The organism is Rubripirellula tenax, assembly GCF_007860125.1.
Classification (GTDB): Bacteria; Planctomycetota; Planctomycetia; order Pirellulales; family Pirellulaceae; genus Rubripirellula; species Rubripirellula tenax.
Genome location: NZ_SJPW01000005.1, coordinates 241,736 through 295,987 on the forward strand (window position 1 = coordinate 241,736; position 54,252 = coordinate 295,987).

Below are 54,252 nucleotides of genomic sequence, written 5' to 3' on the forward strand. Positions count from 1 at the left end.
GACAAGTCTCGCCAGCGTTGCCGCGGGCCTCGGCGACCACGCAAGACACGGTGAATTGCGGGCCAGATGAGAACGGCTGCCAGCCGAGCGCACGGGCGTCGTCGGTAATCCGGCGTACGAATCCCGGAGTGACCGCGTGAATGTTGTACGACGCAGCCGGTGGAGATTGAATGTTGAGCCAATAGTCACGGCATGGGACGGTCACAGCGAGGCGGCAGCCGTTATCGGGCGGCTGCACCACGACGGTCACCATTTCGGTGACGGCTTGCGAACGAGCGGAGACGGCCCAGCGGAACTCGACGTCGTCAATCGTAATCGGTTTGGAATTACGTTTTGACAGCGCCATATCGACTAGGGGCATACAACGGAAGGTTTTTACGACACCGCCCTAAACGAAGCGGTGGAGTTTGAATCACGAAAGATTGTACCAATGCCAACGCACGTTGCCAACAAACGAAGGTGTGCCGAAGGCCTAGCGTAAAAACCATGTTGTCGGTCGCTGAACCGCCAAAACGGTTTGATTCAAGATTCCGCGTCAAGCGAGTCCCATGCGCGATGGACGGTAGTGCTTGGTGGACCAACGTAGTGGACGATTTCGTGATTCGGGTCGAAACACCAGTCGAGGATGACGCGAACAGTGCGACCGCCGATTTCGGTCGGCAGTTCGGGTGGAACAATCCACGTGGGACGCCGAACCGTTTTGGGGACGCCGATGAATTCGGGGCCAGCTACCGCAAGCAGACGATTGTGCCCAATCAGATCGTATCCAACGGAGAATTGTTTGTCAGTGGAAGCAATGCGCAGCACGCAGTCATCAACAACGTGCCAAACGAACGGACGACCGTTGTAGTCAAATGATGCTCTGCCTTTTGTGCGGATTGCCACCGATTAAGCCTGCGACCGACAACGGAAGGTTTTTACGACACCGCCGTTACCGAAGCGGTGGAGTTTGAATCACGAGAGATTGTACCAATGCCAGCGCCCGTTGCCTACCAACGAAGGTGTGCCGAAGGCCTAGCGTAAAAACCATGTTAGCGGACACGGGAATCACAAAAGAGCCAGCCATTCGAGTCACCGTTCAGGTCATCCCAACATCCGCATGGATCACCGTGTTGCTCGATCAGCAGCTGTGCGGCCGAGTCGATGTCACCGTTATTGTAGTAAACGTGATCGAGCACATGGTCCGAGCCGCCCATGCCACCAGCAACGGCAATAAACGTCAGATTACCGGAGAGATTCCGGGCAACGGCATGAACAATGTTTTGTAACGGTTTAGCTACCTGGGATTCCGGGGCATGCAGGTGCCGAAAACGAAATGCGGACCCTAGCGTCGCAACATGTGTGTAGATGTTGACGTCGAAACCATGCGGACCCTCCGCGAATATGTATTCAGGCTCGGAGCCATCTCGCGGAAAGTGCGATAAGTCCCAAGTTGCAGTGTCCCGAGAGTGGAATGCGGTGGCAGCTAGAACGTTGAGGTCGGGTTGCAGCTGTTTGAAAGTGTTGTTCAGGCGCGTGTTCAGGGCGTCAATGGACAGCGAAGTGTCGCGGGCAAACAAGACGTCAATGTGTGTGCCCATGAAAAAAGCTAGTGTCCGCTAACGGAAGGTTTTTACGACACCGCCCTAAACGAAGCGAACGATGCCTGAACTACGATTGATTGTACCAATGCCAGCGCCCGTTGCCAAACAAGCGAAGGTGTGCCGAAGGCCCAGCGTAAAAACCATGTTGGCCGACCTACGCACTGTAGAAAACGTCGGAACGAAGGACATATTTGCGACCCGATACGAGCGCGGAACCTTCGTGCCAGCGTTGGTGGCGAAAGAGCAATGCGGAGCCAGCAATCGGTGTGATCACATGTTCGATTTTGCGTCGCGAGTCACCCTTGCCATCGTAGTCGCGAAACGTAGTTGAGCCGCCGTCAAAGTCGCCATTGAGGTAGATCAGATACGACAGTTTGCTGACATGGCCAGCGTCGTTAGTCACGGAACCATCCTTGTGCCGTTTGAATTCCTGACCGGGTTCGTATCGGTAGAAACGAAGCTGGGAGTCAACGCCAACGGCGTGTTGATCGTCGATCGAGGGCAGGACGTGCGAAATACGAGACCACATCAGGGCAGCAAGGTCGGGGTCGTCGAGATTGACACGATCGTTGTTGCGAATGTTGGTCATCATCTTGGGGCCAGAATGCGTGCGCACCGATGCGGCATCAAACCCGATGGACTCAGCGCGGTCGATTAGCGCGGAACATTCTGCGGCGGAGAAAACGCCTGCCACAGTGAAGATGTCTGGATCAACGAATTCGGCAACCAATGTCATGGTCTAGGTCGGCCAACGGAAGGTTTTTACGACACCGCCCTGAACGAAGCGAACGATGCCTGAACTACGGAGATTGTACCAAAGCCAGCGATCGTTGCCAAAGGACGAAGGTGTGCCGCAGGCCTAGCGTAAAAACCATGTTGTCCGTCCCGGCGGCGCTATTCATCGGTCGATTCGGGGACATAGCAGTCGTATTCGTTTTCACCGTGTTTACGTTGTCGGTAGAGCCGCCCGCACTCGGGGCAAACAACGATCGCCAACGAGAAATCGTCTTCGCGGGTGATAATGTCGTCAATAATTGAGCCGTCAGAGATGTCAAACGGTGGCCGTCTGTAGAATTCGGTGATCCACAGATCGCGTTTGCCATCGCGAACAGCGGCAAGAAAGGCGTCAATTGCAGCGGTCCGGCGATTGCACAGTTCGTCGAACTCTGGATCAAAGATTAGGTTTGCTTCGTGAGGCGACGGAACGGAAACGAGAGAGATTGTGTGTCCGCAGCGGCAACCAAATTTGGGCATTGGAGAAACCTAGGGACGGACAACGGAAGGTTTTTACGACACCGCCCTAAACGAAGCGAGCGAGTCTGAACTAAGTGAAATTGTACCAATGCCTGCGAGCGTTGCCAAACAACGAAGGTGTGCCGAAGGCCTTAGCGTAAAAACCATGTTGTGCGACCGGCGTGCTACGGAAAAATCACCCATTTCGATTGATTCTCAACGAGCTTGCCAGTGCGAAACGGGATGTAGGTAGTTTTATCGTCGAAGAATCCTGATCGCATTACGAGCCAAAAATCTCCGGTAACCGGTTCGTCAACACGTTCCACAATGACCCGCGACGAAGTAGTGGAGTCTGGAATTTCAAAGTGTGTAACAGTGAGTGTTCCGTCGGCATTGAGAATGTGATGGGCGATGTAGCCACGACCTAGCGACGTCAACCGGCGGATCGCCGGGGCGGTCGGTGGTGTGGGGTAGTCGAATGTATCAGTGAGTTCGGCGACGTCGAACGGATGAGCAGCGATTGGCGTTTGACGCAACAGCCCAAACAGTCGAAGGCCGCGCAAGTCAATGCGAGGGTGATCGTTCCGGAGTTTGTCAGGTGCCTGTGCTGTCATTAACTGAGGTCGCACAACGGAAGGTTTTTACGACACCGCCCCAAACGAAGCGGTGGAGTTTGAATCAGGGGAATTGTACCAATGCCAGCCCGCGTTGCCAAACAAGGAAGGTGTGCCCGAAGGGCCTCAGCGTAAAAACCATGTTGGGCGGCGTGAAGCTGTTAGGAGGTCTCAAGTTCGAGAGAATGTCCCCGAAGAATCACGAGAAGAGGTTCAGCGTCGGAGATGTCGTCAGAATCATGGGTAACGGCCAGCAAACCAAGTTTGTCAATTCGAGTGTTGAACGTGATACCAGCAGCGACCACTACCGACAGATGGCGACACACTCCATGCTCCGCGGCGTTGCGTTCAAGGCAGCGAATCGGAGCACAATCGAGGGGCATTCCGTTTTCGCGGGCGATACGAGTGTAGCCGGCGAGGCGTGTTGCGTAGTAGTCGTCGGAGATCACGGTGGAGTCTGGAAACGCTCGGCGCAAATCGGTCGCGATTGCGTCAAAGTCGAGTTCGGTTCTGGCGGTTGCGGAAACAAACATCTCGTCCGCCCAACGGAAGGTTTTTACGACACCGCCGTTACCGAAGCGAACGATGTCTGAACTACGAGAGATTCTACCAATGCCAGCCCGCGTTGCCAAACATGGAAGGTGTGCCGAAGGCCTCAGCGTAAAAACCATGTTGTGCGGCAACACGAGCATGGGCTACACGCTGTTTGCTGAGTTACGGATCGCCGAAAGCACCATTGGAACGGCCATTTCAGTGTCGAATGCAAGCCCATGAACCCACGCATTGTCCCAAGGTGAGTCGCTGTTGGGCATAGGATAGGCGATGTCGAAGCCGAATGTCTTTGGCCCGTCGATCACAGATTGGATTGTGGCAACCGTTGGGGCACGATAGTCGTCAATGTTCAGCAAGCGCAAGCGGAAGTGTGACGTAACCCCAAAGAGCGTTGGGCCATCTGTGGCAGCAAGCGCGTCGAGCAGGCGAACCATGCTTGCGAGCATGTCAGCGTTGGTGTCGGAACCACGATTGCGGTAACCATCGCTCTCGCGAGCGTAAAACTCGGTGAGAGTTCCGTTTTGCTGATCGGTGATGCGGATGATTTCCATACGGGAGTTGCCGCACAACGGAAGGTTTTTACGACACCGCCCTAAACGAAGCGGTGGAGTTTGAATCACGATTGATTGTACCAATGCCAGCGCCCGTTGCCAAACAAGCGAAGGTGTGCCGAAGGCCTAGCGTAAAAACCATGTTGGCGGTCAATCTTGCGCTGCGATTGCGGCAAGCTTCAGGCTTAGCGATTCGGCGAGAGAGAACGTGTCAGCGGGGAAGGCGTAGAGTTCAGCGTCCGTTTCTCTGTTGGCGTGCGTTGCCATGTGAGCAACCCATCGACCATCCGGTTGCTTGAAGGATCGAACAGTAAAGTACGTGCCACCAAAGTCAAAAGCGTGTATCAATTCTTCGTAGCCATTTGGGTCGGAACGGTGGTTGACGGTGGTTCGACCGCCGTCGAAGTATTGCGTTGAGAAAGTAGCGTCATCCTCGGTGCCAGCCCGACGCTCGATTGACCAAAGCAGTCGATCGCGGGGTACGTCGAGATATTGCCAAGTGAAGTTGAAGCGAGGTATGCCGTCCTGTTCGTACGTTTCGTGTGTATCGACAGGGTCAAAGTACGATTCAGGCGTGAGCGAAAGGTGGCCATCCGAGTCGGCGTCGCGGAGGCGGTACCAAATGTCGATTTTGATTGCCACTGATTGACCGCCAACGGAAGGTTTTTACGACACCGCCCTGAACGAAGCGAACGATGTTTGAATCACGAGAAATTGTACCAATACGAGCGCACGTTGCCTACCAACGAAGGTGTGCCGAAGGCCTAGCGTAAAAACCATGTTAGCCGCCACTGGAGCGGGGAAAGTGTTGGTTCATGAGTGACACGCCCTGATCGCCACCGTAGAGAGTAAATGTGAAACCATCGCTTGATGATCCAGCGAGCATGTCGGGCAAGGAATCGGGCAGGATATCGCGAAACAAAGTACCAACGTTGCGGATGTGGGCAGCGACAGTGTCCGTGAATGCATCATCAGTCAGTCCTGCGTCATCGGCGTCGTACCACGCATCCTGAAGTGATTGCAAGCGAAGAGAGCAACCGTCAGCACGCCCAAGTGCGTGAGCATCAGCGGTCGTAAGTGCGAGTATCATGCGACCAGTATGGAGGCCGACCTCAAGCAGGAGAAGGTCGAACGATTCCGCATTGCCAGAACCAATGAATCGCGTCCGAACGAAGTCAAGCATTTGCCGAAGCGCATCGGCGACGGACGGTTCGTCAGTGAAGGTGCCGTCGAAGAGAAGCGAGTCTCGATCAGAGATGTCGTTCCATTCGACCAAGGGAAAACTCGTGGCGGCTAACGGAAGGTTTTTACGACACCGCCCTAAACGAAGCGATGGAGTTTGAATCACGAAAAATTGTACCAATGCGAGCGCCCGTTGCCTACCAACGAAGGTGTGCCGAAGGCCTAGCGTAAAAACCATGTTGTGCGGCGTTACTTCGGCTTATGGTCATGCTGAGCACCAATGATCTGGTTTCCGGAAACAGCCAGTGTCAGACGATCGCCGTTATGGAGATCGTAGTGGAGGAACGCGCGACCGCTGCCGGTCAATGCGTCTGGGCGTCCGAGTCGTTGTTCTATCGCCGAAAACAGCGGGTCTTCCGGAAGAGCAACACCTTCAGGCAGACGAGAACGATCGACGTACCATCCGATCGCGAGTGCGACGATGACGATCAGCATAAGCAAGTGCGAAATGTTGAATTTCATTCGAGTGAGCCGCACAACGGAAGGTTTTTACGACACCGCCCTAAACGAAGCGGTCGACGTCTGAATTACGAGAAATTGTACCAATGCCAGCGCCCGTTGCCTACCAACGAAGGTGTGCCGAAGGCCTAGCGTAAAAACCATGTTGTGTGACGCTACGCGCGGGGTTACGTGAATTGAGGCGAATTGCGGATAAAGACAGGGCGCCCAAGGTTGGATGGCAATTGTATATGATCGCTGTGAACGTGGACCTCTGAATTGCAGGTCACATTTAATGGGTCAAGCTGGCCAGCCTCAAGCTCGAAGATAATGTCAGCAATCTCCTCACGATCCTCGGGCGTATCGGCGGAAAGGGCGAAGTGAACAGTAACGGTGTCTGGTGACGAGCAAGTTACGAATACGGCACGCAGATTGGGCCTAACGGCGCCGGCAAGGGCGGAGACCAGAGTTAACACCTGATAGTTCTCAAACGCAAGCTCCTGTGTTTGAGCGATAACGGAGTAATCAATCATCTGCGTCACACAACGGAAGGTTTTTACGACACCGCCCTAAACGAAGCGAACGATGCTTGAACTACGGAAGATTGTACCAAGGCCATGGCCCGTTGCCAAAGAGCCAAGGTGTGCCCGAAGGGCCTTAGCGTAAAAACCATGTTATCCGCCGCTACGCGCGGGCAGGAAGCGGCGTATGAAACCACCTACGTAAACCATGACGAAGGCGGCAATCAATGGCGAGATTTGATTTGGGATCAGCGCATCAACACCGGCGATGACAAGTGGGAACGGAGAGAATGCCACAACGTCCCATTTGTCGAAATTGCAAACGCCACGGTAGCGAGCGTAGAAAACGACGGGCAGCATCCCGATCGCAAACCAAACGATGTAGAGCCAGTCAATGTTCGGGAAGATGAACTGCTGGACGGCTCCCGCGAAAGCGCACGCAACGACGAAGAGGACGAGACAGATAAGCACGTCCAGTGCGAGTTGCCGAAGTTCTCGTGCTACGGGAGAGTTCATCTGCGAGCGGATAACGGAAGGTTTTTACGACACCGCCCTGAACGAAGCGGTGGAGTTTGAATCACGAAAGATTGTACCAATGCCAGCGCCCGTTGCCTACCAACGAAGGTGTGCCGAAGGCCTAGCGTAAAAACCATGTTATCCGCCACGGAGCTACCCACGGCCGTCAACGAAGATGTCTTCTTCGCCGGTCTGAACAAGCGTGTTGAGGGGTTCGGTCAATTGAATCCGGCAATGAACCTGTTCGTCGGTATCGAGTAGACGGTCAAGCAGGAAATAAACAATTCGCTCCGCAGCGTCTGGAGTCGAGGCAACCACGACATCTAGCGAGCCGGTGACCATTGGCCAGTCATGAACGTCGCGGAACCAGAGATAACCAAGGTCAGCGGCCGGTGCGTGATTGTCGAGGCCGGACGTTGGGCCAGCGACATCTGGCGAAATGCGGATGATCGCATCGCGAGACTCGCCGTACAACGTTGCCAGCAGCGTAACGCCCAAGTCGGATTTGATCGTTACGTTTTTAGGCATCTGCGGAGTGGCGGATAACGGAAGGTTTTTACGACACCGCCCTGAACGAAGCGAACGATGCCTGAATTACGATAGATTCTACCAATGCGAGCCCGCGTTGCCAAACATGGAAGGTGTGCCGAAGGCCTCAGCGTAAAAACCATGTTAGGCGACCGGCCCACGCAGAATCAGGCCGGAATAATGCGCAATGAGCGATTGGTAGTCGTTGGACTTCTGTTCGTCGAGAATCGTACCAACGGATTCCGCATCCGGAACATCAGAGGCAACTGCGAGCATCCAGCCATTCGGGGCAGCCATTGCAGCAACAACGTCGACCGAGGAGTAGTCGCCATCCGGTGTTGTGCAACCGTGCCCGCATGCGGCGCACACGAAAAAGAGCGAGTCAGCATCAGCTGGGCGAGCGTAAAACAAGTCCTCAGCGCCGCAAAGGTTACACCAGCCGTGTAGAACAATGTTCACTCTAGGTCGCCTAACGGAAGGTTTTTACGACACCGCCCTAAACGAAGCGAACGATGTCTTAACTACGGAAATTGTACCAAGGCCAGCCCGCGTTGCCAAACATGGAAGGTGTGCCCGAAGGGCCTCTGCGTAAAAACCATGTTGGGCGACCGGTAAGCTACAGGGGGCGTCGGACAATGCGATCGCCGTGCAGACGCCCCAAGTTGGCGAGACGAGAATCGTCCAGCATCGACGAACTGTCGAATTTGTCGCGGATCATCGCGATCAGTGAATCGGAACCCTGTGCCAGCAACGAAACCATTTCGGTTTCTGGGACGCCGCATCCATCCGCCAGATACGCCAGAAAGTTCTTGGCGATGACAGAACAGTCGTCCGAGTCCAAAGGAGAAACGTAAACAACCGGTGAATCATCTGTCACGCGACCTTCTTCGGTGAGGATAGCAGTGTGCACCCCGTCGACGCCCATGGTCGAGAACGTCAATGCATTCAGAGGCGTCGAGTGGTAGCCGTAGTCTGGGTTTGGCGGATTGATAAGGTAGTCGCCACCAAATAGGTCGTCATTGGGAGGAAGGTCGCGAACCGCCAAAAGAAACTGGTCGAAGTGGGTCACGGTAGGTCGCCCAACGGAAGGTTTTTACGACACCGCCCTAAACGAAGCGAACGATGTCTGAACTACGAACGATTGTACCAAGACCATGGCCCGTTGCCAAAGAGCCAAGGTGTGCCCGAAGGGCCTCAGCGTAAAAACCATGTTACGCGACTCTGCGCTACCATTGACGTCGCGAAATGCCCCGAGGCGTAAAGTGACCGGAGTCCAAGACGTGAATAAACCGAACGCTCCAGAGGACGTATTCATCATCAGCGGTCATGGTTAGTTCGCATTCCAAGGCGTCGCCGGTTTGACCAACACCGGAGGACAGCCAGCGGAGTTCCCAGTCAGTTGGCGGCGGAAGCGTGATACCCAGAGATTTTGAGATGTAATCGGCAGAAGACGATTTGAGTTGTTCAAGGTTGTCAAGCGCCGAACCCGCGAGTTCAACGTGTTCTGTGAACGGGCCGTCAGAATTGCCTGCGATGTTCACTTCGAGGTCAGACGCAGGGTCGTGCCACCACCAAAAGTGCTGCTGTTCGTTGAAGGTCGGATTTTCGGGAACGACCAGCGTCATGATTCGATTGAGTCGCGTAACGGAAGGTTTTTACGACACCGCCCTCAACGAAGCGAACGATGTTTGAATCACGAAAAAGTGTACCAATGCGAGCGCCCGTTGCCTACCAACGAAGGTGTGCCGAAGGCCTAGCGTAAAAACCATGTTGGGCGGCGTTCGCTGATGTATTGCTGCCACGCGTCAGGATCACTACCGGCGTCGTGGTCAAAAATTGCGACCAAGATATTTCGCGCGCTTTCGTCGCCGAGATAGCGTTCGTTGTCATCGGGATCGACATGCGGACGAAGGTTGTCCACTAATAGCAAGAGGTATTCGTCGGTCAAATAGCTATGAGTCGGTTTTGCGGGCGGGAATTCGTGAAATCGAGTAGGCGTAACAACCACCGTGCGGCGTTTTTCATCAACAATCCGAACAATGCCATCAACCCGGCGGCCCACCAGCCCGTCGATCTGTGCAACCTGTTGATCCGGCATCAACGACCGGGGAACGAACGCGGGGAGGCCAGCGTCAAGCAAAAGGCCGATGACTGAGTTGTTGTCACGCTTCCGCACAACCTTTGCGACAACGCCGGATATTTCGTCGCCCACGTCCAAGATTTCGTCCGCCCAACGGAAGGTTTTTACGACACCGCCCCAATCGAAGCGGTGGAGTTTGAATCACGAAAAATTGTACCAATGAAAGCGCACGTTGCCTACCAACGAAGGTGTGCCGAAGGCCTAGCGTAAAAACCATGTTGTCGGACCGTGCCCCGCCAAAACGCTATCCATTTCGTTTGGCCTCGTCGGCGGCATCCATCTGCTTACGCTGCAATTCACGTTGATCGTTTAATCGGTTCCGGCAGTCCCGGCATCGCACAGCAGTTGCGTAAAGCGATCCCTTGGCGACTTCGTAGAACCACTTTTGCTGTTCACCAGTCCAGACCTCGTCAGCACCGCAATCTTTGCACTTGAACGCTACGTCAACGTAGAACTTTTTGGCGGAGCCGTAAGGACTGACGTGGACCTGTTGGGTCGTGTCAGCAGCGACAGCGCCGGGTGGCATTCCACCCTCTGCGATGTGGCGTTTCTCACGGCGGTGATTCATGACGACTGAGGTCCGACAACGGAAGGTTTTTACGACACCGCCTATAACGAAGCGAGCGATGCCTGAACTACGAGATATTCTACCAACGTCAGCGATCGTTGCCAAACAGCGAAGGTGTGCCGAAGGCCTAGCGTAAAAACCATGTTGCACGACCGCTGAATCGCGTGTGAAGCCTCCATTGCGTGACGGCTGCAAAGACAGCGCAATAGGTCACTGCCCGTCGTAACGGTCTCGAATCTCCTGTCTACGTCGTTCTCGTGAGGCTGCGAGCGGTTCTGCAATGGCCTTGTGGAACAGAAAAGCGACACCAACGAACAGCGCCCACGCAGTGACGGTGCCAACGGGAATGCCGATCAGCAAGCACGCCCAAAACGGTAGCGACGTGAACGATTTGAGAACCAGTCCCGCAGTGATGCCGCCAACGATTGGTAGAACCGTTGACATCAGTAGGTCGATTAGCGTCTCGCCGCGTCGGTTTTGCATGCGATCACATTCGACTGAGGTCGTGCAACGGAAGGTTTTTACGACACCGCCCTAACCGAAGCGGACGATGTCTGAACTACGAATGATCCTACCAACAGATGGAGGCTTGAACAAACGACAGCGGTGTGCCGAAGGCCTAGCGTAAAAACCATGTTGTCGGGCGATGCAGCGGAGATACTGTGTCCATCAGGAATCGGCCGCAAGCGGGAATATGCGAATTGGAGGTCGGCGTTTACGTCGCATCTCGATAAACGTGAAAGACGTCATTTGCAGTGGGTATTCACCGGAATCGCATGGGGAAAACGTACCATCAATCGTTGATGGTCCACCAAAGGCGAAGTTACCGCCACCACGCGGAGGAACGCCGGCAGCCGTGAGCGTGGCGAGAAAGTCAGGCGCGGTGACAAGAATCATCGCGGTGGGATCAAGTGACGTGTTCTCGCTATCGGTGATGATGAAGTGGTTGTCAAAGTTGCCAGCGATTACCGCGTCGATCCGCTTTGAGATGGTGCAGTCGGTCGAGGCGATCAGTTCGCGGGCATTCATTAGTCTCGTCCCGACAACGGAAGGTTTTTACGACACCGCCCTAAACGGAGCGAACGATGCCTGAACTATGGAAAATTCTACCACCAGAGGGCGGCTTGAACAAACGACAGCGGTGTGCCGAAGGCCTAGCGTAAAAACCATGTTAGCCGCCGCGGGCATCACGATCACGGTTTGCGATCAGGTTTGCCGACCGCACGAAAAAGAGAACGCAGGCGATGAACCCGACGAGTCCAAACCACCACGCGTTGTCCCAGCGTCCGCCCTTTCCGTTGATGAACCAACCGAACGTACAGGCCGGAATCGCAATGGCAGATAACGCGACGACGGCCGAAACGCGACCGCGCATCCAGAGCCACGTGAGGACGCCGAACAGCAACCCGACGACCGCGAACCCTGCGCCGAGAAAGCCGATGGTGGGCCAGTAGTCGATTGGATTCCGAGGCGGATAGATCGCACCGAGCGCAACACCGACGCACGTGCCAACCAACGGCAGGCCAACGAGCGCAACAGTCGGAAGATGTTTGCGTTTAGAGAACACTAGCGGCGGCTAACGGAAGGTTTTTACGACACCGCCCTAAACGAAGCGAACGATGCCTGAACTACGAGGAATTGCACCAAGGCCATGGCCCGTTGCCAAAGAGCCAAGGTGTGCCCGAAGGGCCTCAGCGTAAAAACCATGTTGGGCGTCACATGCGCTACAGAAGCGGTTTGCCATCATTGTACGCGGCATCAAGATGCGTGAGTGCGGTTTCCATGGTTTCAAAGAGTAGATTGGTGGGGTCGGATTGCATTTCGTCAGCCACAAGCGAGGTGAGACCAACGCGGTTGAGGTCAGAAATCACCGCAACAACGGGTAGGTCGGCGTCAACGTAGTGTTTGTGTCCAGCAGCGAACGGATTGACCATCATGTCGCCCCATTCGTAGGCCAGTTCGCGTAAATCGAGGATCACGCCCACTGAGTCGAACGCAGTGATGCCGGCGCGAGTCATGGCCTCCATGTAGATGGCGTCGGAGTTGTTGGCGCAACCAAAGCCGGATTTGCCAGAGAAACGTACGACGAGAACGTCGAGGTGCGGAGGAGAGGGAAGCGACGTTTGGAAATACGCGTGCGTGACAGACACGTCATCACGGATGTCGAGCGGTTTCAATTCCATTTGTCTGTGACGCCCAACGGAAGGTTTTTACGACACCGCCCTGAACGAAGCGAACGATGGCTGAACTAACAAGAATTGTACCAAGGTCAGCCCGCGTTGACAAAGTTGGAAGGTGTGCCGAAGGCCTAGCGTAAAAACCATGTTGTGCGGCACTTGGGTGCAGGTTCAGTTCAATGACAGCAGGAGAGAATCAACAACCTTGCCATCGCGAACAAGCAAGATTCCGGAATTGCCCATATTACGATCCCATTCCTCTTGCGGTGCGGACGTGTACCAAAGCTCGTCGCCGTCAGCCATTTGCGAGATCATGGCGAGCCAGTGGTGATTGCTGAAGCCGAACGGCGTGCGTTTCCGCCACCAGAGCCAGCCGGTAACCACTACGTGCTCGGCTTCGGCCTCGGCGACAGTGTAACGCCGCAGAACACGGTAGCCATCAATGTATTGGTCTTCGGGCATAGGTGGCAGCTGTGCCGCACAACGGAAGGTTTTTACGACACCGCCGTTACCGAAGCGGTGGAGTTTGAATCACGAGAAATTGTACCAAGGCCAACGCCCGTTGCCTACCAACGAAGGTGTGCCGAAGGCCTAGCGTAAAAACCATGTTGTACGCCGTTGCACTACGGATCATGCTCGCCACCATCAACATCGTAGGCCTCGCGTTCAAACGGATTGTCGCGGTAGAACCGGCGACCGGTCAGCCACATGAAGGCGGACGACAGGAAATAAGCAGGCAGCATGAAAGGCCCCCAGCGTTCATATTGGGCGACGTGAACCGCCTCGTGCTTGCGAGAGATGTCGAGCGACGCATCGGTTTGACCGAGAATGGTGTGGCCCAGCGTCAGCGCGAGAGTGAATTGGCCGTGAGGTAGTCGGTGGACGAACCATTTTGTGCCGCCACCGTAGAATTCGATCGCGCGGCCACGAATGCGAACACGGCCACCGAAGCAAAGGCCGACGCCGCCGATCAGCAAGCCAAGCATTGTGTACGGCGATGCCCAGAGAACGCGGATAAAAAATAGCAGGTGTGCAATCAGTGATACCTGAGGCGTACAACGGAAGGTTTTTACGACACCGCCGTTACCGAAGCGGTGGAGTTTGAATCACGAGAAATTGTACCAATGCCAGCGCCCGTTGCCTACCAACGAAGGTGTGCCGAAGGCCTAGCGTAAAAACCATGTTCTGCGACGCGTCGTATCGCCAATTCAGTCTCCATTTCGTGAGACATGCAAGCCGACCGCGCACCCCGCGCCGGAATCACGCGCAAAGTCGCGAGCCCGCAAATGTATCGCGCGCCGCTGCGCGGCGAACGTCAGCCCACCGACCGCGCGACCTCAGCGAACCACCAGTGGACGCCTCGAATCACGGACAGACGAAAACACAACCGAAGCGATTGACGCCGAACTCCCAGTGGACGCTCCAAGTCGAGCGCCGCCTCCGCGCAACTTACGCCAGCGTCGCAGAACGGAAGGTTTTTACGACACCGCCCTAAACGAAGCGAACGATGTCTGAACTACGAGAAATTGTACCAAGGCCAGCCCGCGTTGCCAAACGTGGAAGGTGTGCCCGAAGGGCCTCTGCGTAAAAACCATGTTGTGGGACGCGTTGAAGTGCCAAAACGGTCTCCATCCGAGAAGACATACAAGGACAGCGCAACCGAGCATGGCGAACCACGAAAGACGCGAAATACACGAAAGATGCGGGACAGGAAGTTCGCACAACGACGGCACAAAGAAAGTCGCTGCACGGAGATACGGGAACCGCACAGAAGTTGATGCCAGCGCCAGATGGATCAACGAGAGCAGTCCGTCACGGTCGCGGCCGCAGATCAGGCGTCATTGCATGGCGAATCACCAACCAACGCTCAAAGGCATTAACGGTCGAAACAACAAAAAGGGTTTACCGGAGGAGCCGAAAACCTAGCGTCCCACAACGGAAGGTTTTTACGACACCGCCCTGAACGAAGCGAACGATGTCTGAACTACGGGAAATTGTACCAAGGCCAGCCCGCGTTGACAAAGTTGGAAGGTGTGCCGAAGGCCTAGCGTAAAAACCATGTTGTGCGGCCACGGACCACTAGATTCCGAGTTCTTCACAGAACGACTCGAATTCAGCGTCGATTTTCGCAGCGAGGTTGGCAGATGTGAAGAAGTAAAGATCAGGCGCGTCGATGTCATCCATGAACGCACGAATTACAAGCGGTGTTGATTGCCCGTCCGCGACAACCGATAGCGTCATTTCACGTTCATCCTCAACGTCGGTATTGGCAACGAATTCAGCGACGGTCTTGATTTCAGCATCGGTGAAGCCAGATTCAATATGTTTGGCGATGCGCAGAAGAAATGGTTGCACGTTTTCGAGGTCGAAGTTCATCGACGATTCGGTCAAGCCAGCGGGATCGGTCATGACGTTACCAGTGGTTTCCTTGGGTGTTGGTTTGGTACAACCGGACGTAACCAACAGCGCGAGCAAGACAATAAAAGCTGGAGCGTAGTTCACGGTAGTGGCCGCACAACGGAAGGTTTTTACGACACCGCCCTGAACGAAGCGAGCGATGTCTGGACTACCAGAAATTGTACCAAGGCCATGGCCCGTTGCCAAAGAGCCAAGGTGTGCCGAAGGCCTAGCGTAAAAACCATGTTAGGCGACCGGCAACCTACCCATGGACGATCGCATTGGCGGCAATGTAGTGCATTTTGCAGTGGTCAAGAATCATCGAATCGGTGTCACATGAAGCCGTAAGAGCAAACATCGGATAGACGGAGCTTAACAAAGCGGCAACGTCAACGCGTGGATCATTTGTCGTTACGGCTCGATGTATTTCAGTCACGACAGCGACGATGTCGGCAAGTGCCGAATCGGCAGGGCTTCGTGGCGGCTTCCACGATTTGTAGTATCGGAGCAGGCAATCGGTTGGTGATTCCGCATTGAACTTGGAAGCCTTTGCGGCTAGATAGAGCCGAATCTCTTGTGAATCTGCCGTGGCTATGTCGCGTTTGAATACTTGCGACACCCAGCGTTCGTGAGCGGTACGGCAATCAGGGCAAAACTGAACGTCGGCAGTCGTTTGTTCGCCAACGCAACAGCCACCACCAGCCGCAAGCCCAGCACATGGGAAAAGCGTTTGGGGAACGTTTAGCTCTGCGTCAGTTGGAGTGATAGGTGTGCCGTAGATTATCGGCACAGTGTCGGTATCGAGGCGGCATCCGTGAACGTGGCACACAGCGCAACAGTCTTTGAGTGCAGGGAACTCAAGGTGAAGCGAATGTTCAGCGGCAAACGGTTCCCAAAGCTGTTCTTGCCAGTAACGCAAGCGGCCGGAGCGATGTGTTTCGACAACAAACTTGCAGTAACGGGCGGGGCCGACTGCGTCGCGGAATCGAGAGCGTATTTCGGCGTGATTCATCGAACGACTAGGTCGCCTAACGGAAGGTTTTTACGACACCGCCCTGAACGAAGCGAGCGATGTCTGAACTACGAAAGATTCTACCACCGGAAGGAGGCTTGAACAAACGACAGCGGTGTGCCGAAGGCCTAGCGTAAAAACCATGTTGTGCGAACGGTGGAGCTAGAAGCACCATGGCCAGATGAAATGACGTTCATTGCACTTTGGGCAGTACGATCCCGGTCCGAAATTCCCAGAATCGCGATACCCACATCCGAGCAGTGAGCCAATGATGCACGCGAAAGCAAGCAGAAAGAACGGTATGCCAGCAAGTGGGTCAGCCCAGTATGTGAGTGCGACCGCGATGAGGACCACGGGGATCGCGCCGACAAGGTAGCCGGCAGGGGCCATTGATCCTCCGGGACCAGCTTGCCATGCGGCCGACCAACGAGTTTTGCATTTGCGGCACTTCACGGTAGTTCGCACAACGGAAGGTTTTTACGACACCGCCTTAAACGAAGCGGTGGAGTTTGAATTACAAGAAAGTGTACCAATGCCAGCGCCCGTTGCCTACCAACGAAGGTGTGCCGAAGGCCTAGCGTAAAAACCATGTTGGGCGGCAATACGCGCTAGTAGATCGCACTGCCACCGTGTGAAATCGTACCGGTCTTGCACGAAGGGCACGACGTGCCGTCGGCCAACCCAGCGGCGAGATTTGCGGAATCGCAGCGAGGGCATTGTAGATCGACGGACGTAGGAATGATACCGAAAGTTTGATCGAGCGCTGCAGAGCGAATGACTGCAGCCCCGACCACGTCGCCAACGTCAACACCTTCTGGGGCGTCCGGCGATTCAAACACAAGCCGTACGTCGCACGGCTCGTCGTTCGGGCCGAATTCGCTTTCGGGTCGGCCGGTCAAGTCGATCTGTTGCCCGCAGTCGAGGCAAACAACGGCGACACCGGGGCCGTGGTGGTTCCATCCGGTGAGCATGTCGAAAGAGCACGAAGAGCAAACGAGGTGTATGCCAAACATCTTTGCCGCCCAACGGAAGGTTTTTACGACACCGCCCCAAACGAAGTGGTGGAGTTTGAATCATGAGAAATTGTACCAATGCCAGCGCCCGTTGCCTACCAACGAAGGTGTGCCGAAGGCCTAGCGTAAAAACCATGTTGTGCGACCGTTCACGGCAGCAGGTCTAACGCGGCGATAAATGACGCTAGTTCACCAGCCCATCCGGGAGGCTTGCCGAAAGACAGCGACACGTCGCGGTGGTCATGAACGGCGCAGCCCCACGATTTATGCAGCGGAACATCGTTGCCCATCGCGTCAAAGCGATCGAACTGAATTTCGAGCTGCGCGTGGCCACGTTCGATCGTCCACGCGTGGGCGTCGCACGGAAAGTCGTCCAACGAGCGCGTCGAGACGATTGTCCAACCTCGTTGCGTTAGGGCGTGTGAAAGGGCGTCGATGTGGTGTTTCGGCATAGTGCGGTTAGGTCGCACAACGGAAGGTTTTTACGACACCGCCCTAAACGAAGCGAACGATGTCTGAACTACGGTAGATTCTACCAAAGCCATGGCCCGTTGCCAAAGAGCCAAGGTGTGCCGAAGGCCTAGCGTAAAAACCATGTTGTGCGGCAACACGAGCATGGGCTACGCGTTGTTTGCTGAGTGACGGATCGCCGAAAGCACCATTGGAACGGCCATTTCAGCGTCGAATGCAAGCCCACGAACCCACGCGTTGTCCCAAGGTGAGTCACTGTTGGGCATAGGATAGGCGATGTCGAAGCCGAATGTCTTTGGCCCGTCGATCACAGGTTGGATTGTGGCAACCGTTGGAGCACGATAGTCGTCAATGTTCAGCAAACGCAAGCGGAAGTGTGACGTGACCCCAAAGAGCGTTGGGCCATCAACGCCAGCAAGCGCGTCGAGCAGGCGAACCATGTTTGCGAGCATGTCAGCGTTGGTGTCGGAACCACCATTGCGGTAACCATCGCTCTCGCGAGCGTAAAACTCGGTGAGAGTTCCGTTTCGTTGATCGGTGATGCGAATGATTTCCATACGGGAGTTGCCGCCCAACGGAAGGTTTTTACGACACCGCCCTGAACGAAGCGAACGATGCCTGAACTACGGAAATTGTACCAACGCCAGCCCGCGTGACCAACCAAGGAAGGTGTGCCGAAGGCCTAGCGTAAAAACCATGTTGTATGTCGCTGAAGCGGCGGATAGGTCACCATGCCAGAACGTGGCCTGAGCGATGGTGGTACAGTTCGGCATCCCAATAGTGTGGGTCTCCGATGTCGCGCCGGTCGATCCCAGCGGGCGTATCGGTGGTGACAGGACGCTGCAACCGTATAAACACGGATGATTCACGCGGCCACCCGACAGAAGATTCTGCAATTACGTTGCCATTCTCAATTTCGGCGGAAAGCACGACCTTCAGTTCAGGGCAAAGCAAGTACGCGTGGTAAGCGTTGGCGAGAGAACGTGCGACATGGTCGCAATGTGGTGGGTTTGGCGTCAGTCCCATTGAAGTTGATAGTAGGCGATTAAGGTATCGGCCGATTGTTGGACTGTCGTCACCGGCGGAGAGCATCGCAGTGACACGGTTGGCGTAGTTGTCGTATTCGTCGTCAACGTGATCCCGGACACCAATGGGGTCCCATTCCCGGTTGAGGACATCGCGGACGATCAAAAAGAGCGTTTGGTCAGCCAGAGTGATTCACCTGCGACATACAACGGAAGGTTTTTACGACACCGCCCTGAACGAAGCGAACGATGCCTGAACTACGAGAAATTGTACCAAGTCTATGGCCCGTTGCCAAAGAGCCAAGGTGTGCCGAAGGCCCTTGCGCAAAAACCATGTTACACGCCCCGTCAGACCCGCGATTCGATGCTGCCATCAACGACGCGGAAGAGTTCCGTAGCATTTGCGTCCATGCCGGACATGATTGATATGCGAAAAGTCTGTCCAGCCACAGACGAAGCAAATTCGGGTGACGATGCAGTTAAGGTGTCGAACACGGATTGAGCATGGTCGGCGATTTCGCGAGCCTCGGTTTCATTGATGTTGGGCGATTGCGCCACAACACCGCATGCAATTTCGTTGTCTGGGCGGAAGCCAAATGCGACACCGTCGTACATGAGTGTTGCACCGTTGGAAAATCGCTCCAGAGCATTGGAGTACGCCTCGCCCTTGGAGTTGAGCAACCGCGAATCAAGGACGACATAGTCTTCGGGTTTGACGCCAGCAAGAGACGGAAGGACGTATGCACCGAGTGATGCAGCGCCAGCGAGACCGAAGCCAATCCAGCCAACGGTTGGCGAAACGATGTTGAACCAGCTGCCAGCAATCAGTGCAGTGCCGATCCACCACGCGGGCCAATAGAGTCGGTAGAAAAGCACGTACCAATATGGCGATGCTTGAGCGTGTTGCGTCGTCTTCGTTGGGGATTGGTACGGATTTGCCATTAACTAGGGGCGTGTAACGGAAGGTTTTTACGACACCGCCCTAAACGAAGCGAGCGATGTCTGAACTAGCGGAAATTGTACCAAGGCCAGCGAGCGTTGCAAAACGACGAAGGTGTGCCGCAGGCCTAGCGTAAAAACCATGTTAGGCGACCGGAACCCTATGGTGAGGTCAGCCATCCCGCTTGGGTTCAAGTTCGTCGCAGTGTTCGTCGAGTTCGAGTGACGTCAGTCGAGACAGTACGGATGAATCGGAACCGCCATAACGGATGCAACCCAAATCCTGCACGTGCATGGCGTTGATGGCCCGTTGCAATTCCGCGTCGGTTTCTGGCTGACGCTTGAAGTAGCAATGGTAGCCGCATTCGTTGGGATCGTCAGACTCATGCATTGCCATGAGGTCGGGTGCCTCCGTCAGGGGAATCTCGCAGGCAGTGCAGCATTCGTAGAGCACGTAAAACGGCCCATCAGCACCAAGCGGGAAACGCTTGCGATCACTCATCGGTAGGTCGCCTAACGGAAGGTTTTTACGACACCGCCCTAAACGAAGCGAACGATGCCTGAACTACTGGAATTGTACCAAGGCCAGCGAATGTTGCCAAACATCGAAGGTGTGCCGAAGGCCTAGCGTAAAAACCATGTTATGTGACCGGCAACCTACGGCAGATCGTCCACTGCGGATGAATCAACGGCCCCGCCAGCGTCCGCGTCGCTGCCCACGGAATCAGAATGGCCGTTTGCGGCAGGGACACCGTTGGGAAAGTAATAGTCATTGACCGCGCGGTCGATCCCGAGCGGGTCGCGGACTGATTCAGGCGACGCCTGTGATGCAGGCGACGAACATCCGGCCAGCACGATGGACGCCAACCCAGTCACGGCGAACGATTGCAGTGTGAATTTCATTGAGCGTTCCGTCGCGAGGCGTTTCCGGTAGGTCACATAACGGAAGGTTTTTACGACACCGCCCTAAACGAAGCGAGCGACGTCTGAACTACGAAAGATTATACCAAGGCCAGCCCGCGTTGCCAAACGTGGAAGGTGTGCCCGAAGGGCCTCTGCGTAAAAACCATGTTGTGGGACGCGTTGAAGTGCCAAAACGGTCTCCATCCGAGAAGACATACAAGGACAGCGCAACCGAGCATGGCGAACCACGAAAGACGCGAAATACACGAAAGATGCGGGACAGGAAGTTCGCACAACGACGGCACAAAGAAAGTCGCTGCACGGAGATACGGGAACCGCACAGAAGTTGATGCCAGCGCCAGATGGATCAACGAGAGCAGTCCGTCACGGTCGCGGCCGCAGATCAGGCGTCATTGCATGGCGAATCACCAACCAACGCTCAAAGGCATTAACGGTCGAAACAACAAAAAGGGTTTACCGGAGGAGCCGAAAACCTAGCGTCCCACAACGGAAGGTTTTTACGACACCGCCCTAAACGAAGCGAGCGATGTCTGAATTACGAGTGATTCTACCAAGGCCAGCCCGCGACGCCAAACATGGAAGGTGTGCCGAAGGCCCCTGCGTAAAAACCATGTTAGGCGACGATGCGGCTCAGCGGACGAGGAATTCTCTCGCCATCATCCGAATGCGGTCCCAATCAGGATGATCTGCGAACGCCTTATTCGTCCAAAAGTACTCGTCGAATTGGGCGCTGCCCCGGCTTCGCTCGGAGAGAATTGAGTCAACGCGGGCGACCACCTGCATCAGCTCAAGTTCTGCTGCGTCCGGGTAATTGGCAAGGACAGTCGTCCGAAAATTGTGTAGCTCATTGGCTTGATCGTCGGGGACCGATATGCGTCCCCCACCAATTCGGCTGATGGTGTTTGAGGGATCATCAGCAAACGCTGCAAGAACAGCGTAGAGCTGCCCAAAGCACCAGAAGTCGCGAGCAGCAATTTGGTCAATCATGGAAACCGGTAAGTCGCCTAACGGAAGGTTTTTACGACACCGCCCTGAACGAAGCGAGCGATGCCTGAATCAAGGAAATTGTACCAATGCCAGCCCGCGTTGCCAAACATGGAAGGTGTGCCGAAGGCCTAGCGTAAAAACCATGTTATCCGCCCGCCGCGCTGGCGTTACGCTCTGCTGTCGTAGGGGTTGGTAAAGAAATAGAGATGGCTACCGATTGTTGAGTCGAGTTTGGTTATTCGACCGGCTGTCGCCAATTGGGATAAGTGTTGTTGGGCGATGTCCACATCGGAGAATTGTTGGAATTCAGGGAGCGACTCTGCGAGCAGGTGCAATCGCCAAGCGTCAAACCCGTCGAATCGTTGATCGGGGCCAAAGTCGAAATCGACCATGTGATCGCCGAATTCAAGTCGGCATCCGATGCCGTGGAATGAGTATGTGATGTTCCGGTCCGCGTCCAGTATTCCGCGTTGGGGAATGGCGGGGCCATCATCAGCATCGGCCGGGTCGGGTGGCAGTGAGGAACGGCGCCAAGCGCGAAGAAGGTGACCACGAACACCAAGGTTGTTGCGAAAGAGAGCGATTGCTTCGGCGACGTGCCGCTGATATGTGTGAATGAGCGGAATTATGTCGGAGTCCATATTCGACTCGGAGCGGATAACGGAAGGTTTTTACGACACCGCCCCAAACGAAGCGGTGGAGGTTGAATCACGAACAGCTAATGATACGCCAGCCCCGCTTGAAGTGCAAAGGAAGGTGTGCCGAAGGCCTAGCGTAAAAACCATGTTGGGCGACCGGCGACGTTACAATCGAGAGTCCAAGGCATTATTTGCCTTGTCGAGTTGCACAATCGCAGCCTCTGTAGTCTCAAAAAGAACGGATGCAGGATCGACGCTGTGCATTCCGTCGGTAACCAAAGAGGTCAGGCCTTCGCGGTTAAGGTCGGAGACAACAACGGCGAGTGGCAAATCAGAACCGTCAGCGTAATGGCGAAAACCGGCGCAGAGTGGATTGGCCATCATGTCGCCCCATTCGTAGGCCATTTCGCGTAGGTCGAGCAGGATTGCAGATGGGTCCCAAGCCACGATGCCCGCGTGAATCATCGCAGCCATGTAGTTTGCGTCGTCGTTGTTTGCACAACCGAAGCCGGAAACGCCATTAAACCGAACAACCAAAACATCTAGATGTGGCGGAGTGGGAAGGGGCGTTTGGAAGTACGCGTGTTGTATCGACACGTCTTCGCGAATGTCGAGCGGTTTCAATTCCATTTATTCTAGGTCGCCCAACGGAAGGTTTTTACGACACCGCCCCAAACGAAGCGGTGGAGTTTGAATCACGAAAAATTGTACCAATGCCAACGCCCGTTGCCTACCAACGAAGGTGTGCCGAAGGCCCTTGCGTAAAAACCATGTTCTGCGACGCGTCGAATCGCCAATGCAGCCTCCATTTCGGAAGACATGCAAGCCGACCGCGCACCCCGCGCTGGAATCGCACGCAAAGTCGCCACGCCGCAAATGTATAGCGCGCCGCTGCGCGGCGAACGTCAGCGCACCGTCCGCGCTATCTCAGCGAACCACCAGTGGACGTAACGTATCATGGACAGACGAAAATACAAACGAAGCGATTGACGCCGAACTCCCAATGGACGCTCCAAGTCGAGCGCCCCCCGTCCGCGCAACTTACGCCAGCGTCGCAGAACGGAAGGTTTTTACGACGCCGGTTCTGATCGAAGCGGAAAACGTCGCACACCAAACATTGTACCAACAGAACGCACGTTGCCAAAGATCGTAGGCGTTCGCGGGCTGGCACCAGAAGGAACGCGACCGAAGCGATAGATTTTACCCACCGAACGATTCTCCAAAGACGACAGCCGCGACTAGCGTAAAAACCATGTTAGGCGACCGGCGAACTACGGATCACGTTCTACCTGCCATTCAGCACTCGGCGGAAGCGGTGTGCCGTCCTCAAAGCTCTGAAGCTCCGTTTCGCTGTACGGCAGCAGCCAGTTGAGCACGTCGTCAGTGACACGGCGCGACCAGCAGGTTACGACAATTGAGTTGTCGGCGTCGCAACGGAAGACCTCAGCGACGATTTCGCCATTGAATCCAAGCAGTTCGACGCCAAGACCATCACGATGAATGTCGGATGCGATCTGAGTGTTCCATCCGTTGTTGTGCTTCATGAAACGGTAGGTCGCCTAACGGAAGGTTTTTACGACACCGCCCTGAACGAAGCGAACGATGCCTGAACTACGAAAGATTGTACCAAGGCCAGCCCGCGTCGCCAAACATGGAAGGTGTGCCGCAGGCCTAGCGTAAAAACCATGTTGTAGGGCACGGGGGTGCGAGATTCAGCGTTGCGACCAGTGAAGACCGCGATCCATCACGTCACGGAGGCGGTCGGCATCATCAAGGTCATCGTTTTCAAGAGCGGCGGTCATCACCGCGAAAACGTCATCAGCCAAGGCGCTCCCGGATGTCACGAACGCGGCATCATCGCTGGTCTCGTTGGTCGCACCATAGCACAATCGACCGAGGAAGCGTTCAAAGAAAAACGGGAAGACGTTGCCGTCAGCGTCAACGATGTCAACGTAGTGGGTGCAATACGGATTTGGGTCGCGATAGAAGCCGTGCGATTGAAGCGACAAAGGCAACGCGGGTGGTGTCGGCCAGTCAGAGATTTCGGAGAAGCCGGGAATTGGAGTCGAGTCATCCATCGGAATCCAAAACGCTAGTGCCCTACAACGGAAGGTTTTTACGACACCGCCGTTACCGAAGCGGTGGAGTTTGAATTACGACGAAGTGTACCAATGCCAACGCCCGTTGCCTACCAACGAAGGTGTGCCGAAGGCCTAGCGTAAAAACCATGTTAGGCGACCAATGCGCTACGATTCGCGTAACACTTGAAAGAGCGTTTGAAGGGCAGTCGTGACATCGGTTTCATGTTTGGTCTCAGCGTTGAGCATCCAACGGTCGGAAGCGTCCATGATCGACGGAAGGACGTCGCCGCGAATTCCGAGTACGCCAAATGGAATGATCTTGCGAACGCGATTGACGTACGATTGCACGAATTTCTTAGCGAGTTTCTGAGACGAAAAGAACGGCAAGGTCCGCGTGCTATCAACGGTGTATGTGAACGGGGTGAAGCCCTTGTCGTCACGCCCCAATTCGGTGGCGGATGCTTCAACGATTGCGGCCAGTTCTTCGGCGGTCATCGTTTCGGGGTCGACGTCAGTGTCAAAAGGGACGGTGAGAACGTGGATGTCCGAAGACGCCAGTTCGCGGATGAAACCGGACTGGTCAGGGTATTGGGCGAGTTTCGTCAGGCGGTCACGACCGCCAAAGAGTGCGGATAGCATTTGATTGGTCTTGGTCGCCTAACGGAAGGTTTTTACGACACCGCCCTGAACGAAGCGAACGATGCCTGAACTACGAGAAATTGTACCAAAGCCAGCGATCGTTGCCAAAAGACGAAGGTGTGCCGCAGGCCTAGCGTAAAAACCATGTTATGTGCCACTGGAGCTACGAGAACGCTGAACCAACAAATCTGCGAGTTCTGCCTGCGCAAGTTCGGCGAATCCCTCGGATTCAGTTAGGGCATCACGTTCGGATTGAAGGTCTGACGCGAGACGTGCGTTGCCGGCGTCGTTGGTTTCAACGAACCCATGCGTTGAGGCAATGCCAATGGCGTCGCGGGCAAATTGTGGTGAGACGGCAGCCATGCGCTGCGAGAAAGAATGCGCGCGGATTGCATAGTCGATGTCGCAAAACACGTCTGGAAGACAGGCGACAAAGAGTGCTTGGGCGTCAGTCATGGGCTGAATCACCAGTCGGCCGTGGCACATAACGGAAGGTTTTTACGACACCGCCGTTACCGAAGCGGTGGAGTTTGAATCACGGGAAATTGTACCAATGCCAACGCCCGTTGCCTACTAACGAAGGTGTGCCGAAGGCCTAGCGTAAAAACCATGTTATGTGACCGTTGTGCCGCGAAAACAGGAACCATCAGGGGGCAGTATCCCCGTCCGCGCAATCCGGTTTTGGCAGCAGGACTTTGATTGAACCGCTGAAACGCTCTTGAGGGCGTTTTGCAGGATCATGCAGCTGGAGAATCTGGAATCGCACTGTGTCACCAACAGCTGCAATGTCGGATGGGTGCGAGATGCGGGCCCAAGTTAAATCAACGACACGTAGCAATCCGGGTACGCCATCGACGTCAACGAACATGCCGAAATGTTCGAGTCGCGTCACCACGCCGTCGCAAACGTCGCCGACATTCATTAGTTGAGGTCACATAACGGAAGGTTTTTACGTCACCGCCGTGAACGAAGCGGTTGACTCTGAGTTACGAGAAATTGTACCAATGCGAACGCCCGTTGCCAAAGAGCGAAGGTGATCGCGCAGCGACTAGCGTAAAAGCCATGTTGCACGACGCGGGAATCGCCAGAGGATGCCCCATCCGGAAGAACATGCAAGCCGACCGCGCAATGGCGAGAAGTTATGGTGAGTCTGGACGCTGGAACCCGCACGGAAGTTCAACGCCATCGCGACACACAGTTGCACCACCGGCACCCTCGACGTAAACCTGAATCGCGTCGCCAGAGTGAACCACGTGAAGATGGAAGTCATCAGCCGCATCAGCGGCGGGCACAACGTCGAAAATGTCGCCGGTCAGAAGCCAGTAGTCCATGCCCCAAGGTTCGAGGTAGAGCGCCAGTGGATGCTCGGACGTGTTTTCGAATCGGGTTGGGTGCATGAAAGACTAGCGTCGTGCAACGGAAGGTTTTTACGACACCGCCGTTACCGAAGCGGTGGAGTTTGAATCACGAGAAATTGTACCAACGCCAGCGCCCGTTGCCTACCAACGAAGGTGTGCCGAAGGCCTAGCGTAAAAACCATGTTGTGCGACCATTGGCTGCTACACAAGGTCTACGTCGCGTGAGATACGGATTTCGTCGAACTCAAGTGTGTCGTCACGGTCATCACCGTAGCCCAGCAGGCTAACCGCTAGGTTGTTGAGCAACGCAGTCTGGGCCAATTGAAGCATGTTGTCTGAGTGCGATACGGAACGGTCTAGTCGGCAAGTCAGCCGCGAGTCGCTGTTGGCGGACGATTTTTCGGATTTGTCGACGACCAGCTCAATCCCGCGTTTGCTAACGTAGATTGCGTGAATGAATCCCGATGTTTTTGCATCATAGTTTCCGTCATCGGACATGGGTAACTCACAATCAAAATTGGGGGTAGCGGTCTGCGTACGAAGATTGAATCGCGGTTGGTTTGGTCGCACAACGGAAGGTTTTTACGACACCGCCCTAAACGAAGCGAGAGATGCCTGAACTACGACAAATCGTACCAAAGCCAGCCCGCGTTGACAAAGTTGGAAGGTGTGCCGAAGGCCTAGCGTAAAAACCATGTTGTCCGCCCATTGCGGTCTCCATTGGCAACAGTCATTCGGTAACGGCATTGCGGCGGACTTCGCGTGCAAGTTCGGCGAGCTGAGATCGGAGCGAATCCAAGCGATCGTTGACGTCGCGGTAGTCGGAATCGGAGACAGAGTGTCCATTCGCGGACATCAAGATCAGGTCGTTGAAGCTGCCCATGCCGCCAAACGCGCCAAGCAGATGATCGACGCCAGACAGGTCACTGTTCTCGATGCGACGAAGTGACGTATCCATCCATTTCGCCCAGTGAGTCTCACCAGCGGCACGAAGCAACGCAGATATCTCACGGAGACGTTCGCAAAGTTCGGTGGTTTTTGGACCCATGGCAAACTTGGAGCGGACAACGGAAGGTTTTTACGTCACCGCCGTTACCGAAGCGAGTGACTTTGTGTTGCGAAAGATTATACCAATGCCAGCGCCAGTTGCCAAAGAGCGAAGGTGATCGCGGGCCTGCGCCAGAGGGAGCGTGACCGCAGCGATTGACTTTGCGCACCGAACGATTCTCCAACGACGACAGCCGCGACTAGCGTAAAAACCATGTTGTGCGGCACTTGCGCGGGGATTGCGTGGTCGATTGGCAGAAAGATGGGGGGCAAGAAAATGAAGGATAGCAGCGAATTTGGCACGCAAAGGCGCAAAGACGCGAAGGAAAAAGCTTGAGATCGATGTGGCAAAGGTTGACAATCGCGTTAGTCGCACGACGCGCAGCCAGCGGTGAATCATGACGTTCGAGCGCTGGCTGCGGCTCGCGCGACCATCGGATTGGCCGGTGATCGGTTGAGCCACAGAGGACACCGAGAACACAGAGGAGAGCCACGGATGCACACGGATGCATCTGTCTGCCTGTGCCGCACAACGGAAGGTTTTTACGACACCGCCCTAAACGAAGCGAGCGACGTCTGAAGTACGAAAGATTCTACCACCGGAGGGAGGCTTGAACAAACGTCAGCGGTGTGCCGAAGGCTTAGCGTAAAAACCATGTTAGGCGACCAATGCGCTACGGTTCGCGTAACACTTGGAAGAGCGTCTGCAAGGCAGTTGTAACATCGGTTTCATGCTTGGTTCCAGCGTTGAGTAACCAACGGTCAGCAGCGTCCATGACCGACGGGAGAGCGTCACCACGGATTTCGAGAACACCAAAGGGGATGATCTTACGAACGCGATTGACGTACGATTGAACGAATTTCTGCGCAAGTTTCTGCGAGGTGAAAAACGGAAGAGTTTTGGCGCCATCGGCGGTGTAGGTGAACGGTGAAAAGCCCTTGTCGTCCCGTGCGAGTTCAGTTGCAGAGGCCTCAACGATAGCTGCAAGTTCGTCAGCGGTCATCGTTTCAGGATCAACGTCGGTATCAAAGGGCACGGTGAGAACGTGAACGTCCGACGTGGCTAGTTCGCGGATAAAACCGGACTGGTCAGGGTATTGTGCAAGTTTCGTCAGGCGGTCACGACCGCCAAAGAGTGCGGATAGCATTTGATTGGTCTTGGTCGCCTAACGGAAGGTTTTTACGACACCGCCCTAAACGAAGCGAGCGATGTCTGAACGACGGAAATTGTACCAAGGCCAGCCCGCGTTGCCAAAGTGGGAAGGTGTGCCGAAGGCCTCAGCGTAAAAACCATGTTGCACGACCGCTGCACAACGGTAGAAGCCTCCATTCCGAGCGATATGTAAGTCGTCAGCATGAATCACGCGACACGGAGAGCAATCGGACGTTAAAGTGCAGTACAGCATTCGGTGGGATTACGCCCTCTACGCCAACGTCGCGATAACCGAGATGCGGGCCAGCGTGGAAGCATCGACGGCCACCAACCGCCATGCCCTCGACGCCATAGGTTAGCACGGCGATCACATCACGCGCACCGAGCGTGAACGTGTAGGCGTCATGCGATTGGACGACATCGCCCCGGTTGAGCATCAGGTGGTACGAGATCGTAACAGTGTCGCCGCGAGTGGCAACGCGGCCATCGCCAACGGTTTCGGAATCGAGTTTGACACCAGCGCGCATTGGGTAAACTGAGGTCGTGCAACGGAAGGTTTTTACGACACCGCCCTAAACGAAGCGGTGGAGTTTTAATCACGAGAAATTGTACCAATGCCAACGCACGTTGCCTACCAACGAAGGTGTGCCGAAGGCCTAGCGTAAAAACCATGTTGTGGGACGCGAGAACGACCAGAAACGCATCCATATGAGAAGACGTGCAAGCCGTCCGCGCATCAGGCCAGCCACAGCGAGACAGTTTTAATTAAGCAAACAACCAAAACACCAAAAATGACCGCCAAACCAGTCAGGGCGACGATCCCGTTGAGAACGCCGGGCATCGGAGGCGGGCCGAGATATGCCCACGCGATCATCGCAAGAATCGCGGCCAAAACCCCCGCAGCGGGATGAACCCACGCAGCAACAAGAAGTGGAGCAGCGATGCACGCGCCGAGCAACAGGACGACGATCACGAAGAAAAGAATCAGCTGCAGGTTTTCGCGAGACGCGTTCGTGCTGTGCAGAGATTCAGGATCATCGGGCATCGAAAGGCTAGCGTCCCACAACGGAAGGTTTTTACGACACCGCCCTGAACGAAGCGAACGATGCCTGAACTACGAGAGATTATACCAATGCCAGCCCGCGTTGCCAAACGAGGAAGGTGTGCCCGAAGGGCCTAGCGTAAAAACCATGTTGGCCGCCGTACGCTGGGAAATACGCCAGCCACATCAGACCAAAGTTGGCCCTTGATCTCCAGTGATTTGATCGCGGCGATACGTTCGAGTGCAACTTCGGGGGTGATGTCGAGATGGCATGCGAGCGCATAGGCGGCAATTGTGGGCGAACGCGACATACCAGCGGAACAGGCAACGATCGTGCGAGTTTCCGAGTGGAGCAAGTCGACGAGCGATTGAACCGCAAACCGAAGAACGGACGGCTCATTGCCGCCACCGTCATTGAGCGGGAAGCGGAGGTAGAGCAATTGCCGTGGTAGTTGAGCGGGTGGCTCCTCAAAGGCGACGTCAACAACAGCGGTGATGCCAGCGTCGAACAACGGACGAGGTTCGCGAACGTCAAACGCGTGGCCTAGCCAGAGCAGATTGGGGTGAAGCTCGTGCAACAATGATCTCGTGCGGCCAACGGAAGGTTTTTACGACACCGCCGTTACCGAAGCGGTGGTGTTTGAATCACGAAAAATTGTACCAACGCGAGCGCCCGTTGCCTACCAACGAAGGTGTGCCGAAGGCCTAGCGTAAAAACCATGTTAGCCGCCCCGTTGTGCTACGTGAATTGCCAAGTGAACAGTTGGCGGTCGCAAGTAGTGCAACGAAAAAGGCTGATCTCACGTAGGGACTCAGGTCGAAGTGCGTAGTCGGATGTCCAATCACGCGGTTCCCGTTCCCAATAGTGAAAGCGTTGCGGAACAGCTTCGGATTCGTCCGCAGTTTGAGGAATGCCAAAGAACTCAGCCCAGTCTCCGCAGCACATGGGCCAGTCGTTGTATTGCAGGAAAAGGGGAATGCTAGGCGTCCTGCAAAAGGATGCTCGTGCGGAATCATTGTCAGCCGCGAAGCGGTTGATGGTCTTTTGGATTTCGGGGGTGATGTCCTTGCGAATGTTGCCACCAAGAATGCATCCAGCACAGAGTTCGGACACCTCCGGTTCGTCGCGGGCGAACTGTGGGTTGGCAGCCAATTTCGCGTCGATGATCTCACCGTCGAAGTTGAAGATCGGAGCGGATTCGGTCTCGCAGTGATGGCATTGCGTGCCGCCACACGGAAACAACGCTGCATCGTCGATGTAGGTGAACAGAGAACCCATTGGACTAGGGGCGGCTAACGGAAGGTTTTTACGACACCGCCCTGAACGAAGCGGTGGAGTTTGAATCGCGATAAATTGTACCAATGCCAGCGCCCGTTGCCTACCAACGAAGGTGTGCCGAAGGCCTAGCGTAAAAACCATGTTGGGCGACCCTCTGCGCTACTGGACAAGGGGAAGTAGAGCAAAGAAGTGTGCACAGACGACACAGGCGTCAACGGCAATAACGAGTGTCCGACGCAATTGCGAAAGAGATGAGCGAAGCGTGTAGTGAAGAACGACAGCGGGGCAAACGAACATCGCTAACAGACATGGATACATCATCGAGTACGCGAACGCTTCGCTGGGTCCGGGTAGGTCAAGCATCCCAGCGTCGATCCGTGACACAACGATTGATGCACCAACGACGAAAAGGTGAGCGCAAATTGCAGCACGCAGATGCCACGACTTCGGTGGCAAGCTAGACCGCTCGCTAGATGTCAGGCCAGTTGGTTCGTATGGGTTCGCATTCAACTGATCTGGGTCGCCCAACGGAAGGTTTTTACGACACCGCCCTAAACGAAGCGGACAATGCCTGAACTACGAGAAATTGTACCAAGGCCAGCCCGCGTCGCCAAACACGGAAGGTGTGCCCGCAGGGCCTCTGCGTAAAAACCATGTTGTGCGACCGGTGAATTACGTAAGCCATTGCCACACTCGATAGGCGATGTAACTGACCAGCAGCACACGGACGGCTATACTGAACCATGAGTACCCGATCCGGGCCGAATCCCGTTCGCAGTCAAAGGGCAATTCGCCCTTCCAGTATTTGCCGGGATTGAGACCAAACTGATAGATTTGATTGCCTGCTCTAACGCGGAGCACATAGCCGGGGAAAATCGCGCCGCGAAGTGAGAACAGCACTGCATCGGAAATGTCCGAGTACGGGATGTGCCAATCACCACAAACCAAGGCGTCAGTGGTAACCTTCAGAGTGCCGCGACGGGACAGAACCCAGCTAAGGCCGCGGCGAACGTCATCGCCCTCAGCGGTAGTCGCTTTCGTCATGCAGCGGTGCAGGATTTCACTCATAGCGGTAGGTCGCACAACGGAAGGTTTTTACGACACCGCCCCAAACGAAGCGGTGGAGTTTGAATTGCGATTGATTGTACCAATGCCAACGCCCGTTGCCAAACAAACGAAGGTGTGCCGAAGGCCTAGCGTAAAAACCATGTTAGTGGTCACGGGCCATCAGTTTTGGGCTGCAAGCCACGATAGAACGATTGCAGGAGCGTTGCAATTTTCGGGCCGGGTAATGCAAGTTGAGCAGCATCCATTCCGGCGCAGTTGAATTGGGAGAACCCGCACCAACCATCCGTCCCATTTGCCACAGTGACAACGCACCAAGTACCGTCGAGAACAAAATGTTCAACGTCGATGAGGGTGTCCGGTGTGACATTTTGCAAGGCAGAAACCAACGATTCGGTCTGCGCGTCGGTTAGTAGCGTTGAAACGGGTGAATCGACGGGATTGCCCTCAACGTCCATGGTGACGTCAACATCGACAACGATGCGAGTCCGTGAGCGATACCACATTGCAGATTCGTCCAGAGTGACGATCCAGTTTGGCGGCGCATCAGAATCGAGCATTGCCTGCGTCGATTTCATGGCGACGCGAATGGAGTCGCGATATTCCGGCTCGAAGTCAGATTCGGCGATCCAAGGATGGTCGAGCGGAGTTGGCATCGGTGAAAACTAGTGACCACTAACGGAAGGTTTTTACGACACCGCCGTTACCGAAGCGGTGGAGTTTGAATCACGGGAAATTGTACCAATGCCAACGCACGTTGCCTACCAACGAAGGTGTGCCGAAGGCCTAGCGTAAAAACCATGTTGTCCGGCGATGAAGTGCCGGAAGGGTATCCATCGCAACCCGCCCGCAAGCGACCGCGCATCAAGCGCGCGGGTCAGAACAGGCAGTCGTCAATCGAGTCCAGCTTGGATTTGTGTTCAGCTTCCAAGCGTTCGATTTCAGCGTCAAGTTCCAAACGTTCAGTGTCGTCAGCGTCATTGCGGTGTTTGCGCAGTTCATCCAGTCGCGGTTTGTAGTGTTCGCGAAGGCCATCGGCGTAAGCGTCCGGGCCGCCAGTCCAGAATGAATCGGTCATTTTCGTGAGGCCTCGTCCGGACAACGGAAGGTTTTTACGACACCGCCCTAAACGAAGCGGTGGAGTTTGAATCACGAGAAATTATACCAATGCCAGCGCACGTTGCCAAACGAGCGAAGGTGTGCCGAAGGCCTAGCGTAAAAACCATGTTGTGCGAACCCTAACCCGCGTTTTCAGCCTGCCATTCGTCGAGTTTCTTACAGGCCATCGTGTCATCGGGGTCGATCTCAACGGCCCGTTTGAAATGAAAATCGGCGTTGTCAAAGTCGTCGACCTTGCGGTATTGGTCACCAAGGCACCAGTGCGGGCACGCGACGTCAGGCAAGAAATCGGCAGCGTAGTGAAAGTGAGTCAATGCGTCGTCGTTGCAACCGAGCCCCGCCAGAAGGTTGGCCCAATACAAGTGCGACCAACCATCATAAGGGTCAAGTTTCAGGGCGCGGGCGTAGTACTCGCGGCAGTTGTCCAAGTCGTGCGATTTGAAGTAACGCATCCCGATGCGGATAAGTAGATCGACATCATCGGGGCGGTCAGGCTCAAGTGCCAGCAAACCATCGAGGTCAAGCGTTTCGTAATGGTCGATGCGGGCGTTTCGTTCGTCACTAAGCATGTAAGAGTGACACCACAAGGACACGCTGGGTTCGCACAACGGAAGGTTTTTACGACACCGCCCTAAACGAAGCGAGCGACGTCTGAACTACGAAAGATTATACCAAGGCCAGCCCGCGTTGCCAAACGTGGAAGGTGTGCCCGAAGGGCCTCTGCGTAAAAACCATGTTGTGGGACGCGTTGAAGTGCCAAAACGGTCGCCATCCGAGAAGACATACAAGGACAGCGCAACAAAGCATGGCGAACCACGAAAGACGCGAAATACACGAAAGATGCGGGACAGGAAGTTCGCACAACGACGGCACAAAGAAAGTCGCTGCACGGAGATACGGGAACCGCACAGAAGTTGATGCCAGCGCCAGATTGAGCAACGAGAGCAGTCCATCAGGGTCGCGGCCGCAGATCAGGCGTCATTGCATGGCGAATCACCAACCAACGCTCAAAGGCATTAACGGTCGAAACAACAAAAAGGGTTTACCGGAGGAGCCGAAAACCTAGCGTCCCACAACGGAAGGTTTTTACGACACCGCCCTAAACGAAGCGGACGGTGCCTCAACTACGAGAAATTGTACCAAGACCAGCCCGCGTTGCCAAACATGGAAGGTGTGCCCGAAGGGCCTCAGCGTAAAAACCATGTTGGGCGACTATGCGGTTGGATTTGGCAGGACTGTGTCGGGACTGTTGTATAACGGCCACCACCACGCACGATCTTCAGCGACGTGAATCCAGAGTATGTCAAACCGCTCAGCCTCATCGGGGGTTTGCACGAAAAGCGGCTTCGATTTCAGGTCATCCCAGATATCGCCCCATTCGTCGATGTGATCGTCGTCCTCGGATTCAAGCAGTGCCAATTCGCGATCAAACAGCGAACGCACGTCGTCGAACGCCGGGGTTGGGGTAAATGTACCCTCGATGCACGGATAATCGGCATGTTGCCAGTTATCGACGGGCCGCAAATCAGCAAGGACTACGCCACCACGAGTGAGCTGGTAGTGCCATTTCGCTTTGAGCGAGTGCGTGATTGAGGCGGGTACATCAGCCATTCGACCTGTCGCCCAACGGAAGGTTTTTACGACACCGCCCTAAACGAAGCGAACGATGTCCGAAGTACGGAAGATTGTACCAAGGCCAGCGCCCGTTGCCAAAGGACGAAGGTGTGCCGAAGGCCTAGCGTAAAAACCATGTTGGGCGACCCTACGCGCTAGGCTGGAACAATGATTCGTGTTTTTCGCAGAGTGTAGGGATGAGGTTTTCGATGTCGCTCTCAAGCGCGAAGTAGTCATCCTCAAGCGTTTCGAGCGATTTGTCCCAATCTGATGGCATGTCATCAAAGTAGCCGTCAGGGATGCGGCGTTTCAGTTTCGATCGGCCCTTGGCGTGATAGTAGTAGACGATCTCGCGTAGGACTTGAGCGACCGCAGGGACGTTAGCAGCCTTTGCGCCGTCGATCGCGTCAAGAATGAGACACCACGACGAGTTGCCGTGCAGTTGGGAGATGCCACCATTGAAGATGTCCGCGTGGACGTAATGAATCGCGAAGCAATACGCGAATCCCGGCGGAATCTCGCGCAAGTCTTCGAGTGCGCGCTTGTAGCTGTCAAACGGCTCGATCACAGAGTCAATGCGGTCGAAAACTTCGGTTTCGGTTGGCATCTGGGTCGCCCAACGGAAGGTTTTTACGACACCGCCCTAAACGAAGCGAACGCTGCCTGAACTACGGATGATTCTACCACCAGAGGGCGGCTTGAACAAACGACAGCGGTGTGCCGAAGGCCTAGCGTAAAAACCATGTTGGCCGACCCGGGCACTACGTTTCCGCTACGCCCTCGGAGAGGTGTTTGCAGTGAATCCGAATCTGGCCAAAGTATTCCAAGTCAACGAACACGTGAATGTCGCCATCCTTGGACGGTTTTTTGGCATCGAGCTGAAGTGTATTGCAACGCGCGAGGTACGAGTCGTCGTCAAGCGGCTCTGCGTTGATGGACGCGACGAAACGCGAAGTGGCGTCATCGTTGAACAACCCGCCAAACCGAATCGTGACAGTGGTTGGTTCCGGGTAGAAGATTGGATAGAGCGCAAATACGAGCGACGCTTCGCGTCGAGGGCCGAACGAAGCAGAGACAAGGTTGGCGTCGTGGTATTCGTATTGGAGTGCGATCACGAAAAGTTAGGGTCGGCCAACGGAAGGTTTTTACGACACCGCCCTAAACGAAGCGAACGATGCATGAACTACGGAAATTGTACCAAAGCCATCGCCCGTTGCCAAAAAGCGAAGGTGTGCCGAAGGCCTAGCGTAAAAACCATGTTGGTGGACACTGGCGCTACATTTGATCTTCGCGTTCGAGTGCTTCGCCCCAGATGTTGATCTGGGTGTTGAACTCGCGGGGTTCCCACGCGCGTATATTGATTGCCATCGGGATAAAACTATCGCCTCGGTACTCAGGTTCAGCGGCGTATTGTGTTATGGAGCCATCGGCCGCAAGCGGCCCGATGACGTTAGTGTCGATGCCGTGCTTGATGTCAGCGATTCCGACGGGGACGTACAGAATGTTTGGAGGGATGTCTTGCCCGCCGAAATCGAGCGGCATTAGATAGAGCTTTTCTAGTGTGCCATCAGCGCAAAGCTTTTGAGCCTTTGCGAGGCTGTCAACGTCGGAAAAGTCGGGGCCAGTTGTCGGCGGCGCGAGTTTGGGTTTGCGTTTCTTCCAGAACGACATGAGTAACCTATGATCTGTGTCCACCAACGGAAGGTTTTTACGACACCGCCCTAAACGAAGCGAACGATGCCTGAACTACGAGAAATTATACCAAGGCCATGGCCCGTTGCCAAAGAGCCAAGGTGTGCCGAAGGCCTAGCGTAAAAACCATGTTGCACGACCGGTGAATCGCCAGAAAAGTCTCCATCCGTTGACGGCCGCAAGGTCAGCGCATCACGCACGGTAGAGTTCAACGGTGCGACCATCGGGATCGGCAACCAACGCCATGTAGCCCCACGGCGTGTCACGCCCCGGTTTGATGGCGCGACCACCGAGTGACGCCGCAGATTCGACGGCGGCGTCAGGGTCAACGACCGCGAAACCGAGCCGCGTAGTCGAATCGACCGCTTGATCGTCAGGTAGCGGATAGATTTCGATGATGCCATCACCAAGTGGGGCCGAATGATGCAGCGGCCCCTTGCCGTGTTGCTCTTCGGTGAAAGTCAAGCCCAGCGAACCGTAGAACGCGCAAGCGGCGGGAACGTCGTGAGTCTTGAGGACGAGCAATCGCAGGGAAACGTCGGCCACGGGAGTCCTTGCGGTTAGGTCGTGCAACGGAAGGTTTTTACGACACCGCCGTTACCGAAGCGGTGGAGTTTGAATCGCGAGAAAGTGTACCAATGCCAGCGCCCGTTGCCTACCAACGAAGGTGTGCCGAAGGCCTAGCGTAAAAACCATGTTGTGGGACGCTGAACCACCGGAAGGCGTTGCGTTAGATTCAGCTCATGAGCGTCACCAATACGTCGGTAACATCGCCATTGGCAACAAGCGCAAAGCCAGAGCGCCCCGCCAACCGATCCCAGTCGGCTTGAGGCGAGGAAAACGCCCAGCACTCGTGGGCAGGCGTGGCATTCGAGACGAACGCATCCAATTCCGCGAGAAATTCGGGAAGCGCGTCGGGTGTAGTGAATTCACGTTGCAGCCCCTCTAGCTCGACGCGACGTTCGAGCCAGCCAGCGACGCGCCGGAGAAAGTCGGCGCGTGCAACGTCATTCGGATCGGGCGGAACGTCGATGGGGGTGAACGGTGGCGGATCGCCGATCAAGTCCGTAATGTCGTCGTCAGTCAGGTCCGAATCACTCATAGCCTGCGTCCCACAACGGAAGGTTTTTACGACACCGCCCTGAACGAAGCGAGCGACGTCTGAACTACGAGAATTGTACCAAGGCCAGCCCGCGTTGCCAAACAAGGAAGGTGTGCCGAAGGCCTCAGCGTAAAAACCATGTTGTGGGACGCGTTGAAGTGCCAAGACGGCCTCCATCCGAGAAGACATACAAGGACAGCGCAACCGAGCATGGCGAACCACGAAAGACGCGAAATACACGAAAGATGCCGGACAGGAAGTCCGAACAACGACGGCACAAAGAAAGTCGCTGCACGGAAACACGGAAACCGCACAGAAGTTGATGCCAGCGCCAGATGGAGCAACGAGATCAGTCCGTCACGGTCGCGACCGCAGATCAGGCGTCATTGCATGGCGAATCACCAGCGAACGCTCAAAGGCATTAACGGTCGAAACAACAAAAAGGGTTTACCGGAGGAGCCGAAAACTTAGCGTCCCACAACGGAAGGTTTTTACGACACCGCCCTGAACGAAGCGAACGATGCCTGAATTAAGGGAGATTGTACCAAGGCCTTGGCCCGTTGCCAAAGAGCCAAGGTGTGCCCGAAGGGCCTCAGCGTAAAAACCATGTTATCGGACCGTTGCGCTACGAGCTGGCGTGATATTCAGAGAAGACACCCCCGAGCATCTACGCGATTTCGCGAGCGGCCACAGCCATCAATTCGCGACAACCTTCCGAGCAAGTCGCAATCACCGCAGCAGAGTCATCCTGTGCCCAAGAGAAGGCCCCCAAGTTGGATTCGTCACGAATCAGTTGCACGGCGTCAGCAGGTGGATGGGCTTCGATTGGTTGGCCCGTTGCTGGGTTGCGAACCATGCGCGATGGAGCGCGAACCAAGTCTGGACGCTGAGCGATGAATTCGAGCCAGCCATCGCGTGTAAGCGGGACGCTGCCAGCAGGCGCCTCGATGTGGCCGATGTATTCCATTGAGGTCCGATAACGGAAGGTTTTTACGACACCGCCCTGAACGAAGCGAACAATGTCTGAACTACGGAAGATTCTACCACCTGAGGGAGGCTTGAACAAACGACAGCGGTGTGCCGAAGGCCTAGCGTAAAAACCATGTTACGCGACCCTAACGCGGTGAAATCGTGAATTCGAGTACAAGCATCAGGATCAAAGCACCAAGCAGCGTGTAGGCCAGTACCGGATCGACCAATGATGGATCGCCGAAGAATTTTTTGACGGAGCCGAGCCGATGCCACAAGTAGAAGCCGAGTGGGATTGTGAGCAAACCGAAAGCGAGAAGTGTCCAGAGAGGCGAACCGTGTTGAAGCATGACGCCACAGTCACCTACGCGGTCAAAGGAGCCGATCGCGATGTACGCTCCATTTGCGAGCAGGCAAAAACCAGCGAAGAATGCCGCGATGTTGCGAGCCGAGGTGTAGCGATGCGGAATGAACCGCCAAATGGCAACAGGGATGATGCAGCCGAGGATTGGGCCAAGCCAAACGACGAGCGAAGGGTTGGGATTCGGGGAAACGTCGGTACGGGAGATCGTCAGTGGATGCAGCACAACACGTTCGACGGTTCCGCCGGTGGTCATTGCACCGATGACGTGACCGAACTCGTGGACGGCCATCATTGCGAACCAGCTCAGCGCCAAGAGAGAGGCGACGAAAATGCACTGGTGAAAACGTTTCATAAGCGAAAGACTGGGTCGCGTAACGGAAGGTTTTTACGACACCGCCGTTACCGAAGCGGTGGAGTTTGAATCACGAGAAATTGTACCAATGCCAACGCCCGTTGCCTACCAACGAAGGTGTGCCGAAGGCCTAGCGTAAAAACCATGTTGGGCGACCTACGGGCGTTGGAGCCAAATCGCGTTGGATGGAGCCTCGTCCTTGTAGGTGACGAGTTTACCCGGAACGAATGAGACGACAATGCCGAATGCGGCCGATGCGAGAATGTCAGACACGTCCGAAGCGGGGACGAATCTGCCATCCAGTTCGTGTTCCGATGCGATGATGTAGCAAACGGTGTCCAGCGGCGGCATCGTCGGCGAATCGCAAATGCAGCGATCGTCGAGATCACGCTGGAAGCGATGATTTAGGCGATCAAGAAACGATCCGCGTTTCTTGGGAAGTTGCAACTGAGACAGGTATCGGTCTCGGCGTTCGCGGATGATGAACGAACGAACGAAGCCAGTTTCGTGTGCGAGGATTAGTTCGTCGCGTTCCATTTGATTGAGTAGGTCGCCCAACGGAAGGTTTTTACGACACCGCCCCAAACGGAGCGAACGATGTCTGAATCACGAAAAAGTGTACCAATACGAGCGCCCGTTGCCTACCAACGAAGGTGTGCCGAAGGCCTAGCGTAAAAACCATGTTGTGCGACGGTTGCAGCGGTCAGTCGTCAGCCTCGGGCAGTACGTCGAAAATCGCCCGGTCAGTAACAAAGGTGGACGTCCAGACAATGGAGTTGCAGCCATTGGTGCAACCGCCATACCGCTCCGTGACGGTGAGAGGCGTTCCGCACTTCGGGCATGGAACCACGACACCTCGCGACGCAAACGCAAGCAATGTGGAACGGCAATCGTCGCCAGCGATGAGAGCATCGAGGAACTCGGCTGGAGCGTCAGCGACCCAACGACGGCAGTCAGTAACGGGTAAACCAGTGCTCGAACGTAAGGTCGCGATTCGGTCAAGTTCGTGGCGATCAATCATTCGGTGAGTCGCACAACGGAAGGTTTTTACGACACCGCCCTAAACGAAGCGGACGATGCCTGAATTACAAGAAATTTTACCAAGGGCATGGCCCGTTGCCAAAGAGCCAAGGTGTGCCCGGAGGGCCTCAGCGTAAAAACCATGTTAGCCGCCCGGTGCGTTGGCATTCGGGTCTGGCAGTGTTTTGAGATAATCAAGAATCATTGTGTTTGGTTCACGGCCAGACCAATGAGCGTCCGAGCCGTTACGCAGCCAGATAACGCGCAGATTGACAGCAGAATCGTCTGAGAATGGCAGCAGTTCAATGGGGTCAGCATCCCAGTCGACCTCGACGCGTGAGGACAGTTCATCGAACGTCCAAGGCTGGCCAGATCGCGCTACACAGGTTTGGTAGTCGTCGCGCAGGTCGTCCCAGTTGCGTGGCCAATCGCCATCGTTGGCCTTCATGTGCTCGATGCACATGTCAGCGACCCACCAAATGGCGTATGAGCCACGGATCGTGTTGTTGATGCCGAGCATTGTGGAAACGGCAAATGACACGACAGCAGCAACCGCGACGAGAATAAGTAACGTCCGGATGCGAAATCGAAATGGTTTACGGTCTGAATCAGAGATATCTAGGAGCGGCTAACGGAAGGTTTTTACGACACCGCCCTGAACGAAGCGAACGATGCCTGAACTACGAAAGATTGTACCAATGCCAGCCCGCGTGACCAACCAAGGAAGGTGTGCCGTAGGCCTAGCGTAAAAACCATGTTGTCTGACATTGAAGCGGCGAAAGACTATCCATCCCCTGACGCAAGCAAGGACAGCGCATCCGACACGTCTGGATCAGAAATCGCAGCCTGAACTGCGTTGTCGACGGCACGATAGGCATAAGGGTGGGTGTAGCCGAATTCGTCACCAGCGTCGATCAGGAATTGTCGCCACGCAGCCGCGTCGTACCCGTAGTCAGCATTGGTTGCACGTTTGAGCGCGTGCGCACCGGCCATCATTGCACGTTTTCGAGCATTGCCAGTTGCAGGCTCCATCTCGAAGCCGGAGTCCGAGTAACCAACGAGTTGAAGCAGCGCGATATGAATGGGCACAACGCGCCCGAATGGTCGAACTGTCATTGGTCTATGTCAGACAACGGAAGGTTTTTACGACACCGCCCTAAACGAAGCGAACGATGTCTGATATACGGAAAATTGTACCAAGGCCATGGCCCGTTGCCAAAGAGCCAAGGTGTGCCCGAAGGGCCTCAGCGTAAAAACCATGTTGTACGCCACGACACGCGCTGTGATCACAGTCCGGCGCTGTATTCAGGAGTTTCGCCAACGAATGGTCTGGTTTCACCATCAAAACACATGCTGAGAATGTGGTTTACATGGTGGCCGATGACAGGTGTGGGCGACAATGGCGGAACCCAAAGACGTAGTGGGCGTTCTGAGTTTTGTATGCCGGGGAACTCAAGCCCATGCACTACCAGCAGACTGGAATCACCGATCAAGAGGTAGCCAACGATAAATTGCTTGTCGTCAGAAGCGATCCGAAGATGGACATCACCCTCGATCCACCAGACGAAGGGACGCCCCTTAAAGTCGAATTTCGCTCGCCCTTTTTTGCGGATGCCCATTTTGTTTGTGGCGTACAACGGAAGGTTTTTACGACACCGCCCTAAACGAAGCGGTGGAGTTTGAATCACGAGAAATTGTACCAATGCCAGCGCCCGTTGCCTACCAACGAAGGTGTGCCGAAGGCCTAGCGTAAAAACCATGTTGGGCGACCGGTGAGCTATGGGTGCTTGAGCCCCAGATAGTTAACAGTATCGGCGAGCTGCGAATGATCGCGGAACCATTCGAGCAATTGACGAACGTTGCGTGGCGTGAACGCGGAAGCAGTGCCGAAGAGTGGACAACGCAATCGCCGCCAAGGTCCGGGTGGGTCACCATTCTTGATGACGAGGTGCGAAGTTGCCTCATCCTGCCCTAACTGATACGTGACAAGTAGCGATTTGTCGTCCTTGCAGATGTTCGCATGGAAGTACGTGCCCGGCGAAAATACCTCGTAGTCCTCGGCAACCCACCAAACGTATGGGTCGCCATCGAAGTCGAAAGCGTTTCGGCCTTTCTTTGCGATGCCCATGACTAGGTCGCCCAACGGAAGGTTTTTACGACACCGCCCCAAACGAAGCGGTGGAGTTTGAATCATGAGTGATTGTACCAATGCCAGCGCCCGTTGCCAAACAAGCGAAGGTGTGCCGAAGGCCTAGCGTAAAAACCATGTTATGTGCCCCGCGGCTCAGAATCGAATGCAGCAGCCCATACATCGCGCATTCTCGGAGTCAGTGTGTGCATCTCGTCTTCGCAGGTAGCGTCGGGGCAGCACCAGTCGTGAATTGTAAAGGCGTGGAGCGTACGGTTTGCGATCAAGATCGAGCAAATGCGGCTCCACTGGTCATCAGTTAACGTGCCGCTGTCAAGTGCGTCGTGGGCGGATGCAACGCACAACGCCATAAGCGCGAATCGGTCATCGTCGGTTAGAGCGGGCGCGTTGTAGGCGGCCAGAAACTCACTGAGGCGTGAGGCGTCGGCGTGTTCGAGCTCCCAGTCTTGCGTGTACGGATTCGTATTGAAACCGAACATCGCTTCCAGCGTTACTGGCGAGCCAACGAAACGGTCTGGAACAACAGCGTCTCTGAAGCTGACCATTTGCAATAGGGGCACATAACGGAAGGTTTTTACGACACCGCCCCAAACGAAGCGAACGATGTTTGAATAACGGAAAATTGTACCAATGCCAGCGCCCGTTGCCTACCAACGAAGGTGTGCCGAAGGCCTAGCGTAAAAACCATGTTGGCAGACACTGGCGCTACGATTGATCTTTGGGGTGCATTGCAGCATGCTCGGCCTGCCGATAAGCCTCGCAATGGTGAATGTCCGAAAGCAAGAATCCGTCATGCGCAGGTTGCTCGACACCATTGCGGCGCAATCCAAGGTCATTTTTGGCGACAAAAGCGATAAATCGCGAGACGTGGCCGAATGCGACACCGTTCCGTTCGGGGGCGGGAATCACCGTGCCATCAAGTGAGACGTAGCCCGCAGTGCGATCGTCGTTGAATTTGATGCGGTAGATGGAGCCGGTCTCGTCAGCGAATTCAAGCGGGTTCGACGTGCCGTCGTCGGCAGCAACAGCGCCGCGAGATTGTACGAATTCGAGGAAGACGTCAGTGGGGCAAGGTCGGATTGTGGTCAGTTTGTAGAAGGTCACAATCTGATTGATCTGTGTCTGCCAACGGAAGGTTTTTACGACACCGCCCAAAACGAAGCGAGCGATGCCTGAACTACGGGAATTGTACCAAGGCCAGCGATCGTTGCCAAAGGACGAAGGTGTGCCCGAAGGGCCTCAGCGTAAAAACCATGTTAGCCGTCCCCGACCCCGCGATTAAGGCCATCCAACAGGTCAGCAACAAGAACGGCAAGCCGTCCGCATGCGTCACGATCAGTTTTTGATGGGTATGCGATCACCACGATTTCCGGAGCATCATCGGTCGTCAAACCAGCGTCCAGCAGATCGTCATGGCAGTCTGGGCGACCATGTGTCTCGAAGACGGTCAGAGTTGCGCGCGATCTGCCGTCGGTAAAGTCCCAGTGGCGACCTTTGCGAGTCTCGGTGACGTCGGATGCGCGGTCATGGAGCAGCTGCGAAACCAAACCGGTTTGAGCAACCGTGAACGGCGAACGAAGGATCACACTGGCGATTGCGCCGCTCATGGGAAACGCTAGGGGACGGCTAACGGAAGGTTTTTACGACACCGCCGTTACCGAAGCGGTGGAGTTTGAATCACGAAAAATTCTACCACCGCCAGCCCACGTTGCCAAACAGGGAAGGTGTGCCGAAGGCCTAGCGTAAAAACCATGTTATGTGACCGTTGCACTACGTTTGATCGTCCACTTCGCGAAGCACCGACACATGGGCATGGCAACCGTGTGACTGCGCGTTGCATTTCCCGCAATTTGGGCAGGTGATTGGATGAGTGTCCATCGAGCCCTCGATTAGGGGTGTGTCACATGGAGGGCAGTAAAGTTGTGACCACAGGGAATCGAGTGGTAAGAGATATCCCGGTGTCGAATCACAGATTGCGGCAATTAAGCCGATGTTGTGCGACAGAAATTCCGAAGCCGACAATGAGTGTTGGTGTCCATGAAGCCAGTTGCGGAATGAACTACGATCAAAGTCAGTTGCGATGGAAACGTGTGTAACGCAATTCGGGCAGAAGAAACGCCGGACGGGAGTGTCGGACGTGGAGTGGCCGATCCACTCGGTGAATGTGTGAGCCTCCCATTCGTGAGAGCAGTCAGGACAAGAGGCGCGGAATTCCCACGGCATTGGTTCACCTGAGGTCACATAACGGTAGGTTTTTACGACACCGCCCTAAACGAAGCGAGTGATGCCTGAACTACGAAAGATTGTACCAAAGCGAGCGAACGTCGCCAAACATGGAAGGTGTGCCGAAGGCCTAGCGTAAAAACCATGTTGTCCGCCGCTACCTGCGAGTGCGACCGTATTCCACGTAGGGCGAAACATCACTCCAGAGTTCCATGAGTTCTGCACGGGGTACCGTGATGGTCGCAATAAATCGATCAAGAATTTGAGCCGGGATTAGCACGGTGTGACTGCCAGTGAAACGCAATTCCCAGTCCCATTGGTCGTTCGCGTACCCAACCATCATGCGAAACAGGAGCGTACCATCGGCCCACAGAGTTACGTATAGGTGCCCACCGAATGAATCCGCCGCCGCGAGTAGCCATTCTCCGTCATGATCAACAAGCGACCGCGTAATCGTCCAATGCGAGTACTGCTTGATGCGGCGTGAGTTTTCACAGAACGTCTCAGCAACGCTCATTAGTTTCGGGTCGTCGAAGTGAGTTAAGATTGCCATTTCGATCGACTGCGGCGGACAACGGAAGGTTTTTACGACACCGCCCTAAACGAAGCGGTGGAGTTTGAATCACGAGAAATTGTACCAATGCGAGCGCACGTTGCCTACCAACGAAGGTGTGCCGAAGGCCTAGCGTAAAAACCATGTTAGTGGCCACGGGGCGTTAGTAATGGGCGTCCATTGCCAGAGCAGCCCAGTCCAGTTGCGCGATGAGCGGCGCGACGAATTGTGCAATCGGCACGGCAATGTCATTGGCAAACCAACAGCAGGTCAGCGCGGAATAGTGGGCATTGGGCGAAAGTGGATCGACGCACTGGAGTTCACAGACAACGATCCACGTAGGATTGTCGTCACCGTCTGGGCACGGCGCGATGAAAACGCCGGATTTGGCGGGAAAAATGCCACGTACTCGGTCGGGGAGCGAGTCCATCACGAAATCGCGGATAATGTCGGGTTCACCAGCATAGATGCCGCGGGCAAAGTGATCGAAGTGGACGCCGTGAATGTAGACGCTGCGGTCACATTGCGTTTTGAATGCATCATTCATCTAGTGGCCACTAACGGAAGGTTTTTACGACACCGCCCAAAACGAAGCGAACGATATCTGAACTACGAGAGATTTTACCAGCAGAGAGCGGCTTGAACAATCGACAGCGGTGTGCCGAAGGCCTAGCGTAAAAACCATGTTGTTGGTCACTGAAGTGCGAGGAGAGTCACCATTGTTATAGAGCCTCCTCGGAAACGCTCCAATCGGATTCCGCGTCGGTTAATCGCAGAACGTGAACGAAGTAAGCCGCCATGAAGTCTGCGAGTGCGGGCAACGAACCGTCCGCGCCATGAGAGAAGGTTACGAAAGTGTTCGGTTCCCACGACGCGATGTCAAGGAGAGGAACATCCGGAAGTGATGCGAGAGCCGATGCGGGATCATCCGCCGACGGATACGCGAGATTGATGTGCTCCCACGTGATCTGCGCCCAACGGTCAGCACCCGCGGTTGACTGCAGGTTAACGCACCAATCGCCGAAACCGTCGGCAGTTTGGGAAATGGCACGTTCGATATGTCTAGCGATCCACGAAGCCATTTGCCTGTGACCAACAACGGAAGGTTTTTACGACACCGCCCTAAACGAAGCGGTGGAGTTTGAATCACGAGAAATTGTACCAATGCCAGCGCCCGTTGCCTACCAACGAAGGTGTGCCGAAGGCCTAGCGTAAAAACCATGTTGGGCGACCGGTGAGCTATGGGTGCTTGAGCCCCAGATAGTTAACAGTATCGGCGAGCTGCGAATGATCGCGGAACCATTCGAGCAATTGACGAACGTTGCGTGGCGTGAACGCGGAAGCAGTGCCGAAGAGTGGACAACGCAATCGCCGCCAAGGTCCGGGTGGGTCACCATTCTTGATGACGAGGTGCGAAGTTGCCTCATCCTGCCCTAACTGATACGTGACAAGTAGCGATTTGTCGTCCTTGCAGATGTTCGCATGGAAGTACGTGCCCGGCGAAAATACCTCGTAGTCCTCGGCAACCCACCAAACGTATGGGTCGCCATCGAAGTCGAAAGCGTTTCGGCCTTTCTTTGCGATGCCCATGACTAGGTCGCCCAACGGAAGGTTTTTACGACACCGCCGTTACCGAAGCGGTGGAGTTTGAATCACGAAAGATCGTACCAATGCCAGCGCCCGTTGCCTACCAACGAAGGTGTGCCGAAGGCCTAGCGTAAAAACCATGTTAGGCGACGCTGAGCTACCGAATCGCGTTCCAACGCGATTGGGCCGCAAGTCACGCACCCAAGATCGAACCATCGTCGGTCATGCGTTGATGCCGACCAACAGCGTTGTTGTATCGTGCGATAAACGCATCACGCAGCGGCCAGTCAACGAAGCAGGGGCGATGCATGCCAGAGTCAGAGAATCGCCAAAGCGGATCATCGGGATCAGCGATAAAGTGAGATGTACCAACGACGTCATCACCATCCGCGAGAATTTCGCCGCAGATTGAGCATTGAGTCTTGCCGCGAAAGATCAGAGCCACTCTGCCACCACAATTGATTGAGTCGCCTAACATGACTTTATGCGACACCCCCCACCAAACTAGTGGGTGATGGGTTCGCTTGGGGGACTAAGGTTAGCATCTTTGGGAGGGAATGCAAAATTTTTGCCGTTTGCTTTTTTGATGTGGCCGATTCGACGAGGCTGGGGCGCTGAACTTGTTTGGTTTGCGCGTATTCGTTTCCGTCGCGCTGTGTGGAGCGTTGATGGTAGGGGCAATGTCGAGGTGGCTGCGGTTTCAGGCTATGGCGGTGGGGCCACCATTATTCGCGAACCTGAATTCACCGTCGTGCTTGGGCATGCTGTTAGGGCGGAGAGTGCTTCGTCGCGGGGTTCGTTGGGTGGGCCGGCGTTGCGACTGCGGTTTGAGAGCTTGGGATGCTGGAAAGGCACAGCATGCGGCGGGTAATCAATTGCTGGATGATCTCATAAAATTCGGCTTCCTGGATTCTTGATACAACGGCTTGGCCAAGCCGGTTCGCGATTGGTTTCCATTGTTCAATCGGTGGGATCTCGATCGTGACGAGGCCTGGTCTGGGAGTATGTGCGACAATGCCGGTCAAGAATTCGCGGCGATTGCCGCGGATGAGCTCGATCGTAAATTGCGTTCGATGCTCGGCGCGATAGGTTGCGTCGCCCGTGCTTGGGTCACGGCGGTGGTGCAGCCTGAGGCGTCCTACCGTTGCCTTTGTCGTCGTTTGCGATCTTGGCTGCGATGATTCTGTGGTTGCATTATTGGGTTGGCGATGATGAAGTTGGTCCAGCGGGCTGGGGAAATTTGTTTGTTCTTTGGCGACATGCACATATAGAGTTGTTGTTTCTAAACGCACGTGACCAAGCACCTTTTGGATGCGGCGTATATCGCATCCTTGTTCAAAAGAGTGTGTGGCGAAAGCGTGGCGTAGCGAGTGTGGGGTGATCTGCTTTTTGAGTCCTCCGACCCGGCAAGCTCGTTGCAGGATGCGCTGAACCGTGCGAGGCGAAAGGTGCCGATTCGATTGGCTACGATGACCGGACTCGGTGCGAAAGATGAAGTCGGCTCCTTGCACGCTTGGCGTCGGCGACTTCCTGTTGGTGCCACTGGGTGAAATCGTGTCGGCCGCCGATGGAGTCAACAAATCGCGGTATTGAATCGGAAGCTGGACGTGCCGGTCAGCGTTTCCCTTGCCTTGTTGGACAAAAATCTGTTGCCTATCAGCATCGATGTCGCACCATCGCAACCGCGTCACCTCGCTCACTCGCAGACCGGCGCCATACATCAATCCGATCAGCAACTTGTCTCGCCGCGACGGGGCGGCGGCCAGCAGTGTACAGACTTCTTCGCGACTGCATACGACGAATCGTTGTCGTGGACGCCGCGGGGTTGCGAGACCTAGCGTAACGTCTCGGAAGCACATCTTGTCCCAAGTCGTACGTATCGCTGAGAGCGCAACCGATATCGATGACGCGCTCTGACCAGCATCGACTAGGTATTCCAGGTAACGCCTCACATGCTCGCGAGCAAGCAAGTGAGGCGCGCGTCCAAACCATCGCAGAAGGGATCTTACACTTGCTAGATAGGACTTGACCGTACGCCGAGTGTAGAACCGAATTTTCATTTCTTGGTGCATGCGTTGCATGAAATGCATCGCGGACGGTTTTTCAATGTCCAACGCGATCACCGCAAGATGGTCGGTCAGGTGATCGACGACCGGCCCGCAGGGCGCGTCACGCCCGGCGGCCAAACGATAGGGTTGCCCAGAAATGTATCGATGAATCGTTGCGTTTTTCGTCGCCATCGCAGTAACTCCCTCAACAGCGTGGATACCGTAAACGGGTGGTGGCTCGCCATGTTAGGCCGATCCAGCCCGGGCAATCACAGTGACGAATGGTGAAGTCAATTTCAATCAGATTTGATAAAACGACACTTCGACCATTAGCTAGCACGACGGGTAGAGCTAGCAAAGAGCGCGCGATGGCAAACGCAAATCGTACTCACTGCTGGCCCTCAAACGAGCGAGGCCTGTTGAGTCTCGGCAATTTCGCTATTTGACTTTCAGCGCTGCGGCGCCGACTCTAACGAAGCCGAGACTCTGCTTCGGGTTGGATCCGACGCGAAAGGTTGAAGCACGGACGATGACTGACTACTCGGCCGTTTCTTCGTAGATCGGCAGGTGACGATAGTAGACTTCTAGGTTTAGCAGGTTCATTGTCGTGACGTACAAGCGGCCCGCGTGGACGCTCCATCGATCCGGCACCGGATTGATAGGATCCCAACTGCCTGCTTCGGCACCTTCGTTCAGTTGGCTTTCCAACAACACCGGGTTGAGCGATTGGTTCCAACGTTTCCAGTAGTCGCCGCCCATGTGGAACATCACTTGAGTCGCGTAGTACCAATAGTATGCGTCTCGTTGGGGCGATTTTGCGCTGCCCATTTGGGGCGGGTACTCTAGCAAGTACTCGGCCGCCGATTGCATCGCCGGCGTGTCACGTCGCCAACCGGCGTACATCCGCATCAACATGCCCACGGACGTCATGGTCGGTGTTGGCAAGCGTCCGTGGCGTTGGCTTGGCGTATCAGGCGCGTAGGGGTTGTATCGATAACGGTCTTCGCGATCGGGACTCTGTGCCAAATCCAACCATCGATTGATACCCTCATACGTTTTGGCCGAGACTTCTAAGCCGGACAGTTGACCACTCTTGAGCGCCATCATCATCCATCCACTCACGCTGGTATCGCTGCTGACTTGCGGCACATAACGCCAACCACCGCGCGAACGATTCTGAGTTCCGGCGATGAAGTTCAAACAGCCCTGTGCGGGCTCCTTCAATTCCTCATCTTGCGTCATGCCATAGGCTTCACACATCGCAAGCGAAGCGATGCCGTGCGAGTAGAACGCGACGTTCTGGTCACTGAGCGGATCTTCGCTGCGAAACAAGTCGCCATTGGTGCGTTGATTGTCGATCAAGAACTTCAAACCAAGGCTAACCGTATCGGCGTACTGGTGTTCGAGGTGGGTGTAACCGGCGCCTTGAAAGGCGAGCAAACACAAACCCGTCGCCGCGGTATCACTTTTGAGAACGACTTCCGTGCCGTGACCTTGCAGCGACCAACTGCCATCTTTGTTTTGGATACTGGCCAAGTACGCCAAGCCTCGTTCGATCGCCTCTTCCGTTGCCGGGCCGACCATGCCCGCCGGCGTTGGCACCTGACCGCCTTCGGTTCGCATGACGCGTCGGCTGAACGATTCGACGGCGGCGATCTTGCTGCCGACGGGGACGACGGGGCCGCCTACGTCGCGCCGTCGGCGCGATCCCGACGTCAGATCAACCGATGCGATCGAGAGGGCTTCGATCGAAGGAACAACGCCGGTGCTTCGACTGCGTAAATCGGCTAGTCCGATCGGCCCCTCTTCGATCGGTAAATCGATCGTCGGACCTGCCATCGACGACGCCGATAGCTCTCGAGTCGTATCGCGCGACGACGGGGAACGGGTCGGCATGGTCGAAAGGCTCCGTTCGCTGACTTCGGACGACGGCGACTCGACCGCCGAACGAATATCTGCAGTCGCGAAATCGCCGCTGGCGTCGGGGACGCCGGCCGGCGAAAAACCGGTCGCCGGACCGCTCAGTCGAGATGCCCCGGAAGCCCGCATCGCATTGCCGGCGGTGACGTTGGGACCCCCCGCCGCGACAGCCAAGTCGTTTCCCGTGCGACGTTGGCCCGCCAAATCGTTTTCGGATGAACTGGTGGACGCAACCGAGGGCGTTTCACCGAGAGTCAATTGAGCACCGACGGCTTCGCCTTGACGCGACAACGGTGACTCGACCGGCGAGATCATTCGATCCGCAGCATCCACCAACTTTGCAACAGCGACCGTCGGCGGCGCCGGCGCCGATCCGGCGGGCGTGGGTCGTCGCATTTCGGATCGATCGCGACGCTGGCGCATGACACCGGAATCCCCGACACGAGGCAACGCTTCGCTCCGCTGTCTTGCGCCGGCGAGTGCTGGCGCGTTTACGGAATTGGGCTTGGACGTGTCTGGCAACATCGCGGGCGAAGGAATTTGGCGTGTGACCTTCGTGGGCGAGCGGCGCGTCGGATTGTCGACGGGTCGGTCCACACTTGCCGAATCGACTTCTGCCGCCATCGGAACATCCGGAACGACGGGCGAAGCAGCGGCAACGTCGACGTTCTCGGGCGCCGTAATCGATCGACGCGCGAGCTTTGCCGGCGAATCGCTTGGCTGGGGCAACGATTCAGCGGGCTTCTCACGCTCGACCAAATGTTTCTGAATCGGCCGCTGAACGGGGTCTTTTAAGTTGGGCATCTCCAGCAGCGGTGCCGTGTGCTCGACCGGCGGCAATTGCCGCTGCTGTTGCGGGATCACCGGCGACGCGGTTTCTGTTTCCGTCGGTTTGGACCAATCGGGCTGTGTCGACCGAGTCTCAGATGTCTTGAACAAGTACTCCGGAACCGTCCGACGCACGGGCGAACGTTCCGGCTTCACGCCGGTAAACGCATCTGGAAAATAGCGACTAAAAATGATCACGTTGACGGCCAGCGTCAACAGCATCAGGTGAACGAGTACGCTAAACAGAAACCCCAACTGAATCGACTTGTGGACATAGTTGGATGCGATTCCACGTACAAACAAGTCTAACACTAACGCGACCAACGGCACCGCGATCACGTAAGTCCAAGCGTTGTACTGCCACCGCTGGTCATCGAACGAAAACTGGCTGAGCACCAAATACAACACCAAAGTCGCAAGTGCTGCGATCGATAGATCCAGTGGCCACATTCGCTCGGTCGGCGCGTCCGATGCTTGGGTTACGGTGGTCACGCGCCCGGCCCTTCTTGGGTTGTAACGCTATAGTCGGTGACGCCGGTTCGATTGCAGATGTCCATCACGCTGACCACGGGCTGGAATGCCGTTTCGCGATCGGCACGGATCACGACCGTTTGATTGGTCGGATTGCTGGCAACCGCGCGTTCAAGCAGTCCCTGCAAACCCTCCAGCGACGTGACTTCGCCGCCAAGATAAATCACTCCTTCGGCATCGACGTCGATGATTACTTCACGCGGCTTGCCCGTCATCGGTACTGCGCTGGTTGCCGATGGCAGCACGATGTTCAAGCGTCGCTCCTCGTCTTCAAACTCGCTGGTCACCAAGAAGAAGATCAGCAGCAAGAAAACGACATCGATGAGCGGCGTCAAACTCAACGTGCTAGCGATATTGGAACGTTTGATTTCAACGGCCATCGATTACCCCATCTTCGCTTCGTCGCGTGCCTTGCCGGATGTTCGGGGCGGCGGAGGTGGTGGCGGTGGATTACCTTGACCAAATGGCGCGTCCATTTTGGCCATCGTTCCGTCGGACAACATCTGGCGACGTCCGGCGAACCGAGCGATGCCGGGTGCAACGTTGAACGCCAATTGTTCGACACGGTGAAACAACTTGATCAAGCGATTCTCCAAATACAAGGCCAACATCGCCGCGGGAATCGCAACAACCAACCCGGCCAACGTCGTTACCAATGCCGTGTAGATGCCTTCGGACAATTGCTCGCTGCGACTACGATCGGCAGTCAACGTGGTCGATTCGTGGAACGCTACGATCATGCCCCAAACCGTTCCTAGCAAACCCATCAACGGCGTCGCGGCGGCCGCGAGCGTCAACCAACGGATGGGGGACGCGTGTTGGTCCGCTTCACGCTCGATCGCTTCGGTTGCGGCTCGCTCGATATCTGCGAGCGGCTGACCGGTCCGCTGCAACATCGCGTGAACGACGCGGGCGGCGGGTGACGGAAAGTCCAAACATGATTGATGCGCCAAGCTTGGATCGAATTGGTCCATCGGATCCAACATGGTTTCCAAGCGGACCTTCAACCGCGGCGGGATGATGCGTCGGCGGCGCAAACTGACAAACCGTTCGACCGCAAGAGCAACGACCAAGAAGCTCATGATGCCGATCGGGATCATGAACGCACCGCCACGCGAAATCAGCGTCAACAGATCGATGCCCGACGGCGTCGCATCCTCAGTCGCGGCGGCAACCGGCTGATCCGTCATGATCGACTCAATCTCGGCTGCGTCGATCTGGCCAAAGCCACCGTCGCCCCCTTGACCGAACACATCGTTCTGGCCCGACATCGCTAAGGAACCAAGGAAAACAAGTGCAACGATCGCGAAGCGGAATCCGATCCGATTCTTCATGATCACAGTCGTCGCGATGGTCGTGGTCGCGGTCTTGAAACAGATCACTTTGGTTGGGCCTCTAGACGCTCTCGTGACTTGGCAGCGAGTTCATGGTCAGGATGTTTTTCGGCGACGTAATTATAGAAGCCAGCTGCAATCTGAGCCGCTTTTTCTTTGGCCGCAGCCGTTTTTGTCATCTGGGCGAGTAACTCGCTACATCGCCCTGCTTCGAAACCGCTCTTGGCTTGCCAATTTTTGATCCCCTCGGGTGCCTTGTCGGCGCCGAAACCGAACATCACGCGTTGGAACTCGGGAATTGCTTTGTCGAACTTTCGGTCGCCAAAATAGATTTCACCCATCATGAAACGAGCCCTCGCGGCCAGTTCGTTTCGATAGTTGTCCGCCACCTCGCCAAAGAACTTCAGCGATTGGTCGTTCTCTTGTTTTTGTTGATAAGCAAATCCGGTTTCGTAAAACACTTGCGGCAGATAGTCAGACGACGGAAACCGTTTTCGCATTTCGTCGTACCACTGAATTGCGACGTCCCATTGCTTCAACTGCGCCGCGCTCTGGCCTCCGTGCAGCAACGTCAGCTCACGAACCTGACGTTCGGCGCCGTCTCGAATTTTCTTGGAGGTGTCATCATTCGCGACGATGCGTTGGCGGGCAACTTCGTAACCGGCAAGTGCGTTTGCGTAGTCAGCCTGTTTGAATCGCGATTCGCCGACCATCATCAGAGCATCGAAACTTAGCCGACCCTCGGGATACTGTTTGGCTTGCTCGGCGAACGCCTTTTCGGATCGATCGTAGTCGGCCGATTTGAATCGCGACCACCCCAATCGATAGAGCGACTTCTCGCCCAGTTCCGGCGATGCCGATTTCTTCGCCGCGATCTCGAACCGCTTGGAAGCTTCGTCCCAGTTTCCGGTTGAGTAATTTTGTTGGCCGATGAAAAATGAAGCATCGGCCACCAATGACGTATCGGGATACTTCGTCACAAGGTCCGTGAAGTGCTTGACGGCCGCGTCATCGTCACCCGCTTCTTGAAGCGACCAACCGAGTTCGTACAACACTTTGTCCATCGACGGGTAACCGGGCACTTCAGCAACTAACCGATTCAGTTTTTCAGCCG

General features: G+C 55.4%; 78 protein-coding genes (1 of these 78 running past the window's edge). 2 read left to right on the forward strand and 76 right to left on the reverse strand.

From position 1 onward, the window contains the following. The first annotated feature begins 486 nt into the window (after window positions 1-486). Entirely contained in the window at window positions 487-858 is a 372-nt protein-coding gene (locus Poly51_RS19080; RefSeq protein WP_146459380.1) for a hypothetical protein, read from the forward strand. Between the two features lie 173 nt (window positions 859-1,031). Here the strand turns inward: Poly51_RS19080 and Poly51_RS19085 are convergent, their stop codons facing one another. From Poly51_RS19085 to Poly51_RS19100, 4 genes are all read right to left on the reverse strand, one after another. Then, window positions 1,032-1,580 carry a hypothetical protein gene (locus tag Poly51_RS19085; protein WP_146459381.1) on the reverse strand — a complete coding sequence of 183 codons (549 nt, stop codon included), beginning with the start codon at window positions 1,578-1,580 and terminating at the stop codon, window positions 1,032-1,034. 157 nt (window positions 1,581-1,737) lie between these two features. After that, on the reverse strand, window positions 1,738-2,319 hold the full coding sequence (locus Poly51_RS19090; RefSeq protein ID WP_146459382.1) for a prolyl hydroxylase family protein: 582 nt from the start codon (window positions 2,317-2,319) through the stop codon (window positions 1,738-1,740). A 158-nt stretch (window positions 2,320-2,477) separates the two neighbouring features. Further along, on the reverse strand, window positions 2,478-2,837 hold the full coding sequence (locus Poly51_RS19095) for a hypothetical protein (RefSeq protein WP_146459383.1): 360 nt from the start codon (window positions 2,835-2,837) through the stop codon (window positions 2,478-2,480). A gap of 164 nt (window positions 2,838-3,001) precedes the next feature. Beyond that, window positions 3,002-3,352, reverse strand: a complete 351-nt coding sequence (locus Poly51_RS19100; protein WP_146459384.1) for a hypothetical protein — start codon at window positions 3,350-3,352, stop codon at window positions 3,002-3,004. Between the two features lie 263 nt (window positions 3,353-3,615). Between Poly51_RS19100 and Poly51_RS30575 the strand changes: the two genes are divergently transcribed. Beyond that, a complete protein-coding gene (locus Poly51_RS30575) occupies window positions 3,616-4,023 on the forward strand; it encodes a hypothetical protein (protein WP_186775669.1) in 408 nt (135 codons plus the stop codon). A 102-nt stretch (window positions 4,024-4,125) separates the two neighbouring features. On the opposite strand, the gene Poly51_RS19105 is transcribed toward Poly51_RS30575, so the two are convergent. From Poly51_RS19105 to Poly51_RS19475, 72 genes are all read right to left on the reverse strand, one after another. Beyond that, entirely contained in the window at window positions 4,126-4,533 is a 408-nt protein-coding gene (locus Poly51_RS19105; RefSeq protein WP_186775670.1) for a hypothetical protein, read from the reverse strand. Window positions 4,534-4,683: 150 nt separating this feature from the next. Further along, a complete protein-coding gene (locus tag Poly51_RS19110; protein WP_146459386.1) occupies window positions 4,684-5,175 on the reverse strand; it encodes a hypothetical protein in 492 nt (163 codons plus the stop codon). Window positions 5,176-5,314: 139 nt separating this feature from the next. Next, window positions 5,315-5,809 (reverse strand): hypothetical protein, encoded by a 495-nt coding sequence (locus Poly51_RS19115; protein WP_146459387.1) that lies wholly within the window; start codon window positions 5,807-5,809, stop codon window positions 5,315-5,317. Between the two features lie 155 nt (window positions 5,810-5,964). Further along, a complete protein-coding gene (locus tag Poly51_RS19120; RefSeq protein ID WP_146459388.1) occupies window positions 5,965-6,210 on the reverse strand; it encodes a hypothetical protein in 246 nt (81 codons plus the stop codon). 191 nt (window positions 6,211-6,401) lie between these two features. After that, the gene (locus Poly51_RS19125; protein ID WP_146459389.1) at window positions 6,402-6,746 is read right to left on the reverse strand and encodes a hypothetical protein; all 345 of its coding nucleotides are present in this window, start codon (window positions 6,744-6,746) and stop codon (window positions 6,402-6,404) included. Between the two features lie 141 nt (window positions 6,747-6,887). Then, a complete protein-coding gene (locus Poly51_RS30580; RefSeq protein ID WP_186775671.1) occupies window positions 6,888-7,250 on the reverse strand; it encodes a hypothetical protein in 363 nt (120 codons plus the stop codon). A gap of 153 nt (window positions 7,251-7,403) precedes the next feature. Next, on the reverse strand, window positions 7,404-7,778 hold the full coding sequence (locus tag Poly51_RS19135; RefSeq protein ID WP_146459391.1) for a hypothetical protein: 375 nt from the start codon (window positions 7,776-7,778) through the stop codon (window positions 7,404-7,406). 144 nt (window positions 7,779-7,922) lie between these two features. After that, window positions 7,923-8,075, reverse strand: coding sequence for a hypothetical protein (locus Poly51_RS30585; RefSeq protein WP_186775672.1), 153 nt, complete (start codon window positions 8,073-8,075; stop codon window positions 7,923-7,925). Between the two features lie 319 nt (window positions 8,076-8,394). Then, window positions 8,395-8,847 (reverse strand): hypothetical protein, encoded by a 453-nt coding sequence (locus Poly51_RS19140; protein WP_146459392.1) that lies wholly within the window; start codon window positions 8,845-8,847, stop codon window positions 8,395-8,397. Window positions 8,848-9,004: 157 nt separating this feature from the next. Beyond that, a complete protein-coding gene (locus Poly51_RS19150) occupies window positions 9,005-9,403 on the reverse strand; it encodes a hypothetical protein (protein WP_146459394.1) in 399 nt (132 codons plus the stop codon). A gap of 128 nt (window positions 9,404-9,531) precedes the next feature. Then, a complete protein-coding gene (locus tag Poly51_RS19155) occupies window positions 9,532-9,879 on the reverse strand; it encodes a hypothetical protein (RefSeq protein WP_146459395.1) in 348 nt (115 codons plus the stop codon). Window positions 9,880-10,162: 283 nt separating this feature from the next. Then, window positions 10,163-10,486 carry a zinc-ribbon domain containing protein gene (locus Poly51_RS19160; RefSeq protein WP_146459396.1) on the reverse strand — a complete coding sequence of 108 codons (324 nt, stop codon included), beginning with the start codon at window positions 10,484-10,486 and terminating at the stop codon, window positions 10,163-10,165. Between the two features lie 210 nt (window positions 10,487-10,696). Then, window positions 10,697-10,969, reverse strand: coding sequence for a hypothetical protein (locus Poly51_RS19165; protein WP_146459397.1), 273 nt, complete (start codon window positions 10,967-10,969; stop codon window positions 10,697-10,699). 186 nt (window positions 10,970-11,155) lie between these two features. After that, window positions 11,156-11,515 carry a hypothetical protein gene (locus Poly51_RS19170; protein WP_146459398.1) on the reverse strand — a complete coding sequence of 120 codons (360 nt, stop codon included), beginning with the start codon at window positions 11,513-11,515 and terminating at the stop codon, window positions 11,156-11,158. Between the two features lie 142 nt (window positions 11,516-11,657). Then, window positions 11,658-12,053 carry a hypothetical protein gene (locus Poly51_RS19175; RefSeq protein ID WP_146459399.1) on the reverse strand — a complete coding sequence of 132 codons (396 nt, stop codon included), beginning with the start codon at window positions 12,051-12,053 and terminating at the stop codon, window positions 11,658-11,660. Window positions 12,054-12,210: 157 nt separating this feature from the next. Then, window positions 12,211-12,669: a hypothetical protein gene (locus tag Poly51_RS19180; RefSeq protein WP_146459400.1), complete on the reverse strand. Its 459-nt coding sequence runs from the start codon at window positions 12,667-12,669 to the stop codon at window positions 12,211-12,213. Window positions 12,670-12,834: 165 nt separating this feature from the next. Next, on the reverse strand, window positions 12,835-13,125 hold the full coding sequence (locus Poly51_RS30590) for a hypothetical protein (protein ID WP_186775673.1): 291 nt from the start codon (window positions 13,123-13,125) through the stop codon (window positions 12,835-12,837). Window positions 13,126-13,286: 161 nt separating this feature from the next. Further along, the gene (locus Poly51_RS19190; RefSeq protein ID WP_146459402.1) at window positions 13,287-13,649 is read right to left on the reverse strand and encodes a hypothetical protein; all 363 of its coding nucleotides are present in this window, start codon (window positions 13,647-13,649) and stop codon (window positions 13,287-13,289) included. Between the two features lie 1,093 nt (window positions 13,650-14,742). After that, window positions 14,743-15,267, reverse strand: a complete 525-nt coding sequence (locus Poly51_RS19195; RefSeq protein ID WP_146459403.1) for a hypothetical protein — start codon at window positions 15,265-15,267, stop codon at window positions 14,743-14,745. Between the two features lie 55 nt (window positions 15,268-15,322). Then, window positions 15,323-15,679, reverse strand: coding sequence for a hypothetical protein (locus tag Poly51_RS19200; RefSeq protein WP_146459404.1), 357 nt, complete (start codon window positions 15,677-15,679; stop codon window positions 15,323-15,325). Between the two features lie 1,555 nt (window positions 15,680-17,234). Continuing rightward, window positions 17,235-17,537, reverse strand: a complete 303-nt coding sequence (locus tag Poly51_RS19210; RefSeq protein ID WP_146459406.1) for a hypothetical protein — start codon at window positions 17,535-17,537, stop codon at window positions 17,235-17,237. Between the two features lie 168 nt (window positions 17,538-17,705). Continuing rightward, the gene (locus Poly51_RS19215; protein ID WP_146459407.1) at window positions 17,706-18,113 is read right to left on the reverse strand and encodes a hypothetical protein; all 408 of its coding nucleotides are present in this window, start codon (window positions 18,111-18,113) and stop codon (window positions 17,706-17,708) included. A 169-nt stretch (window positions 18,114-18,282) separates the two neighbouring features. Beyond that, window positions 18,283-18,582, reverse strand: coding sequence for a hypothetical protein (locus tag Poly51_RS19220; protein WP_146459408.1), 300 nt, complete (start codon window positions 18,580-18,582; stop codon window positions 18,283-18,285). A gap of 347 nt (window positions 18,583-18,929) precedes the next feature. Beyond that, the gene (locus Poly51_RS19225) at window positions 18,930-19,523 is read right to left on the reverse strand and encodes a hypothetical protein (protein WP_146459409.1); all 594 of its coding nucleotides are present in this window, start codon (window positions 19,521-19,523) and stop codon (window positions 18,930-18,932) included. A gap of 169 nt (window positions 19,524-19,692) precedes the next feature. Next, entirely contained in the window at window positions 19,693-20,022 is a 330-nt protein-coding gene (locus Poly51_RS19230) for a hypothetical protein (RefSeq protein WP_146459410.1), read from the reverse strand. Between the two features lie 155 nt (window positions 20,023-20,177). Next, on the reverse strand, window positions 20,178-20,423 hold the full coding sequence (locus Poly51_RS19235; RefSeq protein WP_146459411.1) for a hypothetical protein: 246 nt from the start codon (window positions 20,421-20,423) through the stop codon (window positions 20,178-20,180). A 651-nt stretch (window positions 20,424-21,074) separates the two neighbouring features. Then, complete coding sequence (locus Poly51_RS19245; RefSeq protein WP_146459413.1) at window positions 21,075-21,431, reverse strand: hypothetical protein; 357 nt, start codon at window positions 21,429-21,431, stop codon at window positions 21,075-21,077. A 167-nt stretch (window positions 21,432-21,598) separates the two neighbouring features. Next, window positions 21,599-22,072: a DUF6896 domain-containing protein gene (locus tag Poly51_RS19250; RefSeq protein WP_146459414.1), complete on the reverse strand. Its 474-nt coding sequence runs from the start codon at window positions 22,070-22,072 to the stop codon at window positions 21,599-21,601. A gap of 162 nt (window positions 22,073-22,234) precedes the next feature. Beyond that, window positions 22,235-22,699 (reverse strand): hypothetical protein, encoded by a 465-nt coding sequence (locus Poly51_RS19255; protein WP_222435895.1) that lies wholly within the window; start codon window positions 22,697-22,699, stop codon window positions 22,235-22,237. A 641-nt stretch (window positions 22,700-23,340) separates the two neighbouring features. Next, a complete protein-coding gene (locus tag Poly51_RS19265; RefSeq protein WP_146459417.1) occupies window positions 23,341-23,613 on the reverse strand; it encodes a hypothetical protein in 273 nt (90 codons plus the stop codon). A gap of 168 nt (window positions 23,614-23,781) precedes the next feature. Beyond that, window positions 23,782-24,147, reverse strand: coding sequence for a hypothetical protein (locus Poly51_RS19270; protein WP_146459418.1), 366 nt, complete (start codon window positions 24,145-24,147; stop codon window positions 23,782-23,784). Window positions 24,148-24,315: 168 nt separating this feature from the next. Beyond that, on the reverse strand, window positions 24,316-24,789 hold the full coding sequence (locus Poly51_RS19275) for a hypothetical protein (RefSeq protein WP_146459419.1): 474 nt from the start codon (window positions 24,787-24,789) through the stop codon (window positions 24,316-24,318). Window positions 24,790-24,936: 147 nt separating this feature from the next. Further along, the gene (locus tag Poly51_RS19280) at window positions 24,937-25,245 is read right to left on the reverse strand and encodes a hypothetical protein (RefSeq protein WP_146459420.1); all 309 of its coding nucleotides are present in this window, start codon (window positions 25,243-25,245) and stop codon (window positions 24,937-24,939) included. Window positions 25,246-25,435: 190 nt separating this feature from the next. Continuing rightward, on the reverse strand, window positions 25,436-25,711 hold the full coding sequence (locus Poly51_RS31855; protein ID WP_146459421.1) for a S1 RNA-binding domain-containing protein: 276 nt from the start codon (window positions 25,709-25,711) through the stop codon (window positions 25,436-25,438). Window positions 25,712-25,928: 217 nt separating this feature from the next. Further along, the gene (locus Poly51_RS19290; RefSeq protein ID WP_146459422.1) at window positions 25,929-26,186 is read right to left on the reverse strand and encodes a hypothetical protein; all 258 of its coding nucleotides are present in this window, start codon (window positions 26,184-26,186) and stop codon (window positions 25,929-25,931) included. Between the two features lie 162 nt (window positions 26,187-26,348). Further along, window positions 26,349-26,645, reverse strand: a complete 297-nt coding sequence (locus Poly51_RS19295) for a hypothetical protein (RefSeq protein ID WP_146459423.1) — start codon at window positions 26,643-26,645, stop codon at window positions 26,349-26,351. A gap of 232 nt (window positions 26,646-26,877) precedes the next feature. After that, entirely contained in the window at window positions 26,878-27,195 is a 318-nt protein-coding gene (locus tag Poly51_RS19300; protein WP_146459424.1) for a DUF6966 domain-containing protein, read from the reverse strand. Between the two features lie 673 nt (window positions 27,196-27,868). Next, window positions 27,869-28,342: an SseB family protein gene (locus Poly51_RS19305; RefSeq protein ID WP_146459425.1), complete on the reverse strand. Its 474-nt coding sequence runs from the start codon at window positions 28,340-28,342 to the stop codon at window positions 27,869-27,871. Window positions 28,343-28,544: 202 nt separating this feature from the next. Beyond that, window positions 28,545-28,874, reverse strand: coding sequence for an FKBP-type peptidyl-prolyl cis-trans isomerase (locus Poly51_RS19310; protein WP_146459426.1), 330 nt, complete (start codon window positions 28,872-28,874; stop codon window positions 28,545-28,547). Between the two features lie 209 nt (window positions 28,875-29,083). After that, complete coding sequence (locus Poly51_RS19315; RefSeq protein WP_186775674.1) at window positions 29,084-29,392, reverse strand: hypothetical protein; 309 nt, start codon at window positions 29,390-29,392, stop codon at window positions 29,084-29,086. Window positions 29,393-29,523: 131 nt separating this feature from the next. Beyond that, window positions 29,524-29,967: a protein-tyrosine phosphatase family protein gene (locus Poly51_RS19325; RefSeq protein ID WP_186775675.1), complete on the reverse strand. Its 444-nt coding sequence runs from the start codon at window positions 29,965-29,967 to the stop codon at window positions 29,524-29,526. 161 nt (window positions 29,968-30,128) lie between these two features. Then, the gene (locus tag Poly51_RS19330) at window positions 30,129-30,668 is read right to left on the reverse strand and encodes a CbrC family protein (RefSeq protein WP_146459430.1); all 540 of its coding nucleotides are present in this window, start codon (window positions 30,666-30,668) and stop codon (window positions 30,129-30,131) included. Window positions 30,669-31,340: 672 nt separating this feature from the next. Beyond that, complete coding sequence (locus Poly51_RS19335) at window positions 31,341-31,736, reverse strand: hypothetical protein (protein WP_186775677.1); 396 nt, start codon at window positions 31,734-31,736, stop codon at window positions 31,341-31,343. 149 nt (window positions 31,737-31,885) lie between these two features. Next, window positions 31,886-32,389: a hypothetical protein gene (locus tag Poly51_RS19340; RefSeq protein WP_146459432.1), complete on the reverse strand. Its 504-nt coding sequence runs from the start codon at window positions 32,387-32,389 to the stop codon at window positions 31,886-31,888. A 221-nt stretch (window positions 32,390-32,610) separates the two neighbouring features. Beyond that, a complete protein-coding gene (locus tag Poly51_RS19345; protein WP_146459433.1) occupies window positions 32,611-32,811 on the reverse strand; it encodes a hypothetical protein in 201 nt (66 codons plus the stop codon). A 160-nt stretch (window positions 32,812-32,971) separates the two neighbouring features. Then, on the reverse strand, window positions 32,972-33,445 hold the full coding sequence (locus Poly51_RS19350) for a tetratricopeptide repeat protein (RefSeq protein WP_146459434.1): 474 nt from the start codon (window positions 33,443-33,445) through the stop codon (window positions 32,972-32,974). Window positions 33,446-34,064: 619 nt separating this feature from the next. Then, the gene (locus tag Poly51_RS19355; protein ID WP_146459435.1) at window positions 34,065-34,463 is read right to left on the reverse strand and encodes a hypothetical protein; all 399 of its coding nucleotides are present in this window, start codon (window positions 34,461-34,463) and stop codon (window positions 34,065-34,067) included. A gap of 151 nt (window positions 34,464-34,614) precedes the next feature. After that, on the reverse strand, window positions 34,615-35,073 hold the full coding sequence (locus tag Poly51_RS19360) for a DMP19 family protein (protein WP_146459436.1): 459 nt from the start codon (window positions 35,071-35,073) through the stop codon (window positions 34,615-34,617). A gap of 154 nt (window positions 35,074-35,227) precedes the next feature. Beyond that, window positions 35,228-35,581 (reverse strand): hypothetical protein, encoded by a 354-nt coding sequence (locus tag Poly51_RS30600; RefSeq protein ID WP_186775678.1) that lies wholly within the window; start codon window positions 35,579-35,581, stop codon window positions 35,228-35,230. A 160-nt stretch (window positions 35,582-35,741) separates the two neighbouring features. Continuing rightward, window positions 35,742-36,137 carry a hypothetical protein gene (locus Poly51_RS19365; RefSeq protein WP_146459437.1) on the reverse strand — a complete coding sequence of 132 codons (396 nt, stop codon included), beginning with the start codon at window positions 36,135-36,137 and terminating at the stop codon, window positions 35,742-35,744. Window positions 36,138-36,350: 213 nt separating this feature from the next. Continuing rightward, a complete protein-coding gene (locus Poly51_RS19370; protein ID WP_146459438.1) occupies window positions 36,351-36,704 on the reverse strand; it encodes a VOC family protein in 354 nt (117 codons plus the stop codon). A 190-nt stretch (window positions 36,705-36,894) separates the two neighbouring features. Beyond that, a complete protein-coding gene (locus tag Poly51_RS19375) occupies window positions 36,895-37,260 on the reverse strand; it encodes a hypothetical protein (protein WP_146459439.1) in 366 nt (121 codons plus the stop codon). 667 nt (window positions 37,261-37,927) lie between these two features. Beyond that, window positions 37,928-38,227, reverse strand: coding sequence for a hypothetical protein (locus Poly51_RS19380; protein ID WP_146459440.1), 300 nt, complete (start codon window positions 38,225-38,227; stop codon window positions 37,928-37,930). A gap of 148 nt (window positions 38,228-38,375) precedes the next feature. Continuing rightward, entirely contained in the window at window positions 38,376-38,945 is a 570-nt protein-coding gene (locus Poly51_RS19385) for a M50 family metallopeptidase (protein ID WP_146459441.1), read from the reverse strand. 156 nt (window positions 38,946-39,101) lie between these two features. Continuing rightward, complete coding sequence (locus Poly51_RS19390) at window positions 39,102-39,482, reverse strand: hypothetical protein (RefSeq protein WP_146459442.1); 381 nt, start codon at window positions 39,480-39,482, stop codon at window positions 39,102-39,104. Between the two features lie 628 nt (window positions 39,483-40,110). Continuing rightward, a complete protein-coding gene (locus Poly51_RS19395; protein ID WP_146459443.1) occupies window positions 40,111-40,485 on the reverse strand; it encodes a hypothetical protein in 375 nt (124 codons plus the stop codon). A 263-nt stretch (window positions 40,486-40,748) separates the two neighbouring features. Further along, entirely contained in the window at window positions 40,749-41,081 is a 333-nt protein-coding gene (locus Poly51_RS19400) for a hypothetical protein (protein ID WP_146459444.1), read from the reverse strand. Between the two features lie 170 nt (window positions 41,082-41,251). Then, a complete protein-coding gene (locus tag Poly51_RS30605; protein ID WP_186775679.1) occupies window positions 41,252-41,584 on the reverse strand; it encodes a hypothetical protein in 333 nt (110 codons plus the stop codon). A gap of 158 nt (window positions 41,585-41,742) precedes the next feature. After that, window positions 41,743-42,159, reverse strand: a complete 417-nt coding sequence (locus Poly51_RS19410; protein ID WP_186775680.1) for a hypothetical protein — start codon at window positions 42,157-42,159, stop codon at window positions 41,743-41,745. A gap of 74 nt (window positions 42,160-42,233) precedes the next feature. Next, window positions 42,234-42,659 (reverse strand): hypothetical protein, encoded by a 426-nt coding sequence (locus tag Poly51_RS19415; protein ID WP_146459447.1) that lies wholly within the window; start codon window positions 42,657-42,659, stop codon window positions 42,234-42,236. 160 nt (window positions 42,660-42,819) lie between these two features. Beyond that, entirely contained in the window at window positions 42,820-43,218 is a 399-nt protein-coding gene (locus Poly51_RS19420; protein ID WP_146459448.1) for a hypothetical protein, read from the reverse strand. A 152-nt stretch (window positions 43,219-43,370) separates the two neighbouring features. Then, window positions 43,371-43,721, reverse strand: a complete 351-nt coding sequence (locus Poly51_RS19425; RefSeq protein ID WP_146459449.1) for a DUF6368 family protein — start codon at window positions 43,719-43,721, stop codon at window positions 43,371-43,373. A 773-nt stretch (window positions 43,722-44,494) separates the two neighbouring features. Continuing rightward, window positions 44,495-44,890 carry a hypothetical protein gene (locus Poly51_RS19430; protein ID WP_146459450.1) on the reverse strand — a complete coding sequence of 132 codons (396 nt, stop codon included), beginning with the start codon at window positions 44,888-44,890 and terminating at the stop codon, window positions 44,495-44,497. Window positions 44,891-45,053: 163 nt separating this feature from the next. Next, window positions 45,054-45,437, reverse strand: a complete 384-nt coding sequence (locus Poly51_RS19435; RefSeq protein WP_146459451.1) for a hypothetical protein — start codon at window positions 45,435-45,437, stop codon at window positions 45,054-45,056. A 175-nt stretch (window positions 45,438-45,612) separates the two neighbouring features. After that, on the reverse strand, window positions 45,613-45,972 hold the full coding sequence (locus Poly51_RS19440) for a hypothetical protein (protein WP_146459452.1): 360 nt from the start codon (window positions 45,970-45,972) through the stop codon (window positions 45,613-45,615). 157 nt (window positions 45,973-46,129) lie between these two features. Next, window positions 46,130-46,495 carry a hypothetical protein gene (locus tag Poly51_RS19445; RefSeq protein ID WP_222435896.1) on the reverse strand — a complete coding sequence of 122 codons (366 nt, stop codon included), beginning with the start codon at window positions 46,493-46,495 and terminating at the stop codon, window positions 46,130-46,132. A 175-nt stretch (window positions 46,496-46,670) separates the two neighbouring features. Next, entirely contained in the window at window positions 46,671-46,922 is a 252-nt protein-coding gene (locus tag Poly51_RS19450; protein WP_146459453.1) for a hypothetical protein, read from the reverse strand. A 322-nt stretch (window positions 46,923-47,244) separates the two neighbouring features. Then, entirely contained in the window at window positions 47,245-48,717 is a 1,473-nt protein-coding gene (locus Poly51_RS19455) for a tyrosine-type recombinase/integrase (RefSeq protein ID WP_146459454.1), read from the reverse strand. A gap of 345 nt (window positions 48,718-49,062) precedes the next feature. Next, entirely contained in the window at window positions 49,063-51,765 is a 2,703-nt protein-coding gene (locus Poly51_RS19460) for a prenyltransferase/squalene oxidase repeat-containing protein (protein WP_246114616.1), read from the reverse strand. Further along, window positions 51,762-52,184 (reverse strand): ExbD/TolR family protein, encoded by a 423-nt coding sequence (locus Poly51_RS19465; protein WP_146459455.1) that lies wholly within the window; start codon window positions 52,182-52,184, stop codon window positions 51,762-51,764. Before Poly51_RS19465 ends, Poly51_RS19460 begins: the two co-directional genes overlap by 4 nt. Before the next feature lie 3 nt (window positions 52,185-52,187). Further along, complete coding sequence (locus Poly51_RS19470; protein WP_246114617.1) at window positions 52,188-53,186, reverse strand: MotA/TolQ/ExbB proton channel family protein; 999 nt, start codon at window positions 53,184-53,186, stop codon at window positions 52,188-52,190. After that, window positions 53,183-54,252, reverse strand: partial view of a tetratricopeptide repeat protein gene (locus Poly51_RS19475; protein ID WP_246114618.1) — the final stretch only. It continues 2,191 nt past the right edge of the window; only the last 1,070 of its 3,261 coding nucleotides appear in the window; its start codon lies off the right edge, out of view; it ends in the stop codon at window positions 53,183-53,185. Before Poly51_RS19475 ends, Poly51_RS19470 begins: the two co-directional genes overlap by 4 nt.

Excerpts from the sequence above, each read along its gene's own strand:
- Poly51_RS19080 (WP_146459380.1), top strand. The coding sequence starts at position 487 with ATGTTGTCGGTCGCTGAACCGCCAAAACGGTTTGATTCAAGATTCCGC.
- Poly51_RS19085 (WP_146459381.1), bottom strand. The coding sequence starts at position 1,580 with ATGGGCACACACATTGACGTCTTGTTTGCCCGCGACACTTCGCTGTCC.
- Poly51_RS19090 (WP_146459382.1), bottom strand. The coding sequence starts at position 2,319 with ATGACATTGGTTGCCGAATTCGTTGATCCAGACATCTTCACTGTGGCA.
- Poly51_RS19095 (WP_146459383.1), bottom strand. The coding sequence starts at position 2,837 with ATGCCCAAATTTGGTTGCCGCTGCGGACACACAATCTCTCTCGTTTCC.
- Poly51_RS30575 (WP_186775669.1), top strand. The coding sequence starts at position 3,616 with ATGTCCCCGAAGAATCACGAGAAGAGGTTCAGCGTCGGAGATGTCGTC.
- Poly51_RS19105 (WP_186775670.1), bottom strand. The coding sequence starts at position 4,533 with ATGGAAATCATCCGCATCACCGATCAGCAAAACGGAACTCTCACCGAG.
- Poly51_RS19120 (WP_146459388.1), bottom strand. The coding sequence starts at position 6,210 with ATGCTGATCGTCATCGTCGCACTCGCGATCGGATGGTACGTCGATCGT.
- Poly51_RS19125 (WP_146459389.1), bottom strand. The coding sequence starts at position 6,746 with ATGATTGATTACTCCGTTATCGCTCAAACACAGGAGCTTGCGTTTGAG.
- Poly51_RS30580 (WP_186775671.1), bottom strand. The coding sequence starts at position 7,250 with ATGAACTCTCCCGTAGCACGAGAACTTCGGCAACTCGCACTGGACGTG.
- Poly51_RS19135 (WP_146459391.1), bottom strand. The coding sequence starts at position 7,778 with ATGCCTAAAAACGTAACGATCAAATCCGACTTGGGCGTTACGCTGCTG.
- Poly51_RS30585 (WP_186775672.1), bottom strand. The coding sequence starts at position 8,075 with ATGGCTGCCCCGAATGGCTGGATGCTCGCAGTTGCCTCTGATGTTCCG.
- Poly51_RS19150 (WP_146459394.1), bottom strand. The coding sequence starts at position 9,403 with ATGACGCTGGTCGTTCCCGAAAATCCGACCTTCAACGAACAGCAGCAC.
- Poly51_RS19160 (WP_146459396.1), bottom strand. The coding sequence starts at position 10,486 with ATGAATCACCGCCGTGAGAAACGCCACATCGCAGAGGGTGGAATGCCA.
- Poly51_RS19165 (WP_146459397.1), bottom strand. The coding sequence starts at position 10,969 with ATGCAAAACCGACGCGGCGAGACGCTAATCGACCTACTGATGTCAACG.
- Poly51_RS19170 (WP_146459398.1), bottom strand. The coding sequence starts at position 11,515 with ATGAATGCCCGCGAACTGATCGCCTCGACCGACTGCACCATCTCAAAG.
- Poly51_RS19180 (WP_146459400.1), bottom strand. The coding sequence starts at position 12,669 with ATGGAATTGAAACCGCTCGACATCCGTGATGACGTGTCTGTCACGCAC.
- Poly51_RS30590 (WP_186775673.1), bottom strand. The coding sequence starts at position 13,125 with ATGCCCGAAGACCAATACATTGATGGCTACCGTGTTCTGCGGCGTTAC.
- Poly51_RS19190 (WP_146459402.1), bottom strand. The coding sequence starts at position 13,649 with ATGCTTGGCTTGCTGATCGGCGGCGTCGGCCTTTGCTTCGGTGGCCGT.
- Poly51_RS19210 (WP_146459406.1), bottom strand. The coding sequence starts at position 17,537 with ATGCCGAAACACCACATCGACGCCCTTTCACACGCCCTAACGCAACGA.
- Poly51_RS19215 (WP_146459407.1), bottom strand. The coding sequence starts at position 18,113 with ATGGAAATCATTCGCATCACCGATCAACGAAACGGAACTCTCACCGAG.
- Poly51_RS19220 (WP_146459408.1), bottom strand. The coding sequence starts at position 18,582 with ATGGGACTGACGCCAAACCCACCACATTGCGACCATGTCGCACGTTCT.
- Poly51_RS19225 (WP_146459409.1), bottom strand. The coding sequence starts at position 19,523 with ATGGCAAATCCGTACCAATCCCCAACGAAGACGACGCAACACGCTCAA.
- Poly51_RS19230 (WP_146459410.1), bottom strand. The coding sequence starts at position 20,022 with ATGAGTGATCGCAAGCGTTTCCCGCTTGGTGCTGATGGGCCGTTTTAC.
- Poly51_RS19235 (WP_146459411.1), bottom strand. The coding sequence starts at position 20,423 with ATGAAATTCACACTGCAATCGTTCGCCGTGACTGGGTTGGCGTCCATC.
- Poly51_RS19245 (WP_146459413.1), bottom strand. The coding sequence starts at position 21,431 with ATGATTGACCAAATTGCTGCTCGCGACTTCTGGTGCTTTGGGCAGCTC.
- Poly51_RS19250 (WP_146459414.1), bottom strand. The coding sequence starts at position 22,072 with ATGGACTCCGACATAATTCCGCTCATTCACACATATCAGCGGCACGTC.
- Poly51_RS19255 (WP_222435895.1), bottom strand. The coding sequence starts at position 22,699 with ATGGAATTGAAACCGCTCGACATTCGCGAAGACGTGTCGATACAACAC.
- Poly51_RS19265 (WP_146459417.1), bottom strand. The coding sequence starts at position 23,613 with ATGAAGCACAACAACGGATGGAACACTCAGATCGCATCCGACATTCAT.
- Poly51_RS19270 (WP_146459418.1), bottom strand. The coding sequence starts at position 24,147 with ATGGATGACTCGACTCCAATTCCCGGCTTCTCCGAAATCTCTGACTGG.
- Poly51_RS19275 (WP_146459419.1), bottom strand. The coding sequence starts at position 24,789 with ATGCTATCCGCACTCTTTGGCGGTCGTGACCGCCTGACGAAACTCGCC.
- Poly51_RS19280 (WP_146459420.1), bottom strand. The coding sequence starts at position 25,245 with ATGACTGACGCCCAAGCACTCTTTGTCGCCTGTCTTCCAGACGTGTTT.
- Poly51_RS31855 (WP_146459421.1), bottom strand. The coding sequence starts at position 25,711 with ATGAATGTCGGCGACGTTTGCGACGGCGTGGTGACGCGACTCGAACAT.
- Poly51_RS19290 (WP_146459422.1), bottom strand. The coding sequence starts at position 26,186 with ATGCACCCAACCCGATTCGAAAACACGTCCGAGCATCCACTGGCGCTC.
- Poly51_RS19295 (WP_146459423.1), bottom strand. The coding sequence starts at position 26,645 with ATGTCCGATGACGGAAACTATGATGCAAAAACATCGGGATTCATTCAC.
- Poly51_RS19300 (WP_146459424.1), bottom strand. The coding sequence starts at position 27,195 with ATGGGTCCAAAAACCACCGAACTTTGCGAACGTCTCCGTGAGATATCT.
- Poly51_RS19305 (WP_146459425.1), bottom strand. The coding sequence starts at position 28,342 with ATGCTATCCGCACTCTTTGGCGGTCGTGACCGCCTGACGAAACTTGCA.
- Poly51_RS19310 (WP_146459426.1), bottom strand. The coding sequence starts at position 28,874 with ATGCGCGCTGGTGTCAAACTCGATTCCGAAACCGTTGGCGATGGCCGC.
- Poly51_RS19315 (WP_186775674.1), bottom strand. The coding sequence starts at position 29,392 with ATGCCCGATGATCCTGAATCTCTGCACAGCACGAACGCGTCTCGCGAA.
- Poly51_RS19330 (WP_146459430.1), bottom strand. The coding sequence starts at position 30,668 with ATGGGTTCTCTGTTCACCTACATCGACGATGCAGCGTTGTTTCCGTGT.
- Poly51_RS19335 (WP_186775677.1), bottom strand. The coding sequence starts at position 31,736 with ATGAGTGAAATCCTGCACCGCTGCATGACGAAAGCGACTACCGCTGAG.
- Poly51_RS19340 (WP_146459432.1), bottom strand. The coding sequence starts at position 32,389 with ATGCCAACTCCGCTCGACCATCCTTGGATCGCCGAATCTGACTTCGAG.
- Poly51_RS19345 (WP_146459433.1), bottom strand. The coding sequence starts at position 32,811 with ATGACCGATTCATTCTGGACTGGCGGCCCGGACGCTTACGCCGATGGC.
- Poly51_RS19355 (WP_146459435.1), bottom strand. The coding sequence starts at position 34,463 with ATGGCTGATGTACCCGCCTCAATCACGCACTCGCTCAAAGCGAAATGG.
- Poly51_RS19360 (WP_146459436.1), bottom strand. The coding sequence starts at position 35,073 with ATGCCAACCGAAACCGAAGTTTTCGACCGCATTGACTCTGTGATCGAG.
- Poly51_RS19365 (WP_146459437.1), bottom strand. The coding sequence starts at position 36,137 with ATGTCGTTCTGGAAGAAACGCAAACCCAAACTCGCGCCGCCGACAACT.
- Poly51_RS19375 (WP_146459439.1), bottom strand. The coding sequence starts at position 37,260 with ATGAGTGATTCGGACCTGACTGACGACGACATTACGGACTTGATCGGC.
- Poly51_RS19380 (WP_146459440.1), bottom strand. The coding sequence starts at position 38,227 with ATGGAATACATCGGCCACATCGAGGCGCCTGCTGGCAGCGTCCCGCTT.
- Poly51_RS19385 (WP_146459441.1), bottom strand. The coding sequence starts at position 38,945 with ATGAAACGTTTTCACCAGTGCATTTTCGTCGCCTCTCTCTTGGCGCTG.
- Poly51_RS19390 (WP_146459442.1), bottom strand. The coding sequence starts at position 39,482 with ATGGAACGCGACGAACTAATCCTCGCACACGAAACTGGCTTCGTTCGT.
- Poly51_RS19395 (WP_146459443.1), bottom strand. The coding sequence starts at position 40,485 with ATGCTCGGCATCAACAACACGATCCGTGGCTCATACGCCATTTGGTGG.
- Poly51_RS19400 (WP_146459444.1), bottom strand. The coding sequence starts at position 41,081 with ATGACAGTTCGACCATTCGGGCGCGTTGTGCCCATTCATATCGCGCTG.
- Poly51_RS30605 (WP_186775679.1), bottom strand. The coding sequence starts at position 41,584 with ATGGGCATCCGCAAAAAAGGGCGAGCGAAATTCGACTTTAAGGGGCGT.
- Poly51_RS19410 (WP_186775680.1), bottom strand. The coding sequence starts at position 42,159 with ATGATTCAAACTCCACCGCTTCGTTTGGGGCGGTGTCGTAAAAACCTT.
- Poly51_RS19415 (WP_146459447.1), bottom strand. The coding sequence starts at position 42,659 with ATGGTCAGCTTCAGAGACGCTGTTGTTCCAGACCGTTTCGTTGGCTCG.
- Poly51_RS19425 (WP_146459449.1), bottom strand. The coding sequence starts at position 43,721 with ATGAGCGGCGCAATCGCCAGTGTGATCCTTCGTTCGCCGTTCACGGTT.
- Poly51_RS19430 (WP_146459450.1), bottom strand. The coding sequence starts at position 44,890 with ATGGCAATCTTAACTCACTTCGACGACCCGAAACTAATGAGCGTTGCT.
- Poly51_RS19435 (WP_146459451.1), bottom strand. The coding sequence starts at position 45,437 with ATGAATGATGCATTCAAAACGCAATGTGACCGCAGCGTCTACATTCAC.
- Poly51_RS19440 (WP_146459452.1), bottom strand. The coding sequence starts at position 45,972 with ATGGCTTCGTGGATCGCTAGACATATCGAACGTGCCATTTCCCAAACT.
- Poly51_RS19455 (WP_146459454.1), bottom strand. The coding sequence starts at position 48,717 with ATGGCGACGAAAAACGCAACGATTCATCGATACATTTCTGGGCAACCC.
- Poly51_RS19465 (WP_146459455.1), bottom strand. The coding sequence starts at position 52,184 with ATGGCCGTTGAAATCAAACGTTCCAATATCGCTAGCACGTTGAGTTTG.